This window comes from Actinotignum sp. usb-actsch-rep-73 (genome assembly GCF_059082735.1).
On the sequence record NZ_JBHNPV010000037.1, the window covers coordinates 1 to 56,533 of the forward strand.

Genomic DNA, 56,533 nt, shown 5'->3' on the forward strand with positions numbered 1-56,533 from the left:
CGTTACGTCAGGAACGTGGCGCTTTAAAACGCACGTTTTAGAGCGCGTGTGCTTCAGCGGGGAAGTCCTGTGGGCGATCGGTGAAGATACCGGTGACGCCCCATGATGCGAGCTCCTGAGCTTGATCCACATCGTTGACTGTCCAGACGTTGACATCGAAGCCTGCGTCGCGCATTTCCTTGACCTCTTCAGGGGTGAGGCCGTTGACATCGGGGTGAATTGCGGTGCATCTCAGCAGATCAGCTCCCTGTTGCCAGGTGGGGCCGGGTTGTTTTTCGCGGTCGAACAGCCAACCGAGCTTAATGTTCGGTCGCATAGCGTGGAAGCGTGCGAGGGCCTCGTGGTCGAAGGAAGAAACGATGAAGCGCTCAGTGTTCGCGACCGAATCAACTGCAACAGCGAGGTTCTCGATCAGCTTTTCGCGAAGTTCGGTGCCACCAAAGCAGGGCTTGATCTCGAGGTTCATGCCCATGTTTGCCGAATTGGCGAATGAGATGACGTCAGCTACTTCTGGGATTCGTTCGAACCGGTAGGTGTCAGAGAACCACTTTCCGGCGTCAAGTGTGCGAATGTCGGAGAAGCTGAGGTTGTAGTAGCCACCCTTGCCGGTCGTTGTGCGTTGAAGCTTATCGTCGTGGATGACGATCAAAGATCCGTCGCCGATGACGTCGACGTCGAATTCGAACCAGCGGGCACCGACCTCCGCTGCTTTCGCGAAGGAGGCGATCGTGTTTTCAGGCGCCAATGATGAGGCTCCGCGGTGCGCGAAAATCCTGGGGAATGCCATGCGTGTTCCTTTTGGGTGTTCTCGTTCAGTTGTCTGCCTGCAACGTTAGTCGCTTGGGGGCTAGAGCGCTTGTTCTTACCAGAGGTCAGGGTTTGATGCGGCGGTGGTTTCTTCTTCTGTCTGGTTGATGAAGCGTTCTTCGTCGCGTTTGGCGGCAAGAATCTTTTCAACGTACGAGTCGATCGCTTCTTCGAGGGGAACGTCGTGGCCGGCTTGTTCGCCCAGGTACCAGCGGTGTTCAAGGAACTCGTGGTAGATCTGAGCCGGTTCGAGCTTGGTTTTCAGCTCGGCTGGAACTGCTCGCATGACGGGTTCGAAGGCGTTGTTCAACCACTGGTGTGCGGCCAATTCGAGTGGCATGTTCGGGGTGCCCGCGGTGGCTTGGTAGGTGGCGATGTCGTTCAACAAGCGTTGTGCTTGGTGCTCGCCAACATCCATGCCGGTGAGTCGCATGAGCTTGCGATGATGATGTCCGGCGTCAACGACCTTCGGCTGGATCATCAGTTCGGTTGATCCGGCAACCGATGTCATCTTCAATTCAGCAACGTCGAACCCCAGGTCATTGAGGCGTTCGATTCGCTGAGCAACCTTCCACTTCTGGGAAGAATCAATAAGTTCTGTTCCGGTCAGCTCATTCCACAATTCGTCGTAGCGGCTTCGAATACGGTCGCCAACTTCAATGGGATCCGCGTCTTCGGGGAAGTACTCTCCAGCCTGAAGATCCATGAGTTCGCCGATGATGTTAGTTCGTGCCAAATCAACGTCGTACTCGCGCTGGCCAGAGGTGAGTTTCGGGTGGAGCTCGCCGGTTTCTGCGTCCACCAGGTAGGCACTAAATGCTCCGGCGTCTCGACGGAACAAAGTATTCGACAGTGAAACGTCGCCCCAGTAGAAACCAAGAAGGTGCAGGCGAACAAGCAGTACCGCTAGGGCATCAATCAAACGTGTTGCCGTGTCAGCGCGCATGTGTTGGCTGAACAGAGCACGGTAGGGCAGGGAAAACTGCAGGTGTTCGGTGACCAGGACGGCATTGAGCTCCTCGCCGTCAACACTGTGCCTACCGGTGACCACTGCGGTAGGGAGCACGGAAGGGGCACCAAGACGTGAGAGGTCACGAAGCATCTCGTACTCGTGATGTGCGACGGTCGGGCCAATTTCCTTTACGGCGATCACACGGTCAGAGAGGTTCACGAATCGCACGATGTGGCGAGAAATGCCACGGGGGAGAGCAGCGAGGATCTCGTCGGGCCATTCTTCTAGCGGAATTTCCCAAGGAAGATCAAGAAGCGAGGGATCAACGGTCGCGGCCATGATCTCTAGTGATTCGGACATAGTTCTATTCTCTCATTGCTTAAAGGGACGCAATTATTGAGGAGAATGCGCCAATGAAAGCGCCACCCCGCCAAAAGTGGGGCACTGGTCAGGCGTCAGGGATATGAGTTGGCCCCGCCTCGTCACTATCAACGAGAACGGGGCCAACTGTGGATGAATCACTCAGGCAGACGCATACCGGTTGCAGCAGAGAAGTTATGCTGCTGGCCGGGGCGGATGTGAGCGTGGATCACGCCGCCGCGAGCCGGAGCAGTGCGCGGAGGAACGCGAACGATGATCTGCTTCGTTGAGCCTTCGTCGGTGGATCCGAGGCCCTCGGTAGAGCCTGCAAGACGACCGTAAACGTAGGCGTCCGAGCCGAGTTCCTCAACGAATTCAACTTCGATCGGAATCGTGTTTTCTTCGGTTTCGGAAACAACTTCGAGGCCTTCAGGGCGGAAACCGATGGTGATCTTGCCACCGTCTGCCGGAGTGAGGGCGTCGAGGGTTGCCTGCGAGAGCGGAACGCGTGCCGGGCCGAGGATAGCGTTGGTGCCGTCGACGGTGAACGAGCCGAGGTTCATAGCCGGGGAGCCGATGAAGCCTGCGACGAAGTCGTTTGCTGGGCGCTCGTACATTTCCTGCGGGGTGCCGACCTGCTGGAGGAGGCCGTTGTTGAGGACGGCGATGCGATCGCCCATGGTCAGAGCTTCGGTCTGGTCGTGGGTGACGTACACGGTGGTGACGCCGAGCTCACGCTGCAGAGAAGCGATCTGGGTACGGGTCTGAACGCGGAGCTTCGCGTCGAGGTTCGATAGGGGTTCGTCCATGAGGAAGACCTGAGGCTTACGAACGATTGCGCGCCCCATGGCGACGCGCTGACGCTGACCACCGGAGAGTGCCTTCGGCTTGCGCTCAAGGTAGGGCTCAAGGTCGAGGATGCGTGCGGCTTCATCAACGCGCCTGTTGATTTCGTCCTTCGGGGTGCCGGCGATCTTGAGGGCGAAGCCCATGTTTTCACGGACGGTCATGTGCGGGTAGAGCGCGTAGTTCTGGAAGACCATTGCGATGTCGCGGTTCTTTGGCGGAACGTTGGTGACGTCCTTATCGCCGATCAGGATGCGACCGCCGTTGACCTCTTCGAGGCCGGCGAGCATACGCAGGGAGGTGGACTTCCCGCAACCGGACGGGCCGACGAGGACCAGGAATTCGCCGTCCTCGATCTTGAGGTCCAGCTGGTCGACCGAGGGCTTGTCGTTACCCGGGTAGATACGGGTTGCCTTGTCAAAGGTAACAGTTGCCATTATTCATTTTCCTTCCCACCGGCAGGTACGTGCCGGACGATCCGAGTGGGTCGATGTTCACCAGCGTCATCACTGGCGGGTTCCTCGTGCGAGCAACCTTTCTCAACCTAGCACACGGCGTGGTTATGCAACAGGTTTCAGTGTGTCGTGCGCATTACTCACCGCGCTTGTTCACCGCGTGGCGTGTTGTTGAGACCGCGCTTGTTCACCGTCGCACGGAGTTTGTTCAATCGATCTGCCCATGGCTCCTTGTAATCTGAACGGGTGAATGAAGGCGATCAGATCGGTGGCTACACGCTCGTATCCCAGCTGGGTACGGGTGGCGCGGGTACCGTGTGGCTTGCAGAGGACGAGGGCGGCGATCGAGTTGCCCTCAAGCTTGTGCACCCTGCTTTGGCCGCCGACGAAGAATCTCGCCGTCGCCTGCAACGTGAAGCTGCGACCGTGAATTCGGTTCGCTCCGCCAGGGTTGCCCACGTCGTTGACATTGAAACCGATGCCTCGCAGCCCTTCATTGCGACTGAATATGTAGAGGGCCCGACGTTGGCCTCGTTGATGAATGGCCAGCCGCTTGCGCCGGAGTTGATTGCGGCGATTGCAGCCAGTCTCGCGCGCACATTGATGGCTGTCCATGACGCGCGGATCGTTCACCGCGATATCAAGCCATCGAATGTTATTTGTTCCCCGCACGGCCCGATTCTGATTGACTTCGGGATCGCAATGAGTGAAGCGGATGAGCATTTCACTCGCACAGGTCTGGTTTCAGGTACTGCCGGTTACACGGCTCCAGAGCTGTTGCGTGCTCGCCCGGCCGACGATGATTCAGACTGGTGGGCGTGGTCGGCGACCCTGCTCTCGCTTGCGACCGGGCGTCCTCCGTACGGCACGGGCGATGTTCAGGCGATTATTGCTCGTGTTCTGACGGGCGAGCCGGACACTGAGGGACTTCCGCTCTCATTTGCGCAGATCATTCACCAGGCTCTGTCTCCGGACGTGAATTCTCGCCCCGAACCCGACGAGGTCGTCGCAACGTTAGTCGAACTTTACGGTTTTCCCGGCGACGTCATGTCGATCAACCAGCTTGACTGGAGCGCTGCCTTCGCGAACCCCTACGTTTCCACTGTCCGCCCTGTTGTCGCAGATGAGCCCCGCGTTGTCGGCTCCTCGTCAGGGATGCTGGCGTGGTCCAATAACGACGAAACTGTTCAGTTTGGGGATTCTCCGCTTCACCCATCGACGAGGCTCCTTCCGCGCCCTGAAACTGATGAGTGGAATGTGGGGAGCGCGGCCTCGTCAATTCCCCAACTGGGAATGGGGCAAACGGTCAGCAACACCGCGGACTTTCAATCGCTGACCTACCCGAATGGCGCACCTGCTGGCATGTATGGGCAGGCGGTCGGCGGATACGTAGATCCTCATGCGGTGGCGGTTCCGGGTCAGTGGACGGCTCCGGGGTCGGATGAATTCGATGTCGATGACCCGTATGAGGATCTGGGATATGAAGCTGACCTTCCCAGAATCGTGTGGATCTTCGGGTGCATCATTGCGATGCCACTTGCTCTCATCCCCATGTTCACAGGAGTGATGGGGACTGCTACGGTCATCGTGCTCATGTTTTTCATGGCGTTTGGTGGCGCGTTCCATCGACATAGAGAAAACCGCCGTGTCCGGGCTGGCATTGCGCGATCCAGTGATACCGCTGCGACCGTGGCCTCGTCGCCACTGCTCCTTATTCGCGCTCTGGTGCAGGTGGTGTTTGGGATGACTGTCGGCGGAATCGTCCCGTATCTTGCCTGGAATCTCTACGCGGTTGCTCACGGCGGAAGCGGACAGTGGATGCGTCTACTGGACGTTGTCCTGGCATCCGATCCGAATGCGACACTCGACCCCTTAGTGACCGAACCGATTGGCTCGATCGGCGTGTGGATCGTTGTCCTGGCGACCATCGTTTCAGCGTGGTTGATGCCAACCTCTTCCGATCTGAGAGTTGGAACCAGCATTGCGGTCAGGCGACTGCTGGGCCCAGTGTGGGTGCGTGCGATTGCTGGCCTCCTTGCTGTTGGCGTGGTAGGTGCCACATGGTTCCTCGTCACCGGAGGCGCGCTCTGAACTGCATACGCGCCTAGCGCTAGGTAGGGTTGCCTTAAAGATGTGACCTGTGAAAGGAAAACCATGGCAGGCAAGAAGGTAACGGATACCTCCGTGCGCGCGAAAGCTCAGCAGATGCGCGAAGCGCAGGAAAAGGCTGAGCGTCGCACACGTTCTATCATCATCGCAGTCGTTACAGTCATCGTTATCGCAGTGATTGCGACCGTTGGTGTGATTATTTCTCAGCAGCTTTCTGCAAAGAATGAAGCGCAGAGCGCGAACCCCAGTGATTACTTGGGTGACTACGCGTCGGGTCAGCCGATTCGTTACTCGCATCTTGGTGTCGGCCAGGTTGATGACTCTCTTCCGACCGTTACCGAATACTTCGACTACTCGTGCCACCACTGCGCGAATCTTGAGGTTCTGATTGGCGAAGACTTGATCGCAGGCGCTGACAATGGCGAATACAACATTGAGTTCCAGCCCGTGAGGACGGTCGGCATGGAATACGCGAATGCCGCTACCTCTGCTTCGCTGATTGTTGCTCAGCGGGATCCTGAGCACTGGGGGGCTCTTCACCAGGGGCTGATGGCGTACTTTGCTGGCCAGTTCAAGGCTGGTAACGGTACGGTGATTCAGGATGCGACGAAGTCCTGGGAACAGGTGAAGACGATCGCTTCTCAGGTGGGTGTTTCCTCTGACGTGGTTTCGTCCCTGCCCGTGAACGCGGTCACCGACTATCTGACAACCGCCACCGACACGTGGAGCAACGCGAATTTCACGAACCGTGAGTCGAAAGGCACACCGGAGTTCATTAAGGATCACACGGACCTGCTGACGTTGTCGGGCTCTGATTCTGCTTCGATCATGGCGTCCTTGCGTTCAGGACTTGGCCTGAGATGAGTTCGAAGAACTGACCAACGTGAAGTGCGGGGTCGCGGCCGATTGGTCGGGACCCCGCACTTCATGGCACACTATGTGATGACGATTCGTTGAATTGTCGAAGCCGCCTTAGCTCAGTTGGTAGAGCAGCTGTCTTGTAAACAGCAGGTCATCGGTTCGAGTCCGATAGGCGGCTCCACTTAGACGTCGGATTTGATAAGTACCCTTTTGCGTTAGCGAGTATCGCTTAGGGGGGTGTGAAAAATCGCTTGCGTTAGCGGGTTTGGGTTTTGCGTTACCTAGTATCGTGTTTTCCCTTTTCAGGTAGGATTTCAGGGTTTAACTCGCTAACGGAGATGAAAAATGTGCCTATCTGACCCGGCGTTAACGGTGGGTAAGTGGTGGCGGTTCGACTCTGGCGCTCTATCCGTGGTTAAGGCGTGGGATTAGAGATTGACGTTGATTTCTTTCCCGGTTCTGAAGACGAACCGGATCTCGTTGGCTCCGATAACGGCGTGGTCGATGAGCGCTGTCCATTGGGATGGCTGGAAGTGCTGGATAGGCTGGTCGGCTAGCTGGGTGTAGGCGGTTTTGATCGCGGTGGCTTTGGCCTGTTTGGCTGCGATGTCGGCATCAATGGCTTGTTTGTGCCCTAGCGTTTTCTGGTATTTAGCTTCTAACTGGGTGTATTTGGCGAGGTATTGGTCTTGGTCTTGCGCTACCCGCTGATTTTCTGCAACCAATGCTTCAATCTCGCTGGCAAGAGCACGAATCTTCTTGTCTAATCTCGCAGATTCTGCCTCAAGTTGGTCGGTGTTGAACATGGCCTCGATAACCTCAAGTAGGTGGCTTTGTCCGCGATATTGTTCAGCCAGCTGGTTTAGCGCAGCGAGGAACGCAGTCTGGATTTGCTCGTCACGCAAGGTGGTGGTCTGGCATGGCTGGGCGTGATCGTATTTGTGGTTGCATCGCCAGATCGTGTGTTTGTATTTAGTGTTGGAAGCCCAGGTTTTGCGTCCGTACCAGGCACCGCAGTCGGCGCATTTTAGCCGGCTGGCAAACAGCCCGATCTTGGCGGTGTTGGCCGCGTGGCGGGTGGCGAGTTCGTATTGAACCTGGTCCCACACGGCTGGGTCAATGATCGGCTCGTGGTTTCCGGTGACGTAATACTGCGGGACTTCACCTTCGTTTACTTCGATACGTTTGGTTAGAAAGTCAGCGGTGAACGTCTTCTGAAGCAAAGCGTCGCCTTTGTATTTCTCGTTGGACAAGATCGAGCGCACGGTTGAGGTGGACCAGTTGGTTTTACCTCGCGGAGTCAAAATACCGCGACGCTGTAGCTCGGCACGGATTTCGGTGATCGATGAGCCGTCTAGAAACAGCTTATAGATCAAACGCACGGTCGGGGCTTGGGTCTCGTCGATGGCGAGGTTACCGTCAGCGCCTTTCTTGTATCCCAGTAGTGAGGAGTATGGGACCATGACTTTGCCATCAGAGAAGCGCCTGCGGTGCCCCCAAGTGACGTTCTCAGATATGGAGCGGGATTCTTCCTGAGCAAGACTGGACATGATCGTAATGAGCAACTCGCCTTTAGAATCCAAGGTCCAAATGTTTTCTTTCTCGAAATACACCTCTACACCGGCTTCTTTTAGCTGGCGCACGGTGGTCAGCGAGTCGACAGTGTTACGGGCAAAACGCGACACAGACTTGGTGAGGATCAGGTCGATTTTGCCAGCCAACGCGTCGGCGATCATGGACTGGAAACCTTCACGGTGTTTGGTGGAAGTACCGCTAATGCCTTCGTCGGCATACATGCCAGCAAACACCCAATCAGCACGCGATTGGATGTAGGTGGTGTAGTAGTCGATTTGGGTCTGATAGCTGCTAGCTTGTTCTTCCATATCAGTGGACACCCTTGCGTAGGCCGCCACCCGACGCTTGGGGCTAAAACCTGAAAGCGCGCTGTCATGGATGCGTGTCTTGGTTGCTGGTATCGCGGTAATCGTAGCCACTGTTATTCTCCTTCCAGCCGGGCCAGCGCAATGACTGTCTGGCGGTGATTGTCGTGGGTGAGTGTCAGCTGGTCTTTTGTGACGGTGATACAAGATAGGCGGGACATGATTTCTTCCTCATCCCACTTAGCCAGCGCGAGAATCTTGATGACTGCTTGTTTAAGGTGGGTTTCTTTGAGGTCTGGCCCGCAAGTATTACCTTTCCCGAGGCAGGCTCCCCAGCAACGCCAAATCTTGTAAGCACCAGCCTTTCGGTAGCGGGTTTTACGCTGATAATTCCTGCCACACGACGCACACTTGATCCTGGAAGTAAAACAGCCCGTGGTAAGCGACGGCGTGGCAGCAAGACCAAGCCTGCGGCGACGCGCTAACTCTGCTTGCACTTGCTGAAAGGTTTCCATATCGATAATGGCCGGGTGGCTGTCTTCAACCCAGTAGCGCTCCAACTCGCCAGTGTTCTTTACTTCCCGTTTGGCGCCGATAGCGGGGATGAAGGTTTTCTGTAGCATCTGGTTTCCGGTATAGCGCTCGTTTTCAAGGATGCGGCGAGCAAGATTCGGCTCCAGAGGCTTACCTGTTAGAGAACGGAACCCTTCAGCATTGAGTTGGTCCACGATTTTCTCAGGTGACGTCCCTGCTAGGAAGCCGGTATATATGCGCCGGATGGCTTCGGCCTCACGCTCGTGGATATGGAAGCGTTGTCCGTCCCAGCGGTAGCCGTAGAGCACGAATGAGTTCGTTTTGCCTTGTTTGAAGCCTTGCCTGATAGCCCACTTCACATTCGCTGACAGTGAGGCGGATTCTTCTTGGGCAAACGAGACCAGCAGCGTCAACAACAGCTCACCATCAGCAGTGGCAGTGTCAATGTTTTCACGCTCAAAACGGATAGAAACATCTAGGTTTTTGAGTTCACGCACGATGCGCAAAAGGTCGAGCGTATTGCGGGCGAGTCTGGAGATCGACTTACACAACACAATATCCACCCCGCCTTCTCGGGCGAGGTTCATCAAATCTGCTAGGCCTTGTCGGCCGCCGGTCGTAGTGCCGGTAATACCCTCGTCGGTGAACACGCCAGCGTAGGTCCAGCCGGGAGTTGATTGGATGAGCCGCGAATAATAAGACACCTGGGTAGCGATAGAGGACAGTTGCCGCTGGCTAGCTGTAGATACCCGAGCGTATGCCGCGACATTCACGAGCTTCACTCTGACCGGCCTTACCGGTGTTACCTGCTCGATCTTCGCCACTGTCCCTCCTCACTTCTAAGCTGACTAGTGCTTGTGTCTATACACGCTCTAAACGCGCCATTTATCCAGTCAAAACCGATAATTTTCGCCGCTGATAAACCGGCCTGCACATCTCCGCCAACCGGGTGTAGAAAGCCTCGTGCTCGCTAGCAGTAATCACCCCGCTCGCCGCAAGGGCGGCAAGCATGTCGACATCTTGGATAAACCCGAGCTCACGAGCAAATACCGCGCCGTCTGCCAACTGATCAACAAAAGCAGCGGGCGGGGTCATTTGCGTCCGCCTCTGGTGCCAAAACGTGAACGTACATAGCAAGCGTGCGAGCAATACTGCTGGCCCGGCTTATCGAGCGCGTTGAAGGTTTGTCCGCAGGCTTGGCAGGTTTTCGGACGGTGTAGGCCTGCCCTCCAGGATTGATGCCGACACGCGCTACTACAAAATCTCGCACGAGGATCAACACTCGTTAGTTCTCGTCCACACCATTCGCACACCCGCTCCTGAGTCTCACCCTCAGCCGACAGGTTGTGTTTGGTGCAGTAGGCGCGCACCTGGTCGCGAGATATGCCACAGAAGTCTGCGATCTTCTTATACCCCCACCCGTTGGCGCGCAGATTGGTGATGCGTAATCGGTCTAGTTGGTTCAAAGAAACTCACCATCCTCTCAACCAACTGCCGACCAGCCCACATTTGTTAAATCCAAGCTGGCCATAAAACAAAAAAGGCCCCGCCACCACCTCCCAAACAGGGAGACGGCAGCGGGGCCAAAGAGAAAAACGTGCAGATGCTGTTAGCTGAGTTTCTGGTTTACACGGCGTTGAACAGCGTCATAAAGATTTCCGAGTCTGCGACGGCGCTCGTCGCCGTTGCCGTATTCGCCACGGATCACTGCGTCAGCCAGAGCATCAATATTCAGGCCAAAGCTAGATCCTGCACCTAGCTTTTCATTCACCCTGCGCTGGACAGCGTCATATAAACCACCGAGGCGAGCACGGCGAGTATCCCCGTTACCATATTCACCTCGAATCACCGCATCAGCCAATGCGTCAATGTTCTGTGCAGTAGCCGCAGGAGTTGGTATCGCTACGGGCTTGTTTCCGGTCATTTGGTCATACCAGTACCCAGCTCGTGCCATGTAGGCTGTTCGCTGAGAACCGGCGATGGATGCTGGGCACTCGGTCGGGCTGAAATGACTGTGCCCGAAGATGTTCTTACCCCATTCGGGTCGCCCGAGCTTGTAGTAGACGCAGAGTGCTGCGACCAAGTGTGCACCGTTTTCTAAACACACGTCTGATATCCGCCACGGGCTATTGGAGGCGTCTGCGTGTTCGATACCGATGCTGGTGAGGTTGGCGTCCCAATTGCCAGCGTGCCAGGCAGTATCACCATCCCACACGAGCTGCCCAATAATGCCGGTACTTTCTACCTGGTAGTGTGCGCTGGCTTGGCGGGTTTGCCAGGTGTCGAAGCAGCCACGCACAGAGAGGTTTCCGGCGTTGTGGTGCAAGATGATCTTGTCGATCTGGCGGCCTTGGCGGCCTTTCGAGTAGTGCTTGTCGAGTAGCAGGTTGATGTCAGCATCTAAGGTGTTCCAATTCTTCATAAGGGGGTTCCTCCAGTTTTCTGTTGTTTATGGAATCGTGTAAATGATGAGTGCCAGCAGGTAGATCAGCGGGGCCAACATCCAAGAGAGGATGAGACCAAGTAGCAGCCACACCCCAGCAATAAAAAGCGCTAATACACAGATAAGAATGAGCGCTTTGACGAATGCAGTCAGCCGGGGTTTCACTACTGCTCCAGCTCGTCTGGTTCGGCACGACGCGGCTGGTAATTTGGCTTGGTGGTGTCGGTGCGGGGTGTGGGTACCAGATAGTTCACGCCAGTCCCACTACCTGCCGGATCAGTAGACTTACTGCCAGCAACACCAGTAGTTTTTTCCTCTGGCTGAGTCTCGCCGCGTTGTTTGATTACATCCAAAGCCTGGCGCAAACCGCCCGGGATCGGCAGGCCCAGTAGCCCTGCGTTTTCGAGGATGGAGATGCCCTCGTTGGATAGGTAGAAGAAGATGGTGGCGGTGCGTAGCACTCCGGGTGTGCCAAGAACATGGACATCGAGCAGGTGGGCGAGTCCGATGAGGGCGAAGATTAGGATTTTGCGGGCGATACCGCGAAACCCTACCGAGCTGGATAGTTTGTGGGCGTTGATCGCGGCGAGCATGCCGGTTAGATAGTCGATAACAGTGAATGCGACTATCGCGTATAGCAGGGAGTCAGTTCCACCGAGGAATGCTCCTAGCCAAGCACCTATAGCGGTGATGACGCCTTGGATAGTGACCCAGATAGATTTAATGGACATGTCGAGTGGTTCCTTTCAAAAGACAAAGAAAAACGCCCGACACAGGGTGTAGGGCGCATAAAAAATGCCCACCAAAACTGGCAGGCGTAAGTAGCTGGAGACTATAACCTTTGAGGTTATAGGTCCGGCAGGTTGGGGTTGGTAAGCACTTCTAAAATCGGCATTCTTAGATCGAGGTGTGCTTCACGCGGGCTGGCCGTCTCGCCTGATTTCTCGTCGGTAGGTTGTGCTGGTGGTGCTGGTGTGGGATCAGAGGGAATAGAAACAATCGGTTCTTCACTCATCGTTAGTCTCCTTGGCTAGTGCGTCAGCGATGGCGTCGTAAAGCACGTCGAAGGCCTCCGCTGCTTCTCCCGATAGTTCACCGTCATAGCCATCAAGCAGAGCCTTAATATCGGTTAGGTGACGGCCGTATGTGGGCCCGGAAACCTCGGCAGCACTATCGAATAATTCCTGGCGTAGGGCAAAAAATTCTTGCGCCTTTTCCGGGGTTGCGAGACTGAATGTTCCATCGGTATTGATGATGGGCTTGCCAGCATCGTCGAGGGTTGCGTATTGGCTGATTAGTTCGTATTCGTCGACCCCGAAGCGCGTAGATGCTTCACGTACCAAATGCAGTAGTTTGGTGCGCGCACGTGAGGCGGCTGGCTTCAGCGACATGCCAGCCAGCAGTTCGGTGACCGCGGCGAGCTGATCATTGGGAAGAAGAATTCTCATATTAGACGCTCTCCTTTAAGCGAGGTTGGTGGACATCTTCTGGTAGCCGGTGCTGTCGAAATAGGTCCAAGAGATGGAGCCATCAGCGCGGGAGGTGATTTTAGAAATCCAGCCTTGGTTCAAGAGCCCAAGTATTCCGTTAACGCGGTTCATCAAATCCCCAACACGGTCGAATAATCTCGTCATGTTGTAGAACGAGCCATTGGTAACAACCATGACGTCATAGGTATGAAACACAACCTTCGACAAAGCGGTTGGCCCCACCCAGCCCGGATGCGTACCACGCCCCTGCAAAGACACGTCCTGCAAGGTGACATAGCGGTTTGCGCTGGTGTAGAACTTGTAACCGTTCGTGCGCAGATCAGAACCTAAATGAATGCCGGCTGAACCGTAAAACTTGCCTTTAGGATCCAACGTCAAACACGTGTAGAAGGTACCGTTCGCTTGTGTTTGGTATGTCCATGCCACGTAGTCGCCTTGGTTGGCTAATGACATAGAGATGCCTTGAATGTTTTCGTTGTTCTTTTTGCCACCACGCGACAGCTCACCGACGTAACGCTCGCCATACCAAAACTGCATACCCCGAGAACTAATTGTTCCCTCCAACCGGGAACCGTTATACCAAGAGATTTGAGTGGGGCTGATGCGAATATTCTGATTCCACCCCGCCAATCCAACCTGGATAGCATTAGCGGAAAGCTTGTCTGCCGTAATGGAACCCGCAGCGATCCGGTTGGCATCAAGCAGACCAGTGGTGATCTTGCTAGCATCTATGTAAGCAAGCTTCGCCGAGGTTATAGCCGCATCACGGATCATTACTGTTTGGATAAATCCGTTAGCAATCGTGAGCTTATCGCTAGTGATGCTCCCGGCGGCGATCCTGGCTGCTGCTAGGGTGCCGGTGGTTATTTTATCTGCTGACAGCTGAGAGATTTTAGCGTTTGTGATCGCCGCATCAGCAATCATCGCCGTGCCGATAATTCCGTTGTCGATAGTGGTCTGCCCAGTGATATGCACCCGTTTGCCGTCGATGAGGATGGTTTCAGGTGAAATGTTGATTTGGTTGATGACATCGCCTTTAGTCACGCGCAGGTTGATGTTGTTGCTCATCATGGCGATAGAGCCCCACACGTTTTGCAGGTTATCGCTCAGCGTAATCTTCAAACCCTCAACGCCCTCACTAGCTTGACTAGCAGTCTTGACCGCCTGGTCGGCTTGTTTGCGCGCTGCCGCAACATCACTGGCTGATTTCGCTACGCTGGCTTGGGCTTGCCCCGCCAAATCGCCAGCTTGTTTAGCGGCTTGTTTAGCCTGGGCAACCTCGGTTTTTGTTTTCTCTAACTCAGCACTCACCAGCGCATGGTTAAGGTCGGTGGCAAGACTGACCCATCCGGGCTGACCAGTATCAGTAACGCGGTAGATCCAGATTCCTACTTGCTCACCGTTGTCTTTAAACCACACATCCCCCAGCCTGGCTGATACCGGTTGGGTGGTGCCGTAGTGGTTGGTGTTCTTCCCATCCGCGCTAGCTAGCGCAATACTAGCTGCCTGCTGGGCTTGGCTAGCCTCGGCGCGAGCAGCGGTGATGGTGCGGGTGATGTCGGTGAATTTTGAGGCGGTGCTACCTAGCTCAATCGAAATGTATTCACCTGCGAGTGGGTCGAAGTCATACGCAACAACCCTGGCGGTGAGTGCCACGTTGAGGTCATCGTGGCGGACGGTTACTGTGTCGCCTAGGGTCACGGTTTCTAGGTCGCAAAAACCCTCATATTCTTTCGTCGAAGCCAGATCCACAAACGAGATCTTGTAAGCGCAATGCGGTTGATCGACGTGACAACTAGAGAACTCAGCTTTCGCTAGTTCACGCAATCTCGCATGAGCCTGCGCAAGTGGCAGCTCATCCTCACGCGGTTTGTCCGCATCCTTAATGGCTTTGACCTGCCCATAACGGATGACCTTGATACGCGGCGCAACATAATCACCTATGCGCGGAGAATCCACGTACAGTTCAGGCAACAGCAGACCGTCGTAACCAACCGGCAAAATCCGGGTAACTATGGTGGTGTATTCCAGGCTCGATTCATATCCGCACAGGTTTTTACGATCTCTGATCACCACACCGTTATCGTTGCCACGCCTGGGCGCGTGGTGGATATGCCAGTTATCGAAGGCTAGTTCACCACCCCACCTAGAGACGAAGGAGTTGTCGGCTTTGGAGTCTAGGATCGCGGCGGCTAGCGGTTGGCGCACTATTCGAGCTGAAGCTCGCGACACATTATCGGAGCTAGTGGCGGTAAAGCCGTGTGTGTTGTTGGCGGCATTGAGTAAGTGCTTGAGTGCATCAGCGGCGGTTTTGTTGACCACGTAGGTGTCGGCGATCAGGTTTGCTGCCAGGTCATAAAACACGTGATGCGCTGTCACCTCGAGCATTCCATCGAGCGTGGTGACCACCTCAGTAATGCGGAAACCCTGACGATCCTCCACGCCAGCTACGGGTGCTGCGACGATGTTCTCAAGACGCAGGTGCTTGGCTGCTGAACCATCAGCTGGGTAACTAAACGACAACATGAAGTGGCTGCCTAGTTCCTCGCTCACGACCGGGTCAATGATCTCGCGGTCAAGAACAGCCAAACCATTAGTGGTGAAGGTTTTAGCAACACGGTTGTGAACCGAAATCATAAGTTTTACTCCTTACTAGAGGGTGCGCCAGTTCCCATTAACCGCCACCTTCGCTAGGCCCGCACCGAGTTCTATGTGATTCTCACCGACGGCAAGCTGCGGAAAAAACCCGCTTAAAGCATCGGTTTGGGTTTTTCCGCAAACGTGAGTGATCATGCGAGCCGAATCGAGCGTGATCTGATCTACTGGTGAGGAGACTTTGTAGCGCTGTCCATTGATCGTCAGCACCAGCTGCCCAGTGCCGAACAAGGTTATTTCTGGATCGGATGGCAGCAGGCCAGGGTTGATGATCGTTGCCGTGCTGGTGAGGGTGATCGGTTTTAGCCCTGTGGCGAGATAGGTGAACGGCTGGCAGGTGAGGTTGGCTTGGAACATGCCCCAGCCAGCCATCTCCTGGGCAAGCGGCGAAACCTCTACATGTTTTATGTATCGGAATAGACCAGGCTCACCACTAAACGAGATCGTTGAAGCCTCCATCAAGGCAAGGCATGCTTGCCGATAAGCTTCCACGCCTCCATGCACAGCTAACGGCAGGCTGATTTCCGTGTCTTTCCAGCCGGTGAACCAGGTTAAAGAACCTGATCTGCCACTCACTTCTATATCGTCTACCCGCCGTGCAGCAGCTGGAATCTCAACTGGAGCAGTGAACCGCAAACCAAGATCCCGAGAGGAGGTTTCGTGGTCGAGAGTAAACCTATACATCGCTTTACACTCCTGCCGTGATTAGGTTACTGCGCCTTGATAGTCGTGAGAGTTGAGCGTCGATGCGGGGTGCGAGTTTGCCTACCAGTGTTCCGTCATTGAGCACGACTTGAACATCCAAAGACCCGAGGATTCGGCGGGCTGTAGCATCCACGATTCCCTCAACATCCACCGGCGCGGGCCTGTTTGGTGTCGCGGCACTATTGGGTCGAAGCGCGGTGGCGGGTTCGAGATTAATACTCGGTAGCGACAAATCCGCGTCACTGATACTGACGGGCACGTCAACGCCTTCTGCCAGCGCGTCCATGGCGCTCAACGTGTCGGCGGCCATGTCTGCGGCTGCATCAGCTGCCTTGTACCCCTCGGATGTGATCGCTCCGGCGAGGCCTGCTACGAGCATGTCACCAACCCACGCCATTTGTTTGGAAGGACTGTGGATACCAAAGAACCCGAGAATCCCATCCCAAATTGAAGATACCCAGCCAGATACCTTGTTCCACAACCAACCCGCCAGTGATTGGATGCCCTGCCACAAACCAGAAACCAGGGACGCACCAGCTGAGATCATCTGACCAACCCCACCCAACACCGCGCTAACGATACCGCTAATAATTTGCGGGATAGCCGAAACAATCGTGCCAATAATTTGCGGTAGCGCACCAATAAGCGCCGTCAGTAGCTGGATGCCAGCTTGCACTAACTGCGGTATGGCTCCACCGATAGCCGAGACCACTGCAGAAATAATCTGCGGCAGTGCGGCCACGATTGTTGTAATGATTTGTGGCAATGCACCAATCAAAGCCACAAACAACTGGACACCAGCTTGAATCAACTGTGGAATCGCACCCAACACACCGTTAATTACCGCCGTAATAATCTGTGGCAAAGCCGCAACAATCGCAGTAATAATCTCAGGCAGAGCGCTCACTAAAGAGGTGAGTAGTTGGATGCCGGTTTGAATGATCTGCGGAATAGCACTTATCAGGAAATCCACCAGCCCCTGAATAATCTGCGGCAAAGCCTCAACAAGCACCGGGATAGCCGCAATCAAACCCTGGGCAAGACCAATAATTAACTGCAGGGCTGCATCCAAAATAAGTGGCAAATTATCGATGAGCCCCTGGATCATGGTCATCAGCATTTCTACCGCCGCCGGGATCAGCTCCGGTAGAGCCTCACCAATACCCGAAACGAGTGTGGCGATAATCTGGACCGCTGCCTCCAACAGGCTCGGAAGTGCCTCAATAATCGCTTCCACCAATGCCACAATCAACGTCACGGCAGTCTCTGCCAAGGAAGGCAGAACAGCAATAATGCCTTCAAGGAGACTGGTCAGGATTGTCATGCCGGTTTCGACAACTTGTGGGAGTTGCTCAGCAATGAACGCCAGCGCCTCCTGCAAGATTTGCCCGAAGGTATCAATCAGTGCTGGTGCCCCGCCGGTTTCGAAGGCTTCGGTGAGTTCATCGACCCAACCATTAACCATCGGCATCACCGTGCCAGCCAAAGCCGTGGTCAAACCTCCAGCAAGTAGCCCTTTAAGGTTATCGACCCCGTCTTTTAGCGTAGCGAGTTGGCCAGAGAAGGTTTTGGATTGGGCATCCATCGCCCCATAAAACCGGCCACCCTCACTCGTGGCACTAGCAAACGCATCCGCAACCATATCCGCACTGATCGCGCCCTTAGCCATCTCTTCTTTAAGCTCACCGATACTTTTACCGGTCTTACGGGAAATCTCCTCTAAAGGGTTGAAGCCGGCGTTAATCATCTGGTTCAAATCCTGACCAGTCAGCTTGCCAGTAGAGCTCATTTGAGCAAACGCCAACGTGAGGGATTCGAACTTTCCAGCATCCCCCTGGCTGATATCACCTAACTGTTTGAGGCGTACCTGGGATTCTTCAGCGCTCATGCCGAACCCCATCAACGTTTGGGTGGCCTTGGCTAGATCCTCCATCCCAAACGGAGTACGAGCCGCTTCCAACTTGAGGTTATTAACCAGTTTCTGAGCCTTGGCTTGATCACCCAGCATCGTGGTAAACGAAGTGGTGTATTGCTCCATCCGGGCGTTATAGTCCAAGCCATCCTTCATCGCTGAGCCGAAGCCTTTAGCGATACCCGCGATGGCGTGCCCGATAGCCTTAACCCCACCAACAACAGCTTCCGCTGCCAGGCTGGCTTTAAGCACATCACCAAAAATGCGAGTCTTCGAACTGGTACCATCCATCTGCGAACCCAGCTCATCTACAGCATTTTCTAAGTGCCCAGTATCCTTAGCGGCAGTTTTCGCATCATCACCCGCACCATCAGCCTCATCACCAAACTTGGAAAGAGCACAATTATTCTCTTTAAGCTCACCCTCAAGACCATTCAAAGTCGCCTGAGCGTTATTGAGCTGAATCTGCCAATTCTTCGTACGAGAATCATTTTCCCCAAAACTGGTAGCAGAGTTATCAAGAGCGCTCTTAAGGGTCTGGATCTTGGCTTTTTGCGCCTCAATCTCTTTACCCAAAACCTGGTTACGAGAAGTCAACGCTGAAGCAGACTTATCGTTCTTATCGAACTGAGAAGCCACCAGCTTCATCTCAGACCCGAGTACTCGCATTTCGCGGTTGATGTCGGTGATCGCGCGTTTAAACTCCCGCTCACCCTCCAAACCAATCTTGAGACCAAAAGACGAGTCGGCCATGAGAGGTGTTTCCCTTCTTGACTCATGTAGCTTTTAGGCTACACTTAGGTGTGTGGAGATTATTTCTAGTAGCTTGTTTGACGCTTGGTTAGGTGAGCTGAAAGACAAACATGCTCAGCGGCGCATTTTGCATGCAATAGCCCGATGCGAAGCACACGGAACAATGGTTGGAGACATCAAACCCGTTGGCGAGAAAGTTAACGAGATGAGATTTCATTTCGGGCCCGGCTACCGGGTGTACTACACCCAACTAGGTGCAGTAACGGTTTTCCTGCTGGCCGGAGGAGATAAATCCAGCCAGGCTAAAGACATTCGAACCGCTCAAAAGCTCGCACAACAGGTAAGGAAGGAACAGTCATGAAGGAAGTAACATTTTCAGCGTTCGACGCAAGCAAATATCTCGATAGCCAAGAAGCAATGAACGATTACCTAGCTATCGCACTCGAAGACGGCGATACGAAAACCGTACAGGTGGTTTTGCGTGACATTGCAAGGGCACACGGCATGAGCCAGCTAGCTAAAGAAACTCAACTCAACCGTGAATCCCTCTACAAGTCACTATCAAAAGACGGCAACCCGTCCTTTGCGGCTATCACGAAAATCATGAAAGCCCTAGGACTCAAAATAACTCTCGCTACACAAAATGCCTAGATACCTGCTGGAATCACATCATCAATAAACCAAACACGCCTCTGCTCAGCGCGGCCGGTCTCGATGCGCCAGCAGTCCACGAGGTCGAGTAATTCACCAAACACGCACAGCTCAACCTCGACGCGACTCAGGTTTAGGTGGGCTAAACCGATATAGATAAGCCTGGTGAAGGCTGCCTCGTCGCTATCTAGGACTCGTCCTTGACATGGTCTTTTGGGGCCGGTGCTTCGGTGGCGATAGCTCGTCTTGTTCCTCTTTGTAGTGCTTCGCTGATTGCTGCCCGGTAGTCGGTCAGATCAGCTGGAACTGTGAGCAGTTCCACTGCATCCTCAGTTAGTTCAGTGTGTTGATCGTCTGGATGTGTGAGGTTGTGAATCTGCACTGACTGGTTAGCCAGAAGGGTGATGAGCCAGATTACCTCACCCAAGGATTTGCCTACGTCCTCGGAGGTTTCCAGAGCATCACCTAGATGTTCGAGACCGCCATATCGCTTGGCGATCAAACGAGTAGCACGCGTCGTTAAGACCAGTTCGTATTCTTGCCCGCCGATACTAATGACCGCACTACGAGACGAATCAACACTGGCAACTACAGTTTTCTTTCCCATGATCACTGTCTCCCTTTTTCTTTTAGTGGCTGGCGGCACGACTTGGATTGGTGGCTGCGGCGGGTTCGTAAACGCTGCTGTACCAGCTGGTAATGGTTTCAGCTTTCACGCCGGTGGCTCCTTCGGTTACTTCGGCTTTCCACGGGTGCTTGCCGGTAGCGTCTGGTTTGTTGCGGCGCAGGATCGTGCCCTCAATAGAAGGCGTAGAAAACGTGATCGAGTCTGCCTTGGTCGCCAAGGTCGTGGTCGGTAAAGCAAACTTCACTCGGTAGAGCCAAAAATACTGGTACTTCCCGTTAGAGCGTGCAGCTCTAAAACCGATAGCCACGGGTGCGCTACCATCCTCAGAAGTGCTGATAAGTACCCCGTTGGCGTCCAGTCTCGCACCAGTTAAGGCAGCTGCAGCCTCTGCCCCGAGATCATCAACCCCAAGAGTGAGTGTTCCAGATTTGAATTCCTTGACAATCTCGGATGCCCCGTCATCGGCATACAAAATCGCCTCAGCCACCTCCACAGACAATTCTGCAGATATTGCTTTAGCGAGCGGTTTAGGAACGGCATAGGTTTCCTCACCGCTAGTGGGATCTTCGCTAATGCTCGCGTAGTAGAGCTTGTCTAAACCAATAGTTGCCATGATGTTTCTCCTTTTGGGTAGTAATTTTCGTTAGATGTCATCGACAGATAGAATTGGGGCATGAGGGAGAAAACGCGATGCTTGACCTATGCGGTGTTCGGGATTTATCTGCTCTTGTTGTTGTGGATGGTGCTGTTCAAATTCGCCACCAGCGTTGACGACATACTGAGCATGCGGCATGCGCGCTACTTAAATCTGATCCCATTTACAGATTCTGCGAATCTTTACGGGTCGAACTTCTTTGATGAGATCGTGGTCAACTTCCTTATTTTCATCCCGTTTGGCTTGTACATGAGGATGTTGTTGAAACGGCGCTCATGGTTAATTCAATTGCTCCCACCGTTTTTAGCAAGCGTGGCATTCGAGGTCGTTCAGTACGTTTTCGCTATTGGGGTCAGCGATATCACCGATGTCATAATGAACACTGCTGGAGCCGCTACTGGCTTAGTAGTTTTTGCTCTGCTAGCCAGATTCTGGCCTGAAAAGAGCGAAAAAGTCATTAACGTCATCGGGTTAGTCCTGGAGATCTTGTTCATCGGATTTTTGACTTTCCTGATCATTGCAAACTCTTAAGGACAGGCTCTAAAACTCGAAACATCGATGGAATAGTGGTGAAAACCGGTATCCGCCTCGTATCCGATATAGCGCCTGGCTGTAATAACCAGGCGAGCGCTAATTAGAGCTTTCGTGATCTGGTCTCTTAGTGCCAAGTAGTTGGTTTTCGTGAACAGTGCGATGCGGACTTCTTCGACTTCGATGCCAGGGGTGTTGTCGGCGAAAACCTCGAGCGAATCTGTCAGTGGTGTGAACACCAGATAAGTGTCTGGTGCCGGAGTCTGGGCATACAGCCCGACCGCATATGGCAGACCCAGCTCTTCAGCGATGTGACTGAGTTGCTCTAGCAACGGTGTGGTCATGGTTTCACCGCCTCGATACGCGTCGCGAGCATTTGTTTCATGGCTTCTACTGCGGGCCTACGGGTTTGGGAACGCGTCGGCGCCAGAAACGGACGAGCTGGCTGGTTGCTTCTTCCGTGTTCGAGGACGTTGGCGATCAAGGCGTTGGAGCGGCCATCGGAGCGGTTTTCAGCGAAGCCGACCTTCACGTTATGGTCACCGCGACTGTTGACCTTCACCGTGGTTGTGCCAAGCGCTGCGAGCAGCTGTCCAGTGGAACGCGAAGGTTGCTTAGCGCCAGAGCCTATTGCGGCGGCGAGGTTTGCTCGCATCCGAGGTTCTACCACGCCAGCACCAGCTTGCAGGACTTCCTCAGCCGACGACTCTAGAACGTTACTGGCTGCGCCGAGCGCATCGATGAAAGTGTTGGGTAGACGGATCTGAACTCTAGCCATGGCTGTTTCCTTCCGGTTCGATACGGTGCGCCATGATCTCGACATAACGACTCATAACCTCGACCGCATCAATCACGTACCGGCCACTAGCACCGGCAATCTCCATCGCCTCACTAACCCGCAGCCCCGGTATTACTCGAATGCGAAACAGCGCATCAGCCTTGCTATAGGCAGCACGGTTCACCCACGCACCACTTGCGTGACGAACCTCCATGTAGGCGCGCACCGAGGCGACGATCTCGTTGCGTGTGCTGGCGAACCCGGCAGCGTCCTTCGTAACCACTGGTGCTATCAGGTCGATGTGCTCGCTCATTTTTCCTAGCGTTGCCACAAGGCGTGCCTTTCTTTAGATTTTCCAGTCCCGATCCAGACGAAGCAGGGTGTTGACTGCGTTCCACACGGCGCGGGCAGCATCGGTTTTGTCTGCCCAAAACCCGGCGGTTGCTCCATCTCTGGATTCGTAGAAATGGGTGGCTAGCATGATAATGCCTTGCCGGGTTGCCTGCGACATGGGCTCCGTTTGGTAGTAGCCCTCGGGCAGATGTTGGTAAGCGGTTGCATAGGAGATGGCAGCCAAAACAAACGAGGCAATCAAAGAATCATCCTCGCTATGGTCGACCAATAGATTCTGCTTGACTAAGGCCATGAGTTCGTCTGTTTTCATGGCTGCCACCTCCTAACTATTTTTATGGTTTACCCTGCGGTCTTTTGGGTAAGAACCTTGATCGCTTCGGGCAAGACGAGCTTGCCGTCTAGGCGTTGGGAGGCGAGGAACCCGATCTGCCCGGTGGTTGCAAATAGCTCGTTTAGGCGTTTGAAGGAGCGGCCTTGCCGGTCAGCAATCCAATAAAAACCGAGGTCACCGAACGCTACTGTGCGCGCCCCCGCTTTAAGCTCAGGTGCAAAAACACTGGTGTAGACGGGTCGTCCAAGGATCATGTCTGGAGTCCCAGCAGTCAGGGCTGGCTGCCACAGGTACTGCCCATTACCATCCTTCAACTTCCGGACGGTTTTGACTGTTGCATCGTTCATCAGCCACACCGCACGCGCCCGGTACGGGGCACGCAAACTATAGTGCAGATCGATGAGTTCATCAGCGCTAATGTCGGTAGGCTTGGCGCTGGTCACGCCAGTTTCCGCTCCGCCGGTTGGGTTGAAGATACCGCTGGGTTTACCTTTACCATCGCCAACCAGGAAAGCTTCTTCTTCAGCAGCTCCAATACGACGAGCAAACTCGCTCGCTAGGTATTGTTCAACGTTAAACGCTGCATCGTTGAGCAGTTCTTCGCTGATTTTCAGGAAAGTACCCAGCTTGAACGCCGACAGAGAAATTTGGGTGAAAGCTTCATCGGATTCGCTATATGGCTTGCCTTCATCCAGCCAGGTAGCAGTGCCATGGGTAGACACGACAGGAATTTTACGATCCCCGCTAGTGGTCTGAATAACCTTGGCGAGGCTTCGCATGACGTTTTGGTCAGCTAAAGACTGCACTAGGGTGCGTTCGAACTCGTCAGGCACTAGGTATCCGCCCTCAGAATCCACCCCCTCACTTAGCGCATTCCTTACTTCCATAGGTGAGGTGTTAAGCCGCATCGCATCCCAAAACGCCCGCTTGTAAGAAGCTGTAGCACGGGCAGGCTTGACCTTACTATCTTCGCCCATGCCGCTTCCAGGAGCGGAAGTGATGGGATTACAGGTCGCCTGGGCAAGAGCGTTTTCTAGGCGTTCGGCTCGCTCACATCGAGCGATCTCGCCGCTAAGCGTCTCAATCTCAGCCTCCATCTTCGCGTAAGCAGCATCGTCCTCAGCGCTCAGGCAGCCGGTTTCGGTGTTGCGGTGCTCATCAAGAAAAGCCTTCGCCTTATTCCAGGTTTCAGCACGGCGGGCATACAAATCAGTAACAGTAGTCATAATGGAATATTTCCTCTCTTAGTTAATGGGGTTGGTTGGTTAAATGGGCGTATAAATCAACAACCCGCCGACCACAAGGGGCAGCGGGCTTTAAACAAGGATGCTCACTTACAGGAGGCGGCGGCCCGGGAGGGGCAGCACTTTTACCGTGCATAGCTAGTTGGGCAACAAGTTTTTGCTCTGAAACCTTTCTGGAAAACACCACGCCGCGCTCATTTTTCGCTCGCCCCGGTACTTTCTTGCTCACCGATTCTTCATCCTCGCCATCACCAGGATCATCACTCTTGTCGGGATTTGTCTTGGTGGGCTCGTCGTCTCTGTCTGGAGCAGGAGCCTGTTTACTGGTGAGGAATTCATTTGCGAACCCCAAGTCGATAGCAGCTGTCGCGTCCATCCATGTCTCCATATCCATGAGCTTGGACAGTTTCGCTCGACTCAGCCCGGTTTTTAGCTGGTAGGCGTTGATAATCGAGTCCTTGACAGATTCGAGCATGTCCAGGGCACGCGACAGCTCGGTTTTATCACCCATAGCGAGCGTGGCGGGATTATGGATCATGAGCATCGAAACCGGGCTCATAGCCACCGTGGACGCCGCCATAGCAATCACAGATGCCGCCGATGCCGCGATCCCGTCAATATTCACCGTGACCTTACCGGGATAATCCAGCAGCATGTTATAGATACGAGCAGCTGCCACTACGTCACCGCCAGGCGAATTCAGCCAGATAGTGACCGGCCCAGACCCCGCATTTAACTCGGAGGCAAAAACCGCTGGGGTTATCTCATCATCTAGCCATGATTCCTCAGCGATAACCCCGTTAATACGCAAAACCCTTTCACCCCCATCACTGTTAGGGCTGGTTTCCTGTGGGGTTAGCCAGTTCCAAAAACGCTTCACATTCTCCTCCTCAAAATTAGGTTCTCTCTAGGTTCTTTAGGCACTTCATCACCAGACTCGCCCTCTTCGGCTTGTTGAAAGTCGGCATAAGCCCCAGCCATCGGCAAGGGCAGCATGTTCCCATTAACCAGGTACAGATCCCCGCCATCAGCCGCCTCGATCCGGTCAAGGTTTTCTAACTCGCGGATATCGTTGGCGCTCAACCACCCGTTTTGGCGAGCTACCGCATAGCCCTCCATACGCGACTGGTAATCCCCGCGCAGCAGCCCCTCGACATTGAACTTCACAAACAACTGCTGCTTTTCACGCGGGTTCAAAAGAGTTTTCGTGATGGCTTGTTCCCAGCGGATTACCCACGGATCAAGGGTGTATTTCACGAACTCTAAAGACTGCTGTTCAATATTGGAAAACGAGGATTTTTCGAGGTCACCAATCATGTGGGGCGGAATACGGAAGATCCGGGCTATCTCGTTGAGCTGAAACTTTCTCGTTTCAAGAAACTGCGCCTGCTCCGGAGACACGCTAATCGGCGTGTACTTCATACCCTCTTCCAAAACAGCGACCTTATTGCCGTTCTTCGCACCACCAAAGGTAGCCTGCCAGGACTCACGCACCCGAGAAGGATCCTTAATCGTGCCAGGATGCTCCAACACGCCGCCAGGTGCGGCACCATTAGCGAAAAAACTCGCGCCGTAGTCTTCGGTGGCTTGTGCCAGACCGATGGCATTACGCGCCATCGCGATCGGGGAATAACCCATCAACCCATCGAAACCCAGACCTGGAACATGAAGCACATCGTTAGGGGTAAGTCGGATCGTCTTGTACTCTCCTGCGGGTTCGTCCCAGGAGGTTTGGTATTCGTAATACAAAGCCTTGCTGTCCAGATCCCTGCCTACGCTCATCCGATTCGGTTGCAGCGGATACAGTCCAATGACTTCGCCTAGACCGTTACGCACTACCTGAGCGAACGCGTTACCCCACAACAACAAATGCGTCATGAGCGTTTCTCTAAACACGAAGCTCGTCATCTCGGGGTTAGGCTCATCGTGAAGCAGGCGGTACAAACCATGATCGACTGCTTTTTCCTTGCCGCCACCGTCCTTGTAACGGTAGACGTGCAGTGGTAGCCCGGCTATCGCTTCGGCCAGGATCCTCACGCACGAATACACGGCGGTCATTTGCATCGCGCTTCGCTCGGTCACCGGACGGCCAGAGGAAGTGGGGCCGAACAGGAACGAATACGACGAGTAAATAGTATGGTTCTCGGTTTGGCGGGGTTTGGGGCGTAGCCAGTTCAGGAATCCCATGTGTCCTTCTACTTTCGATTTAGAATGTTGGGGTGGATAAGGGGTTTCGGCAGGCGTGGCAGAGTGGCGAGTTGGTATTTCCTGCGACTCCTTCGCAAATTGGCCAACGGTGGTTTCTACGTACGCCGGTGAATCCAGCGAATAGTCGAGACCTTGTGTTCATTGGGATTAACCCATCGAGTGCGACGCGATTTGCTGCTCAGAAACTGGGTGGTGATCCAACGACCGAAATGGTTCTGAAATCTTTCCACGTCGACGAAGATGGATCTCCATTTAATTGGCGATCAATGACGATCCTGAACCTGCTCCCTTTGATTGGGCAGCCTCGTGATCTGCCTTATTGGGATAGCGATTCTGGCCGCCAGAAGATTCTGGATTCCATCGACATTACCCGTCAGATACTGAGAGTGATTCTCCCGAAATGCCACTGTGTTCATCTGATGTGGGGTAACCCCAATGACAAGAATTTCCCGTGGAAAAGCACAGTGCTCAAACAACTAATACCCGAGATTGACTCGCTTATTCCTGCCGATCGCCAGGTTCAGGCGTACCTATCCAAGAGCGGACATCCACTGCATCCAGGGTTCGGCGGGCTTGCCCATTGGCGAGGCAAACAACCCCACGACGCATGCCACCTGCTACAACACCAGTAACCCGCGCTGATCGTAGACCGATCCTGTTGATGATCCTGTGCCGCAGCGGATGGCCCGGTCGAGGGCCATGATGGTGGCGACGACTCCGTCAATCTTCTCCGTAGACTTCTGCTTATCCGGCTTAATGTTGCCAGCTGGGTCGGTGCGCACGTGAATGTTATCGACCATCCAGGCCAGCACCGGGTGCCCACCATGCGCAAGCTTGCCTTCCAACGCCAGCTTCATCAGTTCCTTCGATGGTGGGGACATGTCTTTGAAGCCTTGCCCGAAAGGCACCACCGTGAAACCAGCATCCTCAAGGTTTTGGCTCATTTGGATCGCACCCCACCGGTCGAAAGCGATTTCTCGGATATTAAACCGGGTGCCAAGATCCTCAATGAACTTCTCGATATACCCGTAGTGCACCACGTTGCCCTCAGTCGTGAGTAGGTGGCCTTGCTGATGCCATAGGTCGTAGGGGACGTGATCGCGGGCGACTCGCAGTTTCAGGTTGTCTTCGGGTATCCAAAACCAGGGCGCGACCGTGTATTTGTCATCGTCATCCGTGGGTGGGAATACGAGAACGAAAGCAGTGATATCGGTGGTGGATGCCAGGTCGAGCCCGCCGTAACAAACCCGGCCTTCTAACTCATCTAAGTGGACTGGGTCATCGTTTTTGTTCCAGGTATTCATAGGCATCCACCGCACAGACTGTTTGACCCACTGGTTCAAACGCAACTGTCTGAAGGTGTTTTCTTCAGCCGGATTCTGCCTGGCACTATTACAAGCGTCCCTTACTTTCTGGATTGGCACCGTAACGTCCAAGGATGGGTTGGCTTTATGCCACACGGCTTCATCGGTCCAATCATCATCTTGCCCCGCCCCATATATGACTGGATAGAAAGTGGGGTCGTGCTTTTTGCCCGCAAGGATGTCTTGGGCTTTTTGGTGTTGTTCGTAGCAAATGCTGTGGGTGTCGGTGCCGGCGGTTGTTATCAGGAAGTACAGTGGCTGGGTGCGAGCATCCCCACTGCCTTTGGTCATCACGTCGAAGAGCGCCCGGTTGGGTTGGGTGTGTAGCTCATCGAATACCACTCCGGAAATATTGAATCCGTGTTTGGAATAGGCCTCGGCGGATAGTACCTGGTAGAAGGAATTGGTGGGGGAGTAGATGATACGTTTTTGGCTTCTAAGGATCTTTACCCGCTTGGCTAGTGGGGGACACATTCTCACCATGTCGGCTGCCACTTCGAACACGATGGATGCTTGTTGCCGATCAGCAGCACACCCATAAACTTCAGCGCGTTCCTCGCCATCGGCGCACGTGAGCAACAATGCGACGGCAGCAGCCAGCTCACTCTTGCCTTGCTTCTTCGGAATCTCCACATAAGCAGTCGTGAACTGGCGGTATCCATCGGCTTTGAGGGTGCCGAAAAGGTCGCGAATGATTTGTTCTTGCCAATCAATTAACTCAAACGGCCTGCCAGCCCAGCGTCCTTTCGTATGCGTGAGCGCTTGAATGAACGCGACCGCATAGTCCGCAGCCCGCTTATCGTAATACGAGGTCGGCAGAGCAAAGCGGGTTGGCTCGTAGCGTTCAAGGCGGCGCATTGCCATCAAGACACCTCCAATCACAAAGAAAGGAAAAGCTCAACCAGCGTGGGTTGGGCTTTATCGGAGAATCAGGTTTTAGACCATGGCGTCGAGGGCATCGTATTCGCGTTTGAGTCGGTTGTATTCTTGGGCGAGGCATTCGAGGCGGAACCGGTTTTTGCAGGATCGTCCTTCGCGTTCGATGCGCTCGAGTTCGGCTTTGCGTTCGCGTAGAATCATGGTGCCTTCGCCTGGGTCGGTTTCCATCAGTTTCAGGTCTTTGTCGAATTTCGTGTTCATCGCCCTTGTCCTTTCGCTTACCGTGGTTGTTTCGGTATGTATATACAGCCATAGGTGTGCGACTATATCCAGTCGTTTTTGGGCTTATTTGCAAGGAAAATAGCGATAAACATCTCTAACGAAAAGGCGTCAGTGAGAAGGAAAACCCCGCGCGTGGCAGGGGTTCTCCCGAGTCAGGCTTGTTTATTCGGCGGCCATGGCGGCGGTGAGCGCCCAGGAGAGCGCGTGACCGTCGTCAGGGAAAATCTGGTCGGCTTGCTTGATCAGTTCGAGGCCGCATTCGATGAAGGACTTACCCTGCCAGGGGTTCTCGGAGGAGGTTTCGGTCAGGCGGTAGATGCGGGCGTCGTTGCCATAAACCCCGCCCTTGTGCCAACTGTAGCTGGTGGCGATCACCAGGTTGCCGTAGCGCACCACCGCACCGTAGCTATCGGTGGCCATTTGCAGGCGTTCCATCGTTGTCGTTTCCATCGCTGTATTTCCTTTCTTCGCATACCGTTTTGGTATGTATATACAGCCATAGACTCCCGCTTATATCCAGTCATAAAAGGGCTTATTTTCAAGGAAAAATAGAGATTCGCATCTCTTGTCCAGATGCTTTGTCGGGCGGGTTTTTCCATGCCGAATTACCCGAGAGTGGCTTAAGCAGGATTTTGCGAACCTCAGCATACTTTTTACCGCTAAGTCCTATGCGGTAAAGCAGAGAACGCAGTTCATACTTCTCATTACTTGCCTGGCTTGTACTGCGAGTGACGGTGCGGTGGATCTGTTTGGCGTACGCGACCAGCTTCGTTAAGAACTCGGTGTAGGCTGTGATCTTCTCGAACTCGGGCAGCTCATCCCACCACGGGAAACTCAGCCCCTCACTACTGGTGGTGATGCTAAGCTGGCTCGCGCCGAGCGCTTTAGCGATCAAGTCTTTCTTGGCTGCAATAAGTTCATGCAGCCTTGCCAGCTCAGCCTCATCAAGCGTGGCAGGTAGGGTGACTACGAGCCCGTAGTTTTCAGCCTTTTTGGTGTTCACCATTGCTCATCCTCCTCACCATCAAACTCGATGCTTTGAACGTCCATCCAAGCACTGATGAGGCGCAGGTAGTTGTCTGGGAAGTTGGAGACAATCATTTCTACGTGCTCATAGCCGTGGTATTCGGCTACATCCCGCACCGCACCAATATCGGTCAGGTCAACTCCGAGGTTTTCGATTTCTTCCAGATCGGCGTATAGCTGTCCCATCATCACCAAACCCTCTCTTTCTTGCTGGTTGTTTGGTCATGTACATACAGCCATAGGAACGCGTACTTATCCAGTAATTTTTGCCTTAAAATCAAGGAGTTTTAGTGGCCTCAGTGACTATCTGGGAAAGCACGAGTTTGGCGCACGGCAAAGCTATCCCGTTTCCCCACAGCTTGTATAACGCCCGATCTGTCACCGGGGCTGCGAGCCATTTGCGTACTTGGTTGCGGGTTTTAGGTTTTTTCAATCCTTGTACCTTGCCCCAGCTGGCCCAGACCTGCCACCAATAATCCAGCACGTCTTCGCTCGGGTTCTCGATGGCGAGTCCGTCTGTCCAAATATCCGGGAATCCTTGTAGGCGGGCGCATTCGGTTGGGGTTAAGCGTCTCACGCGGTATTCGGGCATGCCAGGGTCGGTGACCAGGGGCGGCTCAGTTGAGTCCGAAGCCAACAGGGCACCAGCAATATTGACGTTTCCTCGGCAGAAGAAGTCTGCCTTCGAGGCGCTCACAACGTCAGGTTCGACGATGGCGATGCCGCCTTGGTTACAGGTCGGAGTTATCCCTGACGTATCGAGCGTCTTGGATACCTCGGTTGAATAACCGTACCTGCCCACTGCCGCGCCGCGTCCCTCATGTAACGCATTGAAACCGTAGGCGGTAGCGATGATGGGAGTATTGCCTCCGCCAGTGCTGTAACGAGCGGTCACGGTTGGTGCTATCTGGCATGGTCCGCCCACTCTGGCATCATGAGGATGATGGTCAAATAGTAGCGGCTCAATAATACTCTGGTCGTTACTGCATCCGAGCGTGCCCGACAGATTTGTTTGCACGAGCGGGCCTTTACCGCCACCCGATTTACCTGCCCGCATCCGCAAGGCGAACACATCTAAGGATTTGCTTGCCTCGTGAGTGCCTGCTCGAGGATTGGTGGGAGGGTTTTGCTTTTCACTGCAGCCCTGCGCAAGATCCCCGCGCAGGCGCGTGGGCTCAAAGAGTATTTGTCCGGCACGCCCGCTTGCAAAATCGCAGATAAGGTAGATTCTTTTGCGTCGTTGGGGCAGGCCGAAAAATTGCGCGTCCAATACTCGCCACGCAATGCTCCATTGGTCTGCCACGATCGCTCCAGCTTTATGCCACTTTTGTACTCGAGGTAGGTCAGCCGCTGCCGTTTCGTCGACAACCGAGATGAGGTTTTGCAGGACGCTGTGGAAGTCGGCTCCTTTATTGCTTGAGAAGGCTCCGGGCACGTTTTCCCAAACAGCGAATCTTGGATATAGACCATGACTTGCCTTTCTCATTTCTCTGATGACTCTGACGGCTTGGTGGAATAGACCTGAGCGTTCGCCAGCTAAGCCTGCCCTTTTACCTGCTACCGACAGGTCTTGGCAAGGAGAGCCAAACGTGACTACATCCACTGGCTCTAGCTGACTGCCGTCAATGTCGCAGATGTCGCCCAGGTGCTGCATTTGCGGAAGGCGCGTGGTGGTGACCAGGATCGGGAAGGGCTCAATCTCGCTCGCCCACACAGGTTCGATACCAACCTTGGTGGCGGCGAGTGGGAAACCACCCGAGCCATCAAAAAGCGAGCCAAGCCTTAAAGTTTTTGTCAAGGGTTAGCCTTTCTGCTTGGGGCGGTCGACCTCTTTCACCAGATCCAGGTAGGCGTATTGTTTGCCGTCTCGCTCACACGTGATCCCTGCTGCGTCTCCGGTTGCTTCGGCATAGCGGCGCAGAATCACGGAAGCGTATTTCTCATCTAGCTCCATGCAATAGCAAGTGCGGTCTGTGGCTTCTGCAGCCATGAGCGTGGAACCAGAGCCAGCAAAGGTATCGAGGATGATTGCGTTGGTTTGGGTGGAGTTACGAATCGGATAAGCCAGCAAATCCAACGGCTTCGAAGTCGGATGGTCACTGTTTTTGCGGGGCTTGGCAAAATTCCACACCGTGGTTTGTTTGCGATTCGCATACCAAGCGTGACGGCCGTCTCTCTTCCACCCATACAGCACCGGCTCGTGCTGCCACTGATACGGGGAACGTCCCAATACGAGGGAATCTTTAACCCAAATACAACAGCCCGACAGGTAGAAGCCAGCNTCTTGAAAAGCGCGACGGAAGTTCAATCCTTCNGTGTCGGCATGGAAAACATATGCAGACCCACCCTTCTCCAAAGCGTCTGCCATATTGGTGAACGCAGCCAGCAGAAACTCATAAAACGCGTCTGCGTCTTGCTTATCACCTGCAATTTTCAGGCCGCTGTTCGATTTGAAGTCCACGTTGTAAGGCGGGTCTGTGACCACCAGATTAGCCTGTTTGCCATCCATCAAAGTTTCGACATCGGCCGGGTTCGTGGCATCCGCGCACATCAGGCGATGCCTACCAACCCTCCAGATATCACCTTTTTCGACAAAGGCTGCCGCTTCTAGGGCGGCGTTCAGGTCGAAGTTATCGTCCTCGATACTGTCGCCGTCAAGAGAACCTATCAACTGTTGTATTTCGGATTCATCGAAACCGGTGAGTTCAACGTCGAAATCGGAAGCATCCAGGTCGGCTATGAGTAGGGCGAGTTTGGATTCATCCCAATCGCCACTGATCTTGTTTAGCGCAACGTTGAGCGCTTTTTCGCGGGTTTCGTCTATTTCGACGACCACGCAGTCCACGGTTTTATAACCCAGATCAGCCAGTACTTTCAGACGCTGATGCCCACCCACAATATTTCCGGTGGTTTTGTTCCAGATGACTGGCTCCACATACCCAAACTCCGTGAGACTACGCTTCAACTTTTCGTAGTCGGGGTCGCCGGGTTGTAGGTCTTTGCGGGGGTTGTAGTCAGCTGGGGTGAGATCAGTTAGCGCTATTTGCTTGATGCGCATGCTTTTTCACCGCCTTAACAAGCTCACGGCTAGTAGTCCAGGTGTCTTCCCACTTGCGTGTGTAATCCCCGAAATGCCCATACGTCGAATAGCGCACATAGCCGGGTGCTCGCAGTCCAAACTGGTCGATGATCGCAGCCGGACGAAGATTAAAGACATCGCGCGCAGCAGCCGTGATTATTTCGTCGGTGTATTGGCCGGTGCCGAGCGTGTCGATAGCAAAAGCGACCGGGTCGGCTTTGCCAATCGCATAAGAAATGCTCACTTGGCACTCTTCAGCTAGGTGTGCATCCACCACCGTCTTGGCGATCAGCCGCGCCATATAAGCACCCGACCGGTCAACCTTAGAAGCATCTTTACCACAGAAAGCTCCACCACCATGTCCGGCCAGCCCGCCATAGGTATCAACCATAAGTTTTCGGCCAGTGAGTCCGGTGTCGGCTTTAGGGCCGCCCTCCACGAACCGCCCGGACGGGTTGATCAACACAACCGTGTCCGCATCTACCGGTAGATACCGCTGGCATGCTGGGCCAACAATCAGCGATGTTATTTCACGGCGCAACACCTCAAAATCCTTGGATTTATCGTGCTGAACGGAAACCACCACCGTCTCTACGGCTTGCGGTTTTCCTGCGTCGTCGTAGCGCACCGAAACTTGTGCTTTACCATCCGAAAGGATCCCTGTGATGGTTCCTTGCTTGCGCGCGTCATCTAGCTGCTTACAAATCTCGTGGGCTAAAACAAGGGGTAACGGTAAACGCTCAGGTGTATCGGTGCAGGCATAGCCGTAGACCGTGCCTTGATCACCAGCCCCCTGAAGACAATAAGCGGACTCATCGCCATGGCGAGCCTCTAAAGATGTGCTCACCCCGTCGTTAATATCGTTAGATTGACGCCGCACCCACACGTACACCAAAAATCTCCACGGCTTATAGCCAGCTGCAGTCAGGGCTGTGCGTACGCAATCTCGCAAGTCCACGCGAGCTTTAGTGCTGATTTCACCGGTGACAATAATGCGTCGCCCAGTAGCCATGACCTCTACCGCGACGCGGGCGTTGGGATCGGCGTAGAGAATTTCGTCGAGAATCTGATCAGCAATTAGATCGCACAGTTTATCGGGGTGACCGATACACACTGCTTCAGCGCTGCGAACCGTAGTCATAGGAATGCCCTTTCAGTAGAAAATCAAAAGAAATAAAAACTCCCCACCATGTCCAACGAAGAGTGGGGAGCAAAGATAGACAGGCGAACCCGAATCATGTGTGATACTGGAATACGTGCAAGACGAAACGAGTAAACCTAATCAGCCAGAACCTTCCGGCGGCAATGGTAAAGCCGTGGCTTACGGAATGATCGCCGGGATAATGACCGCCATAATCTTTCGGTTCATTATGGACGATAATGCCTTAGCGATAACTATTGGCACAGGAGTCGGAATCGCGATAGGGGCAGGCTTGACCGCAACAAAACGCTCCAAATAATCCCGGGAAACAACTAGGGCGCATCTACGAGCGTGCTTTCAACAACTGCTCCATAACCTCATCACCCGGAGCCGCACCCGAATAGTCACTAGTGCAGTTCGCCCGCACAATCTCAAAAATCTCATACCAATAAACATTCGCCTGCTTACCAAAAGACTGGGACATCGCAACAAACGGGGAAGCGATAGCAGCCCCCGTGGTCGGGTGCTTTCCGAGCAAACCGAACTTGGAGATCGCCTGCTCACACTGCACATAGCGGGCGAACGCCTGGGCGTAGGCCTCAATCAGACGCTTAGAAACAAACCTCGTGCAACCACGCTCGTCAAGCCAGCGCCATGTCTCTCGGTAGACAATGTCCGCGCCCAGCGGTTTGCCATCGCGTTGAACCTCAGAAAGATACTCAGAAGGCTCCGGCATCACCTCACCAGCAAGCACCGCGCCCTCACCAACATCTGCGCCCTCAAAATCGAAAGGGCTTGCTAGCGGATCTTCCAGGCGAGTAGCAGGCAGACCCTTAGCGAGTTTCTCACTCAGCGGGTCAGGTTTCGCACCAGCCCTCACGCGCCGCCCACCACGATTGGTTCCGTCTTTCGCCATGAAATCTCGCCTCCTTCCAGGCGGTTAGCCCGGTAATGGAGGGCTTGCGGGTTAATACCCTGTTTGATTCGGTCTTTTTGCGTACGGTTGGCCCCGCCCGCTGACCTTCGCCAAGTCTGTAGAGATTCGAGGCTCCCAACCCCTCACCAAGGCGACGGGGATTTGCCGTAAGCGACGAACAAAACTCAATTGAGTATCTTTGAGGTAAAGCGTGTTTTCGCGCGTCACAGCGGAAAACCACGTTTTAGTAGGTGTAGACCTGAGGTGCTTGCCGCCACCGGTCGCCATCGAGCGCCGACTGACGCGAATGACAAGGCTTGCACAAGCTGCGCAGGTTAGAAAAGTCGTGGCTGCCACCATGGTCTAAGGGAAGAATGTGGTGGACTTCAGCCACCGGCGTTATCTTTCCTTGAGCTTGACAGTCTTCACACAAAGGATGCTGAGCGATGTAAGCGGCGCGGATCTTCCGCCACCGGGCACCGTAACGCTTGTTGATTCTCGGGTCACGTTCAAACTTACGGTAGTTCTTGTCCGCTTCCTTGGCGTGGATCTCGCAGAACCTTTCGCGGGTTAGTTCGGGACAGCCGGGCGTGGAGCAGGGACGGGCTGGTTTGCTTGGCATTGCACCCACCGTCCCTTCCCAAACAAAGTGAAACCCTCCGGTCAGCAGTTCAGTGTTGTTTGTTCCGGAGGGTTTCGCTTTTCTATATTTCTATCCATTTACAGTATCTCAGGCTCTAACCTGGATTTCCATCGCAGGGTTCGGATACTCGCTAACGCATGGGTGCAAGCTAGCACCTGCCATACAAAGCCACGGCGAGGCGATCCAACGCTCGGTTCTTTCGCCGGTAAACACTGTCGCGCTCGATGTAGAAGTGGTCACCGATCATTTGGACTCGTTCGTCTTGGTTGCCTTCACCCAAGAAGAAGTTTTCCAACACGAACCTGTCGTCTTCAGCTAAAGATCCCCAGGCTGGTAGGAACCAGTCGAGGTAGTCTTGGGCTTCTTGTTTTCGGGCGGCCAGCAGGTCGATCTTGTCGAGGGTTGCGGCGATGCGGCGTTCACCTGCATGTGGGTCTTTCGCGTGCGGCAGGCCAGTTAGCTTTACGCTCGAAGGGCTGGTCAGGTCGGCTCTTAGTTGGTTGGCCTCAGCGCTGGTGTCTTGACCAGCTGCTTGTTCCATCAGCGGGTAATCCTCTAGTGCGCAGATCGCGGCTTTGCGGGTATCGAGGTATTTGGTCATCACATGCATAATGAATTCTCCTTCGTGGTTGTTAGTTGGGTTTTGACCGCTTCAATCAGTGCGGCCTGCGTAACGTTCTTAGCTTCGAGTGCTTTAAGTACTGCTTCGTCGAGAGTGTCTTCAGCTGCTAGGTGGGTGATGGTGACTGGCTGGGTTTGGCCTTGCCGGTAAAGACGGGCGTTGGTTTGCTGATACAGCTCCAAAGACCACGTGAGTGAAAACCAGATGAGCAGGTGCCCGCCTGCCTGGAGGTTGAGGCCGTGACCGGCAGATGCCGGGTGGATCAGTCCGAGAGGTATCTCGCCCGTGTTCCACGCTGTAATATCCTCGGCAGTCTTTAGGACTCGGGCTTGTGGGAAGCGTTCGGTGATTCTTTTCAGGTCGTGTTTGTACCAGTAGGCCACCAGAAGGTTCTGCCCGTTGGCGGCCTCGAGGAGATCCTCGAGAGCATCTAGTTTTGCGCTATGAACAGTAATTGCCTGGCTTTGCTCGTTGTAGATGGCTCCGGAGGCCAGCTGCAAGAGTTTGCCCGAAAGCGCGGCTGCGTTCGCTGCATCCACGGTTTGTCCATCTAGCTCGATGACAAGGTCTTGCTTGAGTCGCTCATATACCGCCCGCTCCTTGCTAGCGAGTTTCACTTGCTTGGTTGTTACCGTCAGCTCCGGCAGCTTCAGGTGGTCGGTGGTTTTCATGGACAAGGTGATGTCCGAAATTGCCTCATAGATCTCGTCCTCAGCACCAGCGCGCGGTTTATATGTAAACACCTGCATTCCATTGCGTTTATCGGGGAGGAACCAGCGATCCCGAAACCTAGTGATATAGCGTCCCAGTCTGGTGCCGCCATCTAGCAGCCGGAACTGCGCCCATAAATCCATCAGGCCGTTGGCTGCTGGTGTTCCGGTCAACCCAACCCAGCGGGACACATAGGGCCGTATCTTTACCAACGCCGTGAAACGCTTGGCCCGGTGATTCTTGAAACTGGATAGTTCGTCAATGACGACCATGTCGAAAGGCCAGGATGTACCGTAGTGGGCGACCAGCCACGGGATATTTTCGCGGTTGATCAAAGTCACCATCGAGTTCTTCGCCAGGGCGTCGAGGCGCTCGGCTTTGCTGCCAACGGCTACCGCCAGCGACAGGCCCTCAAGGTGATCCCACTTGACTGCTTCGGCTGGCCAAGTATCACGGGCTACGCGAAGTGGCGCGATGATGAGGACTCGGGTCACGAGGAAGTAGTCGAGGACGAGCTGCCAGATAGCCGATAGTGCGATGACGCTCTTGCCTAGGCCCATTCCCAGGAATATTGTGGCCTGGTCATGGCAGGTAATGAAGTCGGTTGCTAGGCGTTGGTAGTTATGCGGCTTGTAGCGCATCACTCACCTCCGCAATCCCATCCAGGCTGTCTACCACAAAGACTTGGAAGCCTTGATCACGCAGTTGAGCCATCCGACGGTTCTGGATTGGCCTAGGTTTGGCTCCTTGTGCTTTTACTTCAGCGAAAACAACTCGTCCGGCCTTGAGGCAGATACGATCCGGTACACCAGTTGTTCCTGGGCACACGAGTTTCCAGCAGATCCCGCCCAGGTTTTCAATGGCGGTTTTGAGGGCTTGTTCTAGGTATTTTTCTCTCATTGGTCTTCACCTCTTGTGGTTGGAGGTGCAGACCGGTGCAGGGTCAATCCATACTTTCCCTATAGCTATTTTTATTAAAATTTTTCCCTATAGAGAAAGTTGCTATACGGTCTGCACCGGTCTGCACCCTCGGCTGGTTTTAGGCACAGAATTCGCTTTTGATGGCTAGTCCGAAGACGCGGATCCCGGTTTTAGTTTTCTTACGCACGTAGCCGGCTTGTTCGGTGGCGGCGTTGAAGTCGATCATGGGTCGAGCCCACCCGCTGGTGGCTTGCGCCCACGCCCGATATGTCTGGTAGAGGTCACCTGCCCGCTCCGATAGGCCCTCGCCGGTTTCGCATTGGTCTTCGAGGAATTGGGAAAACCAGTCATTATCGTCGCGGTAAGCGTTCGATGCTTCGATGACTTTGCGGGGTGGGTCCAGGTGGTAGTCATCGGCGTGGATCGCTCGCGCGCCTTCCATCACCCACGCCAGCACCGCACCACCGGCATGCTCGTAGAGATAGTCGGCATAGTTTTTGATATCTGCGGTGCCTTCGATTTTTGCTTCGAAAGGGATCACGATCAGGCGACGCCAAATACCTGTATCCATCGCCCCAACCCTGGGCAGGTGATTCGTATACAACACCAGAGTGTGTGAGGGCGTGAATGCGAACGGGTCCTTATATTTCTTTTCCGCAGTGATCTGGTCGGTAGAAGCGAGCTGTTTGACGTTCGAGGTTGAAAGGCGCATGCCTTCTTCTGTTTCTGCTGCGATCAGTAGGCGTTTGCCTCTGGCTTCGGCTAGTTCGGGTTTAACGTTGCGGCGCACCCCAACGGTGAGCGCATCGGCGGAGATAGTGCCCGCGTAGGTGCCGAGCACTCGGGCGATGGTATTCCAGAACGTGGATTTGCCGTTACGGCCATCCCCGTAAGCGATCACGAGGGCCTCAACCATCACCCGCCCGATCACCGCCAGGCCACAAATACGCTGCACGTACCCGATCAGTTCTGGGTCTGCCTGGAAAAATACATCCAGCGCCTCCAACCAGATCCGGGCACCTTCCTGGGTTGGGGCGAGCGAGGTTTGCTTTGTCAGCAAATCAGCTGGATCGTGGTTCTTTCTCGCGCCTGTTCTTAGGTCGTAGCTGCCATCGGGGGTGTTGAGCAGGTACGCATCCTCATCCAGCTCGCTAACCGCGACCTGCAATATAGGTGCTGCTTCTTTCAATGTGGCACTAATGTTTTTCGATGTTCGCCTAGTAGTCACGAAATTTCGGTAGGCCTGTGCAGCCTCCAACTGATCCAGGGCATCCAGCTGACCTGCCTCTAATTGGGCTAAGCCTTTCTTTTTCGATGTTGCCTCAGCCATAACATCTTCGGCACCGCTATCGCTCATCTGCTGGCCGGCATTAGATAGTAGGGTTTTGGCTTCTTCGAGCTGGCGGGTTGTTAGCTCTTGAGCCACACCGCGAGCGGTGAGCTCGTTTTCTTCCCAGAAACTACCGTTGTAGACCAGCCATTTCGTTGACGGCGAGTACCGGATTTTATTCGCGTACTCGGCCGCAAGCAGGTCCGCTTGGCCGACATCGGAAAAATCTCCAGGCCGCAAACCCGACAACACCCGATACACCTCCGGCGACACATAATCCGGCTGGGCAGCAACCTTGGCAGCGAACTTACAAGCACTATCCCAAATCAGGGCAAGCTCACCGGCGGGTAGCGGCGGATCACAAAGGGCTGCTTTACGGTCGAACAACTCGCGGGCCTGCGTGGTGTTGCCGTAGCGGATAAACACCCGACCCGCGAACCTAGACAATGTCGCATTTCGGGAGCCCTCACCAATTGCCTGTGTGGAGGCATCGAAGACTGCGAACATATCCTGCTCATAAGCTGCCGTAAGCCACGCGTCCAGCAGCTGCACACCTTCGAATACGGCGACCTCAGCAGCGGGGTTGCCGTAGATGAAACGGCCAGCATCCAAAGCATTCGCATCAAAAAAGCTGAAGCGTGCAGCCAAACACTTCTTGAGCCCCGCGTACTCGCTAGCATCGCTGATCTTGGTTATCGGGTAGTAGACGTGGAAACGCGGCCGTGCGGACTCCCTACCTTTGATTTTCATGTGGTTACGGCTGGTGGCGGTCATAAACGCCACACCCGCCATCAGCTCAGACAACGAATCGGGCGTGATCCATTCTTCGGGGTTTTCGGTGTGGTCGTTGTCTATATCCATCACCACACAATCCGAAACCAGGAAGTTCTCGTTCGAGCGGTGATTGTTCTTATAGGTGGCTACTACATGGTCGAGTTTTGCTACCTGCTGGAGGTCTGCTTTGCAGGTGACCTTAACCTGGTTCGGGTAGCGGCTATTGAGTACTTGGCCTGTGCTAGTTGATGTTGCGCACGTGAATGTCTTCACTTGGCATCACCTCGTCCAGATTGAGCCTCAAGCGTGTCTGCCGCGAACCGCAGCACTTTGATAAGAGTCCTCAGTTCGTCGTCTCCAGCAGCGACTAGGTTTAGTTGTTGAGTTCCAGGGTCGATAGATATCTCGAAACTTCCGCAGCCTTGTTCCTTGAAACTTAAGTAGGTGCGGCACCCGTGACCTCCGTCGCCGCCTTGGTAGCCATTCGTGCCCACGCAAACATTCATGATCGAGCAGCTAACTGAACTAAGCGTTTCGCATGATATGAGTCGGCCGTCGATATGAACGTTTTGTGTGCCGGTCTCGTCAAACCCATCGATACGCCATTTAGCACGATTGGCTTCTTCTATCCGTATCTGTTGATACTTATCTGTAGCGGTGCTCTCCATTAGTAAGTAACCTCCTGAAAATCGGCGTTGAAATAGTGGATTGGTAGTTCTAGGTCGCGGGCCCACTCGATTTCTGCACGCATACCCCGACTAACCCGGCCGGTGTAAACCCACACCGCCTCGCACTTACCGAGAAGAACTCGGTTAAATGCCATCGCTAGTTCGCGCTCATCAAGGTCGTGATCGTCCATGAACTGGGGAAACAACAGATGCGGCGCTAGTGGTATCTGCCCGGCAGAGACAGCGAAGGCGCAAAACTGGCGAGCCAGCGCCGTATTCGCCTGTACGTCGCCTGAGTAGGGTGAGCAGATATATGTCAGCGGGCGGGCCATGTTCTCGGCAAGCTGTAACTGCTTGAGGACCTTGTAGCTGGTCGGATCAGCATAGCCGTGGCAATTACGGCGTGATAGGCCTAGTACGTGATCTGTGGTGGCGCTCATCAGGCTTCCACCTCAGATTCGCGTTCGATGACCGGCAGGATCCCGCACCGGTTTTTCAAAAGGTCGTAGATGAACAGGCGCCCGGCTTGAGTCCAATACATGTGGGTGCGCATCTTGCCCGGTGCGTATTCATGGGTCTTGGATTGGGCAAAGCCGCGCTGGGCGTAGTCGGCGTAGAGGAACCAGCGGCCCGCGCGGTGGAACTGGATCTTTTCGTCACGCAGGATTTGGTTGAGGCGTTTGGCTGATAGCCCGTAGTCTTTCGCAATCTCGGTAGCAGACAGCAGAGAATCGGATTGCAGCACGATGTCGTAGTAGGAAATCTTAGGGGTTGCCTCAGCCAACAGCTGTTCGGCAATCAAGCGTTTGGTGCGCTCGGCACGCAAATGGGCCAGCGCCTGCTCAAGGAACTCATCATCATCTAACAGCTGGTCGATGGCATAAACACCGTGGCGGCGAATAGTCGGTAGGACCTCGTCGAAAACCCACTTCTCAAACTGCTGGGCAGCTGGCAGTTTTGAGGAGACGATAAGCCGGTAGACATCACCTTCTGTTATGAATCTGGTCTGCTGGATTCCGCCTGGGGTTTGAAGGGGGTAGCGTTTCACGACCCCCTTGCAATGACGCGCCAGAGCATCTTTAGTATTCGCATACCCAAGTGCCGCCGCGATATCGCGACCGCAAAATAGGATTCGTTCTTCTTCGTTGATGGTGCGGATCGTGCCGAAAGCTGCATTAGTGAATGCTTGTAGTTGGTTACCCATGGGGGCTTCCTTCCTGAGAGCCCCAGGTAGGCGAAAAGTGGTGCGCCGGCGGCGCAGTAGAGTAAGGGCTCCTACTGGACTGCCGATGAACCTAAAAGTGTTAAATCGAGAAGCCCGAACCACCGCAACGCAGCCAGCAGAAGCAGGGATGAAAAGAACCTGTGTGCTGTGGCGATGCTGGGTATACTCCGTGGGCATTACCCCTAACCAATGGTGATGATTAGGGGTATGGAAAAGATTGATAAGGCGAGCGTGTGGGCGGTGTTTACGCAGATGCGGCTGCGCTGTTTCCTCGAATACGTGTGCGAGCTAGAAGACAACCAGCCTCGAGACAGCTTGCAAGAGCAGCTTTATTGCTGTGTCCGGCAATTCTTGGACGCTAGCCCGGCCGAAATACTAAAGACCATAGATTCTTAATCTTTGCGGTAGTAGGAACACTCGTATCCGTCAGCAGTCAAGGGCAGGCCTTCTGCCCAGTCTGGCAGCCTGGACATGAGTTGGCAGACGTTCTCAACGGTGAAGCCGGAATCTAGTGGTTCGTCGATGACGATTTCGTCGTGAACATGCATCACGATCCGATGGCCTGTTTCAGTGACGTTTTGCATGCCATTCACGAGTAGGTCGCGGGCGACTGCCTGGACGATATTCTCGACTAGTTTGCCGCCATAGGTTTCCAGGCGTCCCCACCTGCGCCCCGTGGTGATACCCCAGTAGGTGATCGAGGTACCACCAAAACGATTCTTACCCAGACCAGGTTTCACGTACGCCAACCGTCTACCCGATGGCAAAGTGATGAACAGGATCCCGGACTCAAGAGCGAAGGTGAGGTTACGCAGGCGCACTGGTCTACGAGTGGTGATGGCTTCAAGTGTTGCTTCTTCGACTTCCTGCCACAGCCACACAATGTTCGGGTTGGCTGCCCGCCAGGCATCCACTATGGGTTTTAGTTCGTCTTCGGCAAGCCCCATCCGCAAAGCACCCATTGCCTTCAATGCACCAACGGAGCCGCCATAACCGCAAGCCAGCACCGCTATCTTCCCTTTCTGCCGCAGCCCGGCATTGGTACCGTGTTTTTCGACTTTGACTCCAAACATGCGGCTGGCTGTCTCGCAATAAAGATCCTTGCCGTCACGAAACGCGGCGAGGGTAGATTCTTCACCGGCGAGCCAGGCGATCACCCGTGCCTCAATAGCTGAGTAGTCGGCGACAATAAACCTGTTACCGTGGCTGGGAATGAATGCGGTGCGGATCAGCTGGGAAAGCGTGTCGGGTACTGATTCGTAGAGCAGTTCGAGCGCTTCCAGGTTCCCGGCTCTCACGAGAACGCGAGCTTCATCGAGGTCAGGTAGATAATTCCTGGGCAGGTTTTGGACTTGGACGAGTCGTCCTGCGAAGCGTCCGGTTCGCCCGGCACCATAGAACTGCAGCAGGCCGCGTGCGCGTTCATCAATGCCTGCTACGTTTTGCATCGCCTGATACTTTTTCACCGAAGACTTGGCGAGGTCTCCGCGCAGCTCGAGTACTTCTTTCACCACGCCAGTGGCCGTTTCGAGAGCAGTCTCGACTTCGGCTTTCGCGAGCGATTCCAGTTGGTAGTCGTTTTTTGCGAGCCAGTCTTTGAGTTGGATCGGGCTGTTCGGATTCTTCAGGCCAGTTAGCTCTTGGGCACGAGCCAAAGTAGCCTGCCGATGTTTATCATCTAAAGTTACAGCGGCATTAACGAGGGTCGCATCGAGGTTGATTCCGGCATCGTTGATGCGCTGGTCGAGAGCGTAAGCCGCCCATTCGTCCTCTGGTACAGGGAAGCGAGCTAGCTTGGTGTGGATGGCTTGTTCAACCTCCACATCACGGCGGTTGTATTCCTTGAAGGCCTTCCAGCCTGCCGGATCAGATAAGGGCAGGTTACGGCACGCGCCTTCATTAATGAGAGACGGGGTGGCTGGGGTGCAGAACTGCTTAATCAGCTTCTTACCTGCCGTGTCTTTCTTCACCGGCAGATCCAGTACTTTCGCTACTTGGTCTAGGCTCATGGGCATCCCAAGATATGCTGCCCAGACCATAGAGCACCGCCACTGGGCCGGATCCAAAAACTCGCCTTCAGGCAATAGCTCTGAGTGGTGACGATGTAGCCATGCTGACAGGCAGATGCGCTCGAAAGTGGCGTTGAATGCCCACTTTGTAATTTGTGGATCCACCAGAGCGGCACGTATCTCGTCGGGTAGTTTTTCTCCGCTAGCCATATCAACCACCTGCACCGGCTCGTCGTCGATGGCGTAGCCGAACAGGAGTATCTGGAAGTCTGGGTGGGCGGCGTATGGGTAGACTCCGGTTTTTGAAAGATTTGTGGGGCTGTAAGTTTCTAAATCGATTGATATATGCACGATTTGTCCTATGTGTTTTGTAGCGGGGCAGGGAGCCAGCCTCATGGTTTGGCTGACTCCCTGCCTAGCTATGGTGCCCGGCTAACTCTGCTCTGAAGTTTTTAGGGCAGAGTTTTGGTATCGCGCCTGCCAGCGTTGAATCTCACGTTTCGATTGTCGTTTCCTGATCCATGCGACCAAGAGCAGGCCGAGGATATCCCCAAATAGTGCCCCTGTCGCGCAGGCGATGATTAGTGCGGTGCCAGCCATCAGGCAAGCGCTATAGCACTCAGACATTTGTATGCTCCTTTCTTTGTTCTAGTTGAGGAAATCGTCTCCACTGTTATTGGTGAAGGCGGAGAAGTCCTCCTCAGCAGACACGTGACCGCCACCTAAGGGTTCGCCGTCGCGAATCTTTTGGATGTTGCCTAGCCCGCAGGCGATACCTTTGTTGCCGTTGGTGTTGAACGCGTAGAACGTGATCGAAGCACGCGCGTAACATCCGGAGTAGACCTGGGAGCGGTCTAGGATCGGAGCCAGGGTCTCATCAACTACCTGCGGCGGTGTCGTGGAGTTTGCGTTGACGAACATCGAGTTTGCGTATGCTTCGTCGTCGCGCTCGGTGTCTCCGTCGCGCAGTGGTAGCTTCAGCGCCGCTTTGTTAGGTCGCTTGCCACCAAACTTGGCCGTACCTGCCTCGATGGCAGCGTCAATGGCGGCCTCGATCTTCGCCAGCGTTGCTTTATCGGACTTCGGAATAATAAGGCTGACAGAGTATTTCGGTTTGGATCCTTGGATGGATTTGGCTTCGAACAGGTTTGCATACGACAGGCGTACTTCGCCGGTGATGACTCGAGTTGGATTCTTTACTGACATTGCTAGTTACCTTTCTGTTTATTTCTTGGTTTTCTTTATTTGAGTGAATTCTTCGGCCGCGCTCACGGTTGCCAGTGCGGGCCGTTTGTCTGTTTCAGGCACCAGGGTGGGTTTGCCCGGTGGCTTGACGATCAGGGTGCCGAGGAGTTCGTTGAAGCGTTTCTTGCCCAGCTGTTTCTCCAGTGCCGTAATCGTCTTGAGCTTGCGCTCAAAAATGTCGCTGACACCTGCAGCCTCAGCCGCCTGCGCGACGGCGTTTTCGTCGGTGTACTTGCGAATCGAGCGTCCTTCGACGAGCTTGAAGCCAGCCCAGGTCTTGCCTTGATTAATCGCTAGCGAGAGTGCGTAGGCCTCGATGTCAGATGCCCAGGCTTTCAACTTCGGCAGCTTGGTGAGCACCTCAGCAATCTCCACATCGCTAAGCTGGGCTGGTGGAGCGAACTCCAAGCGGGCTAGCGCTAGATTCGCCTCGGCCCTAGCTCTACAAGTCGCTGCTAGCTTGCAGAAACGACACCAATCACCTGCCGCAAAGCAACCTTCACCGCGAGCTGCCTGCTTGGCCGTTGGGCGCACAACCTTCTCAGCCCACGCCCTCAGTTCGGTGACGCTAACTGTCCAGGTGTCCACGTTGGATCTGCGGGGTTGGAAGATTGTCACCGCCACCTCACAGATATCGTAGAGAGGATCGAAAGCAGCCAGCGCACCGAGCGCATACAACATGAGCTGTGGGTTGCGTTCTGCCTCAACCAGCACACCTTGCCCGTATTTCAGGTCAATGATCTGCAATGCCGGTTCGGCGATGATTACGCAGTCGCCGGTACCAAACCCACCCGGCACCAGATAGGAGTAGTCCAGGCGCTGCTCGATCAACACTTGAGGGTCTGCACAGGTTTTGCGTGCCTCACGCAGCCGCTCTTGGATGAAGGCGACGTAGTCGTCGGTATGGGCCTCCATCTCAGAGTCGATCCAATTTGATACCGGCTTCATGGATGGTGCCTGATGCAAGGCGTGGCGTAGTTTCCACTCCGCCAGCGCGTGAGCCACCGTACCCTGCTCGGCAGCAGCCGAAGACGAATCCGGCAGACCCGCCTCCGCTAACGCTGAGGGCGGGCAGTTCAGCCACCGGTGAGCGCCAGAAGCACTAAGGAGTGCGTGTTGGTCAGGCATCAGATAGCCTCTTCGCCTGATCAAGCAGCCACCCATATTTGCCCGGGTTCACATCCGAAAGGCGCTGCGCACCCGCATCCAGGATCAGCTGGCGCACCTGCGCAGTCTTACCTGCCGAGGAAAGCTCTGCTAGCACCCCACGAACCTGTTCAAGTGAAACCACTGGAGGCGGGGGAGTAGGTTGAGGTGTTGACTGTGTGGTTTGCCGGCCGTGTTCAGCTACCGCATCAGATAATGCTGGCTGGGCGAGCTGGGCGGCAGCCATAGGACGCGCACCGCTCATGCCAGCATGATCCTCAAACCCCTCCCAGGCAGCAGACTCCACATCCGCCGCTAGAGCAGTCACCAACTCAGCAACATGATTGAGAGCAGAAATAACACTGTTTGCTTGCGTGACGTTCACTTCGCCTCACCTGCCTTGGTTACGCCGACCGCCTCCGCAAGCGCTATCAGCGACTCGTCGGGATTAGGTTTTTCGTGGATATCGATCTGGTCGACACTCTCACCGGGCACGATGATCATGAGTTTGCGAGGGGCACCGAACAGGAACCGGGCGATGCGTTCGCGTACTTTTACTGTTTTGGTGGCGACGATTCCCGGGTCGGCCGGGATGTGTTTAGCGATGGAAAGCTTCAAACCATGAGATGCCATGATTGCTACTCACCTTGCCTTTCGGTCATGGGAGCTACCTGGCTGGTTTCTCCCTCTAACTCACTGCCGACCGGTGCTAAAGTGTTAAATCCGGCCTCCACCAGTGCTGCGTGCAGCATCGCGAGCGCTTCTTTATAAAGCTGGGAAACACGTGCGCGAGTAAGACCAAGCTCGCGGGCCACATCAGCCTGCGAGACCGGCTTACGAACATAAGCGTCAGAGTTTTCGGTGCCGGGTTTCGGTCCGTAATCACCAGCTGGATGCATCAGCTCAATGACTTGGCGGTGCCTGACATCAAGTCGTTCGCGGGCCTTTTGTAAAGCATCCAGCATCCTTTCCCTATAGGCCGCATCGATATCAGTTAGAAGCTGGTTTTCAGCAGAAAGAGGCAAAACTTCGTCCCGAACCTTGGGCTCTTGCTTCATATAGTCGAGGGACCAAGGAAATGATTCTGGCGCCCGGCAGCCCTGACGCTCCTCGCAAGCACGCCCACAGTTACACTTCTTTTTGCCCTTGCCACGATCCCCACGCTTGGCATCGTGAGCAACCGCCTCCTCTGCCCGCCACAAATCGTCACAGATTTCCTGCGGGCTGCGCGGCGCAACCTTATCGAGTGGCAGGTTCTTTTCCTTAGCGCGCTGGCGACGGTCAGAATCAATCATGACCGCGAAATCGTCAGCATCAATATCGAAGCTTTTAACTTGGTAGTCGTTTTTGAACGTGTATCCTTCGGACTTGAGGTTGACCTTCACGGTCTCGTCTCCATCTCCCTGACAAAGTCAGGGCTTGTGGAGACCCGCGCTAAAGATTGCTCAGATCACTAGTGAAAACCGCTTGAGGAGACGACAAAGGCGAGTCACCCTCTTGCCCGAAGGCGTGTTGAGGGTGACCCGCCGAGCGCTCCCAGAGCAGGTCTCACTAGTGAACTTGTTTGTCTACAACCACAACCACGTACGTTGTGGAGGTCGCCTACCCGCCAGGCAGGCCCTCAAAGCCGGAGCTTCGAGCTTGAGTGGGAAGATGCACCGTGGCCACCGGTAGCAACCACCCCTCACTAATAAGTCATGGGAAACCCCAAAACCGGACGGCCTTGCCTCAACTTGTGTTTGCTGCCATATCGCGAGCCCACTGCGGGGCCGTTTTCGGGTTGGCCTCCATCAGGTGCTTGATCGCCTCGGGAAGGACCTCCCCTATAAGCACCGGCTCGCTACCTGATCGTTGGTCTGCCGCCCAGATCACCTCCTTGTATCTCGTGCCGACACGCGTCAAGTGCCTAAAAGTTGACAGCTTCCCACTTAGTCAATTAGACTCCACACGGGCTTATTAATCACAAAGTCATTTTGTCGCCGCGAGGAGAAAACCATGTCCACGGAAGCCGGTTTTTCAGGGTCTATGCGTCCATTGTTGCGTCGAGATGTAATCTTCGGTGACACCGGGTTCGGTGTCTATATTCGCGGGGAAGATGAGGGTTTAGTCCTTAAGGGTAAGACGGTCTACAAGTGGCTTAAGACCGTTGCTCCGCTCCTGAATGGTAAGAGGACGTTAGGTGAACTGCGTACCATGTTGTCCGAATCTCAGGCAGAGATGCTCGAGAAGCTGGTTTTGGCTCTGGCCAACCGCAATCTGGTTCGGGATGACGACCCCGAAGACGAGTCCGTCCTGCCGGCTAATATTTCCAAAAAGTACGCCAGCCAGATATCTTTGATTCACCACTTCGTCGGTGGTCCACGTAGGCGTTTTGATAAGTTCCGGAACGCCAGGGTTGTTGCAGTTGGTGACACCGCGATGATTCGCGCTGCGGTCAAAATGTTGCACGCCAATGGTAATGAGTCAGCTGAAGTTATGAACTCGTTGGACGGTTTAAATCTCGATGCCTTTGATGCTGTTCTGATTGACTGCGACGCAGTTGGCGCCTCGTGCATCTTCCAACTAGAAGAGCAGGCGAAGGGTGCTGAAGTTATCATCATTCCTGCAATGACTATCGGGCAGCGTTCTTTTGTTGGACCTGCCCTGGGCACCCCAACGTCCCCGCGCTGGGCCACCGTACTTGCTAGGTTGGCTGGCGGTTTGCCGCTAGAACAGGCAGTTCAGTGACACCAGCGAGTACTATTTGGCCAGCTGCTACCATACTCAGCTCCAAGTCACACTCTAGCCGGCATGCTTGGAACCATGCTCGGCTTCGATATCTTCCGTTACTTCACTGGGTGTCTGAACCCTGAGGTGTCCAATCGACTGATCATCCAGAACCACGAAACTATGGATTTGACCGCCGAGGCTATCCTCGAGCATCCCCTCAGTTACGAAGATGAAGCTAAGACTCCTGAACTCTTCGATATAGATGAGTTTGTTGCCGAACTTGATGCCGCAGCTATCCCTTGTGATCTTCGTCAGGGTCCTGAGCAGCATGACGAGGTTAACGACTACATGCCGATTCTCGGTTTCTACACCGGCCTTATTCCCAAGCTGACAGATGACGACTCTGAGCAGTCTCCGGTCAAGGTATCCTCGGGCACGGTTGTTCAGATCGTCCAGCCTGGCATGACCGCCCCGGATCGGTGCTCACTGTCAGCCTACAATCTGCATACTCCTCTTCAGGCTCGCTGTACACTGGTGATGAACGCGGCCATCGCCCACGCTGACACTTGGGGTAACTTGGAGTATGGTCAGGACATTGAGGCCGAAATTCAGCCCCAGCAGTTGGTTTCCTGGCTCGGTTCCGCCCACGATGATTTCCCTGTCCGTAGTGTTGCCGGTGTCAGCTTGAGGTCTGGCGGAACGATAACTGTCCCTGCTGCCGCGGCCTTCCCCCTGTCACCTGAAAATCGCAACGTATGGTTCGAAAATGACTATGTAGGCACCGGAGCCGGCCGTAGTCTGGCTAGCGCTGCCCGAGAAGCGATCTTGTCGGTCATTTCTGATCTGGCGCTGCGTAAGGCCCTTAAATCCGCTTCAGATCTGCCTACAGTAGATTTGTCCGCCGCCGCAGATGAATCTGATCTTGGCTTCTTGCGTAACACCCTCAACATCATGAAGATGTCCTACACCTTGGTTGATATCTCGCAGCCCGGTCTTGGGGTAACCGTATTGGGGTTCTTGCCGGGAGTCGCACCCGAGGTGCGGACAGCCCCAACTTTGCGTGAGGCTGTTGTGGAAGTCCTGACTAACTTGGTTGGCCGAGTGCAGACCAATGATAATAGCGCTGCCTTCGGTCTACTCACCGACCTCGACACGACGGGTTTGCCAATAGGCTCCGAAACTATCCCCCACGACTTCTCGAGGCACGACTCGAAGATGAGTGAAATAGTGTCCGAACTGAAGACGAGCTTCGACCCGATATTGGTTGAAACCACCACCAATGATCTTGCGCTGTGCTCGCTGCGGACTGTACGCGTCCTCTTGGTCGCTGACTCCGCATCGCCAGACAAGGGTGCCAACTAAGGCAGCAAGTCCATTAGCTACCTGAAAGGAAGAGTCAATGTATAGCAACTACGATTCGAACGTAGCCACTACTGAGCTGGATTCTCTGGAAGTTGATACTTCGAGGTTCTAGAGCTGGATGGGGGCACTATGAACGCTTGGTCCTCTTGCTCCACTAAGACCACTTCCAACTGCACTTAAAACTCTGCGCATATTAACAGAAAGGTTCCGCAATGAACAAATTGTCTGCTCCGAATGAAGTATCTACTCTGAACGAAATGTCCGCTCTGAACGAAATCGCAAACCTTGAGGTCGATACCTTCGAGATCCTTGAAATGGTTGAACTCGACGAGGCTGCCATGAAGGCCTGGTGTTCCTGCTCCACATCCAGCTGCTGCGGCTGCTCCTCCAGCTCCTGCGGTTCCACCACCAGCACCTCTTGCTCCTGCGGTTCTACCTCTAGCTGCGCATAACTAACTATCAGCAAAACCAAACTTAAATCTTCGAAAGGAAACAATAGTTATGGAAACTCTGACTCTCGACGAAATTGCCGACCTGGAAGTTGAGACCTTCGAGGTCATCGATCTGAAAGAGCTCTCCGAGGATCTGGCTAACTGCTGCAGCACTACCTCCTGCGCTTGCAGCACCACCTCCTGCTGCTCTTGTAGCACCTCATCGACCTGTAGCACTTCTTGCTCCTGTGGTTCAACCTCCAGCTGCGCGTAATTGGTAGGTCGCCAGTGGGAGGCTGAAGCCTCGACCTGAGTCAGGATTTGAGCTTCTCAGGTCAGAGGGTCTTGCCTCCGGCAGCTACCCCTTGACAGTACAGCCCATTCCTTCGTGTTTGGCTTCAGAGTCCCAACCTGACCTGCCAATCTCGAAGGACGGGTCGTCTGTCTAAGCGTAGGAAAACGCTGGGCGTGCCCCGAGAGCACTTATATTGAGGAGTTACGAATGACTACCGCACCATCCTTTTTCCCTGTTCCGCTGGGGTTGGATAATTATTTGGACGATACGGTCCTAGGCCGAATGATCGAGGACGTTGAATCCAGCGGAGCTGATGTGGTTGCCTTTTACGTATCCCATGGTGTGGTCCTCGCTCCAGTTACTCCTCCTCACGAGGGCGTAGGGGGATGCTTCGCTTGTTTAGCTCGCCGGTGGCAAATCCTACGTGTGGAGGAGGAGAGAAACACTCTCGAATCTGGCGGTGAAATGCTGGCAGTCGATCCGCTGTTTCTCACTGAAGAGCCTTTCAAGTCGATTATTGATTCCACCATCAATGCGATGCCCTCTGAGTGGCCCAGCAGTCCTAAGGGCTATACCAAGGTCTATAGCTTCAAGGCTGACTCAGTTGAATTCAGCTCCTTCCCCTTGATCGCTGACAGTGGCTGTCCGCGTTGCTTCTCGATGAATGCATGCCCCGAAAATGCCTCCGAGATACGCCCGCAGCCTCGACTCAAAGAGTCAGTTGATGACAGCCGCACCACGAAGGTGCGTGACTACGGTATTGAACCCGATGCTTTCGCTAACCCGATTTGCGGAATGCTGGGCCCGGTGGCCGGACGGGGTTACGACTCAACTTCGACTGCAATGGTCACTGGCTACCATAGGGTTCGGGGAGATTTCAATGAGTTACATGAGTTTTTCTGGAGCGGCCACGCCAACAATTTTGAAGATAGTACTCTCCTAGCAATTCTCGAGGGCCTGGAGAGGCACAGTGGCCTGATTCCAAGGCGTTACGAGCCTGCCATGGTGGCGAGTTACTCTTCAGTCAAGGATAGGGCGATTGACCCGAGGGCAGTCACTTTGTATCCCTCTGAGTTCTATAAATATCTGCCCCACCGCTTCACTGAATTCACTGAGCATCTTGAGATTCCCTGGGTTTGGGCCTGGTCCCTCCGCGACTCCAGACCACTCCTCGTTCCCCTGATCTTCTCTTATTATCTCAATGCCGATGCCAACACCAATTTCGTAGCTGAGTGTTCCAATGGTTGTGCCACAGGGGGCTCACTCGAAGAGGCCGCACTGTTTGGCCTAATGGAATTGATTGAGCGGGACGCATTCGTAACAGCCTGGTTTAGTAAGGCTCCATTACCCGAAATCGATGTAGCAGCCATTCGTGAGGACGATGTCCGATACATGATTAACCGGCTGGCGATGCAGGGCTATGACGTTAGGGCTTTTGACAATCGAGTGGACCTCCCTTTCCCAGTAGTTTCAGCTGTTGCGGTCAGACGAGATGGTGGACAGGGGGCCTTGTGCTACGCGGCGGGTTCGGGATTCAACCCGATTGATGCCTTCCGTGGTGCTCTGTGTGAAATCGCCTCATATGTTCCGGGATTCGAGGATCGAATCATCGCCAATAAGGAATTGATCGATTCTATAATGAAGGACTACAGAAAGTGCACGGAGTTGAAGCACCATGCTCTGCTTCACGGTGCACCTGAAATGCGTTGGGCTTCTGACTTTCTACTGAATCAGGACCGGCCAGTGCACAGTCTGGATGAGCTGTATGCGGATTGGAATGATTCTAGACCTCGCACGTTAGATTTGGCTGAAGATCTCAAATTCGTTGTGACTACCTTGGCCGACAAGGGCTTGGACACCTTGATTGTGGACCAAACCTCGCCAGAGCAGGAAACTCTAAATCTATCCACTGTTAGCACCATTGTTCCGGGCCTAGTCCCGATCGATTTCGGTTGGACTATGCAACGTGGTCTCTTTATGCCCCGTGTTCGAAATGCCCCGGTAGAGGCAGGCTGGTTCGACGCTCCCCTGAAGTACGAAGATCTCAACCCGGTTCCCCACCCATTCCCGTGATAGCTGAAAGGACAACTTCATGACTACTGATTCTAAGGATGTATTCATGCCATCAGCAGCCTCCGCCTATATAAGGAACGTCTTGTGCCGTGCTCAGATCCCTTTGGAGCCTGAGAATCACAAGACCAACTGGGAAGACAAGCCTAGGACGCACAAAGTATATTCGGGTGCAAAGACTGTCCGCTTCCATGGTGGTTTTCCTACTAATGACATGACCCTTGAGCAGGTCTTAATGGATGGGAAGGCGGCTGAATTTCGCCCTTATGATCTCGATTCGCTCATTGAATTGTTGTGGGCAGCCTATGGTATTAAGCTTCGCAAACTTCACATCTACCGCAACGAAGGTGTCAGCCACATCCATGAGTACTTGCGTCCGGTCTGGGGTAGAGGGGCTTCCGGTGGTGGTTCTCTGTACAGCCTGGAGGTCTACCTGGTCTGCGCAGGGGAGCAGGGTCTAGTACCTGGCATCTATAACTGGAACAGTAACCGTAACGAGCTCCAGCGGCTCGTCGTCGGGAATGTCACCGACCGCGTTCGCCAGACGCTGCCCGATCCTGTAGAGGGAGCAAGCTCCTTCCTCATTATGACTGTCAAGATTTGGAAGAACTCGTTCAAGTATTCAACCTTCGCTCCTCATGTGACCGCTACCGATATCGGTACCGCCTGCAGCTCATGGGTATTGTGGGCACGCTCTCGCGGTCTGGACTTCAAGCCGCAGCTCTGGTTCGATGAGCCTGCGCTCAATGAGTTACTCTCACTCGATCCCGACCTAGAGTCGGCCGTCGCAGTTGTTCCGCTGAATTTTGGCGCGGATCGAATCAGTGCCGGGTGGACAGGCAACGTGCAGCGTGAGGAGAGCGAGAGATCGGTTAACCTTCTCCGCTGGGACAGGAATGAGCTAGTTGTTCGAGAAATGCGGGAAGCTGGTCAAGGAACTATGCCCGTAGCTCATAACAGTCCGTCTAGGAAGTCTGGCCACCAGGTTTTGGAGACCATAGATTTGCCGGCACCTACACCGCTCGATATGCCCCTCGTCGATACGCTTCGTACTCGACGTAGCACATTCGGCATGCTATCCAATTCTGTTGGCCCAATGACCCAGCAAGACCTGCACGCTATGCTCCTGGCTGGACTACGCGCCAATGAAGGTGTGGACTTCGCCGGCTTAGCTCCGCACGAGACAATCGGCGCCTGGGTACTAGTAAATAATGTTGAAGGCCTGAAGCCAGGTGCTTATAGGTATCATGACGGCAAACTCGAATTGATGCTTGAAGGAACCCTATACGATTTCCAGCAGCGCACCTATTATCTGAAGAACTACGACTTCGGCTCAACAGCTGCCGTCATCACCCTCACTGGTTGGCCGGATCACCTGATGAATCAAATGGGACCACGAGGCCTGCGAGTTCAGGACGCCCTATTGGGGGCTGCATGCCAGTACATCTACCTCGCTGCAGCGAGTCTGAAACTTGGCTGCGGCGCTGCCCTTGGTTTCGCCTATGACGCTTACGCTGAGTTGTTTGATACTGCACGGGTGGAATCGAAGGACCCCGAGGATGAGTGGCCAATGTTGATTATGGCGGTGGGGCCGGAACAGTTAGATATTGCCGAAGTGCAAATGGAGTTGGAGTCAGCCTAATGACTAGCCCGAATCAGACACCTGTAAAGCGCTGCGCTGATTTCACACCCTTCTTCATGTGTCGCACCACTGGCCTACCTTATGACGCTGTTAAGGGTTTAGAAAGCCCCTATATGGCCGATTGGGTCAGGCGCGTCATAGAAATGGAAGAGAAGCTCGTCTCTGCCGAAATAGTCCTGAATACCGCTCTGGAAAATGCCATCGGCGGGAATGAAGACCAGGACAATAGGCGAGCACTGCTCCGGCTGCGGCGAACCGCCCACAAGTTGAAGGCTCCGGAAGAACCTAACGATGCCATCAAGGCTGTAGAGCGTCATGGATTCGCCGAGTTAGTCGAGGAATGGTGCGCTTTAGTCGGGGACTATGAAGATCTAGTTGCCCTTGGCTCCCACCTGGTGGACGCGGATGAGGCGGCTACATCTGATTACCTGGTTGAGCTTTCGCAAAGGCCAGAAATCCGAGGGGCCCTAGTCCTTGCGAATACTCGAACTGAGAATGGCTTGGATAAATTTGCAAAAATGAATCTGTCCCAACGCCGCAAGAAACGTCCGCGACGAGAGTGGCGAACGCTGCTGACTTATGCCTATCGCGCAGCATGCAAGACCAGCCCTTTCTCAACCTTAACCCCAATCAGCCTGGGCGAATTTGGGGAGCAGAGTTCGCTTATAGGCTCACGAGGCGGAACTAGGATAAAATCCAAAGTACGCCTGAACGTGGCCTTACTGCCGCGCATCACAGAGTGCCTGGTAACCCATCGCACTTATGCGGCTGACCTGCCGGTGGCACTAGTTTCTGGCTGGGAGATTAAGTCTGAGCGGTTAAAGTACATGCGCCGTAGGCGAGTTGTCGACAAGTCTGAATCAAAGATGTCTTTGGACCGTATGCAGGAATCGATCTTCTACCTGTCTGCAGGTGAGATCATGCAAGCTCTAGTTACGATAATCGGGTCTAATCCTGAAATTCGATTGGGAGAGTTGGAAACTGCGCTTGGCGATCACCTAGCCTTGGAGGCTACGGGTGAAGACATCTCGCGATTCCTGTCCATCCTTCTTCGGTTGGATTTGCTGACCACACCTCAGCTTGCCGTGGACATCCACGCTGACGACCCCGTCGGAAGATATGTCGAGTCTTTGTCGCAACTCGGTCGCCCATGGGCAGAGGAGCTGGCAACGCAGTTGGGTGAGATTAACCGACTGGCGCAATCCACTGCCAATCAGGAGCCAGTTGTCCGTCGAGACACCTTGATAGAGATCCAGGGTAAGCTCGTTAAGCTCTTTGAAGGTGTCGGTGAGGAGGATCCGGTTTTGCCTGGCACCTTGCTGTACGAGGACTCGACAACTTCCGAGCTGGAGATTGTCGCCTCAGATAAGCTCTGGAATGATTCCCTGGCAAAGGATTTGGCTCGGCTCAGCTCAATTCTTGACATTTTTGATATCTTGATCCCTCAGCGGATTCTATTGAAAGGCTTTTTCCTTGCCCGCTTTAAGTCTGATGGGCAATGTTCCGACTTTCTGAAATTCGTGTCCGACTTCCACATGGACCTGTTCGACGAGTACTTGAAGTCTAGCATGAGGCCAACAGCGTCTGGCCCGAATGGAATGCCAGGCCCACCGCACAATTGGCTCGATATGCCGGAAATTGACGCTATCTATGCGGCTCGAGTTGAGCTCGTCGAGAGGATGCGCAAAGCCTACGCGGAATATGAGGGCGGGGTGATGCACCTCGATGATGAATTCTTCGAAGCAGTCAGCTCGTTACTGCCGGAAACCCCCGGTTCTATCCATAGAAGTTTCTTCGTTCAGGTGGCGGGTTCCGATCCGGGCCGACTCGTGATGAATCAGACCTATTCTGGGTTGGGTCTGATGTTTTCGCGGTTCTTGCATGTCTTGGACGATAGTGAG

58 protein-coding genes and 1 tRNA gene (1 of these 59 cut by a window edge) are annotated in these 56,533 nt (G+C 54.3%); 13 read left to right on the plus strand and 46 right to left on the minus strand.

The window, feature by feature from the left end:
- Positions 1-37: 37 nt before the first annotated feature.
- The 3 genes from AC5RE1_RS02285 to AC5RE1_RS02295 form a co-directional block, all read right to left on the minus strand.
- A complete protein-coding gene (locus AC5RE1_RS02285) occupies positions 38-787 on the minus strand; it encodes a glycerophosphoryl diester phosphodiesterase (RefSeq protein ID WP_285084545.1) in 750 nt (249 codons plus the stop codon).
- A 75-nt stretch (positions 788-862) separates the two neighbouring features.
- Positions 863-2,119, minus strand: coding sequence for a DUF4032 domain-containing protein (locus tag AC5RE1_RS02290; RefSeq protein WP_493938265.1), 1,257 nt, complete (start codon positions 2,117-2,119; stop codon positions 863-865).
- A gap of 158 nt (positions 2,120-2,277) precedes the next feature.
- Positions 2,278-3,402 (minus strand): ABC transporter ATP-binding protein, encoded by a 1,125-nt coding sequence (locus AC5RE1_RS02295; RefSeq protein ID WP_493938266.1) that lies wholly within the window; start codon positions 3,400-3,402, stop codon positions 2,278-2,280.
- A gap of 264 nt (positions 3,403-3,666) precedes the next feature.
- Between AC5RE1_RS02295 and AC5RE1_RS02300 the strand changes: the two genes are divergently transcribed.
- The 3 genes from AC5RE1_RS02300 to AC5RE1_RS02310 all read left to right on the plus strand — a co-directional run bounded on the left by AC5RE1_RS02300 (position 3,667) and on the right by AC5RE1_RS02310 (position 6,571).
- Positions 3,667-5,511: a serine/threonine-protein kinase gene (locus tag AC5RE1_RS02300; protein ID WP_285084548.1), complete on the plus strand. Its 1,845-nt coding sequence runs from the start codon at positions 3,667-3,669 to the stop codon at positions 5,509-5,511.
- Between the two features lie 63 nt (positions 5,512-5,574).
- Positions 5,575-6,393 (plus strand): DsbA family protein, encoded by an 819-nt coding sequence (locus AC5RE1_RS02305; protein WP_006680237.1) that lies wholly within the window; start codon positions 5,575-5,577, stop codon positions 6,391-6,393.
- A 102-nt stretch (positions 6,394-6,495) separates the two neighbouring features.
- A tRNA-Thr gene (locus AC5RE1_RS02310) sits at positions 6,496-6,571 on the plus strand.
- Between the two features lie 247 nt (positions 6,572-6,818).
- Here the strand turns inward: AC5RE1_RS02310 and AC5RE1_RS02315 are convergent.
- The 11 genes from AC5RE1_RS02315 to AC5RE1_RS02365 form a co-directional block, all read right to left on the minus strand.
- Positions 6,819-8,384: a recombinase family protein gene (locus tag AC5RE1_RS02315; protein ID WP_493938267.1), complete on the minus strand. Its 1,566-nt coding sequence runs from the start codon at positions 8,382-8,384 to the stop codon at positions 6,819-6,821.
- Between the two features lie 2 nt (positions 8,385-8,386).
- A complete protein-coding gene (locus AC5RE1_RS02320) occupies positions 8,387-9,628 on the minus strand; it encodes a recombinase family protein (protein WP_028821775.1) in 1,242 nt (413 codons plus the stop codon).
- A gap of 61 nt (positions 9,629-9,689) precedes the next feature.
- Positions 9,690-9,899 carry a hypothetical protein gene (locus AC5RE1_RS02325; RefSeq protein ID WP_028821774.1) on the minus strand — a complete coding sequence of 70 codons (210 nt, stop codon included), beginning with the start codon at positions 9,897-9,899 and terminating at the stop codon, positions 9,690-9,692.
- Positions 9,896-10,270 (minus strand): helix-turn-helix domain-containing protein, encoded by a 375-nt coding sequence (locus AC5RE1_RS02330; RefSeq protein WP_420806056.1) that lies wholly within the window; start codon positions 10,268-10,270, stop codon positions 9,896-9,898. The genes AC5RE1_RS02325 and AC5RE1_RS02330 overlap by 4 nt, the downstream gene beginning before the upstream one ends.
- A 143-nt stretch (positions 10,271-10,413) precedes the next feature.
- The gene (locus AC5RE1_RS02335) at positions 10,414-11,226 is read right to left on the minus strand and encodes an N-acetylmuramoyl-L-alanine amidase (protein WP_493938268.1); all 813 of its coding nucleotides are present in this window, start codon (positions 11,224-11,226) and stop codon (positions 10,414-10,416) included.
- Between the two features lie 185 nt (positions 11,227-11,411).
- Positions 11,412-11,978: a phage holin family protein gene (locus tag AC5RE1_RS02340; protein WP_493938269.1), complete on the minus strand. Its 567-nt coding sequence runs from the start codon at positions 11,976-11,978 to the stop codon at positions 11,412-11,414.
- Positions 11,979-12,094: 116 nt separating this feature from the next.
- Positions 12,095-12,262, minus strand: coding sequence for a hypothetical protein (locus AC5RE1_RS02345; RefSeq protein WP_162840156.1), 168 nt, complete (start codon positions 12,260-12,262; stop codon positions 12,095-12,097).
- A complete protein-coding gene (locus tag AC5RE1_RS02350) occupies positions 12,255-12,695 on the minus strand; it encodes a DUF1617 family protein (RefSeq protein WP_493938270.1) in 441 nt (146 codons plus the stop codon). Before AC5RE1_RS02350 ends, AC5RE1_RS02345 begins: the two co-directional genes overlap by 8 nt.
- A gap of 15 nt (positions 12,696-12,710) precedes the next feature.
- The gene (locus AC5RE1_RS02355; protein ID WP_493938271.1) at positions 12,711-15,374 is read right to left on the minus strand and encodes a phage tail spike protein; all 2,664 of its coding nucleotides are present in this window, start codon (positions 15,372-15,374) and stop codon (positions 12,711-12,713) included.
- A 15-nt stretch (positions 15,375-15,389) separates the two neighbouring features.
- A complete protein-coding gene (locus AC5RE1_RS02360; RefSeq protein ID WP_493938272.1) occupies positions 15,390-15,968 on the minus strand; it encodes a hypothetical protein in 579 nt (192 codons plus the stop codon).
- Between the two features lie 112 nt (positions 15,969-16,080).
- Positions 16,081-18,762 (minus strand): phage tail protein, encoded by a 2,682-nt coding sequence (locus AC5RE1_RS02365; RefSeq protein ID WP_493938273.1) that lies wholly within the window; start codon positions 18,760-18,762, stop codon positions 16,081-16,083.
- Between the two features lie 52 nt (positions 18,763-18,814).
- On the opposite strand from AC5RE1_RS02365, the gene AC5RE1_RS02370 reads away from it, so the two are divergent.
- On the plus strand, positions 18,815-19,123 hold the full coding sequence (locus tag AC5RE1_RS02370) for a type II toxin-antitoxin system RelE/ParE family toxin (protein ID WP_013189226.1): 309 nt from the start codon (positions 18,815-18,817) through the stop codon (positions 19,121-19,123).
- Positions 19,120-19,413 carry an addiction module antidote protein gene (locus AC5RE1_RS02375; protein WP_004009166.1) on the plus strand — a complete coding sequence of 98 codons (294 nt, stop codon included), beginning with the start codon at positions 19,120-19,122 and terminating at the stop codon, positions 19,411-19,413. The genes AC5RE1_RS02370 and AC5RE1_RS02375 overlap by 4 nt, the downstream gene beginning before the upstream one ends.
- Positions 19,414-19,600: 187 nt before the next feature.
- Here AC5RE1_RS02375 and AC5RE1_RS02380 read toward each other — a convergent pair whose 3' ends face one another.
- Both AC5RE1_RS02380 and AC5RE1_RS02385 read right to left on the minus strand, forming a co-directional pair.
- The gene (locus AC5RE1_RS02380) at positions 19,601-20,020 is read right to left on the minus strand and encodes a hypothetical protein (protein WP_004009167.1); all 420 of its coding nucleotides are present in this window, start codon (positions 20,018-20,020) and stop codon (positions 19,601-19,603) included.
- A gap of 22 nt (positions 20,021-20,042) precedes the next feature.
- Complete coding sequence (locus tag AC5RE1_RS02385; protein WP_493938274.1) at positions 20,043-20,654, minus strand: major tail protein; 612 nt, start codon at positions 20,652-20,654, stop codon at positions 20,043-20,045.
- A gap of 60 nt (positions 20,655-20,714) precedes the next feature.
- On the opposite strand from AC5RE1_RS02385, the gene AC5RE1_RS02390 reads away from it, so the two are divergent.
- Complete coding sequence (locus tag AC5RE1_RS02390; RefSeq protein WP_493938275.1) at positions 20,715-21,227, plus strand: VanZ family protein; 513 nt, start codon at positions 20,715-20,717, stop codon at positions 21,225-21,227.
- Here AC5RE1_RS02390 and AC5RE1_RS02395 read toward each other — a convergent pair.
- The 7 genes from AC5RE1_RS02395 to AC5RE1_RS02425 are packed head-to-tail and all read right to left on the minus strand — an operon-like array spanning position 21,224 to position 26,121.
- On the minus strand, positions 21,224-21,571 hold the full coding sequence (locus tag AC5RE1_RS02395; RefSeq protein WP_493938276.1) for a hypothetical protein: 348 nt from the start codon (positions 21,569-21,571) through the stop codon (positions 21,224-21,226). The genes AC5RE1_RS02390 and AC5RE1_RS02395 overlap by 4 nt on opposite strands.
- Positions 21,568-22,005, minus strand: coding sequence for an HK97-gp10 family putative phage morphogenesis protein (locus AC5RE1_RS02400; protein ID WP_070425108.1), 438 nt, complete (start codon positions 22,003-22,005; stop codon positions 21,568-21,570). Before AC5RE1_RS02400 ends, AC5RE1_RS02395 begins: the two co-directional genes overlap by 4 nt.
- Positions 21,998-22,336 (minus strand): phage head completion protein, encoded by a 339-nt coding sequence (locus AC5RE1_RS02405; protein WP_493938277.1) that lies wholly within the window; start codon positions 22,334-22,336, stop codon positions 21,998-22,000. Before AC5RE1_RS02405 ends, AC5RE1_RS02400 begins: the two co-directional genes overlap by 8 nt.
- A 15-nt stretch (positions 22,337-22,351) precedes the next feature.
- On the minus strand, positions 22,352-22,669 hold the full coding sequence (locus AC5RE1_RS02410; protein ID WP_048707971.1) for a head-tail connector protein: 318 nt from the start codon (positions 22,667-22,669) through the stop codon (positions 22,352-22,354).
- Positions 22,670-22,698: 29 nt separating this feature from the next.
- A complete protein-coding gene (locus tag AC5RE1_RS02415; RefSeq protein ID WP_493938278.1) occupies positions 22,699-23,916 on the minus strand; it encodes a phage major capsid protein in 1,218 nt (405 codons plus the stop codon).
- A gap of 22 nt (positions 23,917-23,938) precedes the next feature.
- Positions 23,939-24,814 (minus strand): head maturation protease, ClpP-related, encoded by an 876-nt coding sequence (locus AC5RE1_RS02420; RefSeq protein ID WP_493938279.1) that lies wholly within the window; start codon positions 24,812-24,814, stop codon positions 23,939-23,941.
- Positions 24,811-26,121 carry a phage portal protein gene (locus AC5RE1_RS02425; RefSeq protein ID WP_493938280.1) on the minus strand — a complete coding sequence of 437 codons (1,311 nt, stop codon included), beginning with the start codon at positions 26,119-26,121 and terminating at the stop codon, positions 24,811-24,813. Before AC5RE1_RS02425 ends, AC5RE1_RS02420 begins: the two co-directional genes overlap by 4 nt.
- A 32-nt stretch (positions 26,122-26,153) precedes the next feature.
- Here AC5RE1_RS02425 and AC5RE1_RS02430 point away from each other — a divergent pair, with 32 nt between their 5' ends.
- Positions 26,154-26,774 carry a DUF1643 domain-containing protein gene (locus tag AC5RE1_RS02430; protein WP_493938281.1) on the plus strand — a complete coding sequence of 207 codons (621 nt, stop codon included), beginning with the start codon at positions 26,154-26,156 and terminating at the stop codon, positions 26,772-26,774.
- Here AC5RE1_RS02430 and AC5RE1_RS02435 read toward each other — a convergent pair.
- From AC5RE1_RS02435 to AC5RE1_RS02545, 23 genes are all read right to left on the minus strand, one after another.
- Positions 26,760-28,364, minus strand: a complete 1,605-nt coding sequence (locus AC5RE1_RS02435; RefSeq protein WP_493938297.1) for a terminase large subunit — start codon at positions 28,362-28,364, stop codon at positions 26,760-26,762. The genes AC5RE1_RS02430 and AC5RE1_RS02435 overlap by 15 nt on opposite strands.
- Before the next feature lie 78 nt (positions 28,365-28,442).
- The gene (locus AC5RE1_RS02440; protein WP_101486015.1) at positions 28,443-28,646 is read right to left on the minus strand and encodes a hypothetical protein; all 204 of its coding nucleotides are present in this window, start codon (positions 28,644-28,646) and stop codon (positions 28,443-28,445) included.
- Between the two features lie 183 nt (positions 28,647-28,829).
- Positions 28,830-29,117 carry an Nmad4 family putative nucleotide modification protein gene (locus AC5RE1_RS02445; protein WP_493938282.1) on the minus strand — a complete coding sequence of 96 codons (288 nt, stop codon included), beginning with the start codon at positions 29,115-29,117 and terminating at the stop codon, positions 28,830-28,832.
- Positions 29,118-29,205: 88 nt separating this feature from the next.
- Positions 29,206-29,673 (minus strand): virulence protein, encoded by a 468-nt coding sequence (locus AC5RE1_RS02450; RefSeq protein WP_493938283.1) that lies wholly within the window; start codon positions 29,671-29,673, stop codon positions 29,206-29,208.
- On the minus strand, positions 29,667-29,882 hold the full coding sequence (locus AC5RE1_RS02455; RefSeq protein WP_493938284.1) for a hypothetical protein: 216 nt from the start codon (positions 29,880-29,882) through the stop codon (positions 29,667-29,669). Before AC5RE1_RS02455 ends, AC5RE1_RS02450 begins: the two co-directional genes overlap by 7 nt.
- 88 nt (positions 29,883-29,970) lie before the next feature.
- Positions 29,971-31,491: a DNA cytosine methyltransferase gene (locus AC5RE1_RS02460; protein ID WP_493938285.1), complete on the minus strand. Its 1,521-nt coding sequence runs from the start codon at positions 31,489-31,491 to the stop codon at positions 29,971-29,973.
- Between the two features lie 3 nt (positions 31,492-31,494).
- Positions 31,495-32,751 (minus strand): site-specific DNA-methyltransferase, encoded by a 1,257-nt coding sequence (locus AC5RE1_RS02465; protein ID WP_493938286.1) that lies wholly within the window; start codon positions 32,749-32,751, stop codon positions 31,495-31,497.
- Positions 32,723-33,913: a methionine adenosyltransferase gene (gene metK, locus AC5RE1_RS02470; protein ID WP_493938287.1), complete on the minus strand. Its 1,191-nt coding sequence runs from the start codon at positions 33,911-33,913 to the stop codon at positions 32,723-32,725. Before metK ends, AC5RE1_RS02465 begins: the two co-directional genes overlap by 29 nt.
- A gap of 343 nt (positions 33,914-34,256) precedes the next feature.
- Positions 34,257-34,829, minus strand: coding sequence for a P27 family phage terminase small subunit (locus tag AC5RE1_RS02475; protein ID WP_493938288.1), 573 nt, complete (start codon positions 34,827-34,829; stop codon positions 34,257-34,259).
- A gap of 244 nt (positions 34,830-35,073) precedes the next feature.
- Positions 35,074-35,451, minus strand: coding sequence for an HNH endonuclease (locus AC5RE1_RS02480; RefSeq protein ID WP_493938289.1), 378 nt, complete (start codon positions 35,449-35,451; stop codon positions 35,074-35,076).
- 169 nt (positions 35,452-35,620) lie between these two features.
- Complete coding sequence (locus tag AC5RE1_RS02485; protein WP_493938290.1) at positions 35,621-36,082, minus strand: ArpU family phage packaging/lysis transcriptional regulator; 462 nt, start codon at positions 36,080-36,082, stop codon at positions 35,621-35,623.
- A complete protein-coding gene (locus AC5RE1_RS02490) occupies positions 36,073-37,446 on the minus strand; it encodes an SNF2-related protein (protein ID WP_493938291.1) in 1,374 nt (457 codons plus the stop codon). The genes AC5RE1_RS02485 and AC5RE1_RS02490 overlap by 10 nt, the downstream gene beginning before the upstream one ends.
- Positions 37,427-37,705: a VRR-NUC domain-containing protein gene (locus AC5RE1_RS02495; protein ID WP_493938292.1), complete on the minus strand. Its 279-nt coding sequence runs from the start codon at positions 37,703-37,705 to the stop codon at positions 37,427-37,429. Before AC5RE1_RS02495 ends, AC5RE1_RS02490 begins: the two co-directional genes overlap by 20 nt.
- Before the next feature lie 139 nt (positions 37,706-37,844).
- Positions 37,845-40,103: a phage/plasmid primase, P4 family gene (locus AC5RE1_RS02500; protein ID WP_493938293.1), complete on the minus strand. Its 2,259-nt coding sequence runs from the start codon at positions 40,101-40,103 to the stop codon at positions 37,845-37,847.
- Positions 40,100-40,498, minus strand: coding sequence for a hypothetical protein (locus AC5RE1_RS02505; protein ID WP_083378348.1), 399 nt, complete (start codon positions 40,496-40,498; stop codon positions 40,100-40,102). Before AC5RE1_RS02505 ends, AC5RE1_RS02500 begins: the two co-directional genes overlap by 4 nt.
- Complete coding sequence (locus AC5RE1_RS02510; protein ID WP_071128870.1) at positions 40,498-40,938, minus strand: DUF7768 domain-containing protein; 441 nt, start codon at positions 40,936-40,938, stop codon at positions 40,498-40,500. The genes AC5RE1_RS02505 and AC5RE1_RS02510 overlap by 1 nt, the downstream gene beginning before the upstream one ends.
- Positions 40,938-41,702, minus strand: coding sequence for a phage antirepressor (locus tag AC5RE1_RS02515; protein WP_071128869.1), 765 nt, complete (start codon positions 41,700-41,702; stop codon positions 40,938-40,940). The genes AC5RE1_RS02510 and AC5RE1_RS02515 overlap by 1 nt, the downstream gene beginning before the upstream one ends.
- A gap of 413 nt (positions 41,703-42,115) precedes the next feature.
- Positions 42,116-44,128 (minus strand): DNA polymerase, encoded by a 2,013-nt coding sequence (locus AC5RE1_RS02520; protein ID WP_071128868.1) that lies wholly within the window; start codon positions 44,126-44,128, stop codon positions 42,116-42,118.
- A 252-nt stretch (positions 44,129-44,380) separates the two neighbouring features.
- Positions 44,381-44,938 (minus strand): DUF2815 family protein, encoded by a 558-nt coding sequence (locus AC5RE1_RS02525; protein WP_071128866.1) that lies wholly within the window; start codon positions 44,936-44,938, stop codon positions 44,381-44,383.
- Positions 44,939-44,956: 18 nt separating this feature from the next.
- Positions 44,957-46,105 carry a DUF2800 domain-containing protein gene (locus AC5RE1_RS02530; protein ID WP_493938294.1) on the minus strand — a complete coding sequence of 383 codons (1,149 nt, stop codon included), beginning with the start codon at positions 46,103-46,105 and terminating at the stop codon, positions 44,957-44,959.
- Positions 46,098-46,508, minus strand: coding sequence for a hypothetical protein (locus tag AC5RE1_RS02535; protein WP_071128864.1), 411 nt, complete (start codon positions 46,506-46,508; stop codon positions 46,098-46,100). Before AC5RE1_RS02535 ends, AC5RE1_RS02530 begins: the two co-directional genes overlap by 8 nt.
- Complete coding sequence (locus tag AC5RE1_RS02540; RefSeq protein WP_071128863.1) at positions 46,505-46,756, minus strand: hypothetical protein; 252 nt, start codon at positions 46,754-46,756, stop codon at positions 46,505-46,507. Before AC5RE1_RS02540 ends, AC5RE1_RS02535 begins: the two co-directional genes overlap by 4 nt.
- Before the next feature lie 5 nt (positions 46,757-46,761).
- Positions 46,762-47,508: a sigma factor-like helix-turn-helix DNA-binding protein gene (locus AC5RE1_RS02545; protein WP_071128862.1), complete on the minus strand. Its 747-nt coding sequence runs from the start codon at positions 47,506-47,508 to the stop codon at positions 46,762-46,764.
- Between the two features lie 610 nt (positions 47,509-48,118).
- On the opposite strand from AC5RE1_RS02545, the gene AC5RE1_RS02550 reads away from it, so the two are divergent.
- From AC5RE1_RS02550 to AC5RE1_RS02575, 6 genes are all read left to right on the plus strand, one after another.
- A complete protein-coding gene (locus AC5RE1_RS02550) occupies positions 48,119-48,850 on the plus strand; it encodes a hypothetical protein (protein WP_493938295.1) in 732 nt (243 codons plus the stop codon).
- 63 nt (positions 48,851-48,913) lie between these two features.
- Positions 48,914-50,194 (plus strand): YcaO-like family protein, encoded by a 1,281-nt coding sequence (locus AC5RE1_RS02555; protein WP_493938296.1) that lies wholly within the window; start codon positions 48,914-48,916, stop codon positions 50,192-50,194.
- Between the two features lie 212 nt (positions 50,195-50,406).
- Positions 50,407-50,646: a thiazolylpeptide-type bacteriocin gene (locus tag AC5RE1_RS02560; protein ID WP_205407850.1), complete on the plus strand. Its 240-nt coding sequence runs from the start codon at positions 50,407-50,409 to the stop codon at positions 50,644-50,646.
- 481 nt (positions 50,647-51,127) lie between these two features.
- A complete protein-coding gene (locus AC5RE1_RS02565) occupies positions 51,128-52,993 on the plus strand; it encodes a TOMM precursor leader peptide-binding protein (RefSeq protein WP_071128858.1) in 1,866 nt (621 codons plus the stop codon).
- A 19-nt stretch (positions 52,994-53,012) separates the two neighbouring features.
- Positions 53,013-54,632 (plus strand): nitroreductase family protein, encoded by a 1,620-nt coding sequence (locus AC5RE1_RS02570; protein WP_071128857.1) that lies wholly within the window; start codon positions 53,013-53,015, stop codon positions 54,630-54,632.
- Positions 54,632-56,533: the 5' portion of a lantibiotic dehydratase gene (locus AC5RE1_RS02575; RefSeq protein ID WP_083378346.1), read on the plus strand. The gene runs 855 nt beyond the window's last position; the window shows 1,902 of its 2,757 coding nt (coding positions 1-1,902); it begins with the start codon at positions 54,632-54,634; its stop codon lies off the right edge, out of view. Before AC5RE1_RS02570 ends, AC5RE1_RS02575 begins: the two co-directional genes overlap by 1 nt.

Excerpts from the sequence above, each read along its gene's own strand:
- AC5RE1_RS02285 (WP_285084545.1), bottom strand. The coding sequence starts at position 787 with ATGGCATTCCCCAGGATTTTCGCGCACCGCGGAGCCTCATCATTGGCG.
- AC5RE1_RS02290 (WP_493938265.1), bottom strand. The coding sequence starts at position 2,119 with ATGTCCGAATCACTAGAGATCATGGCCGCGACCGTTGATCCCTCGCTT.
- AC5RE1_RS02295 (WP_493938266.1), bottom strand. The coding sequence starts at position 3,402 with ATGGCAACTGTTACCTTTGACAAGGCAACCCGTATCTACCCGGGTAAC.
- AC5RE1_RS02305 (WP_006680237.1), top strand. The coding sequence starts at position 5,575 with ATGGCAGGCAAGAAGGTAACGGATACCTCCGTGCGCGCGAAAGCTCAG.
- AC5RE1_RS02325 (WP_028821774.1), bottom strand. The coding sequence starts at position 9,899 with ATGACCCCGCCCGCTGCTTTTGTTGATCAGTTGGCAGACGGCGCGGTA.
- AC5RE1_RS02335 (WP_493938268.1), bottom strand. The coding sequence starts at position 11,226 with ATGAAGAATTGGAACACCTTAGATGCTGACATCAACCTGCTACTCGAC.
- AC5RE1_RS02340 (WP_493938269.1), bottom strand. The coding sequence starts at position 11,978 with ATGTCCATTAAATCTATCTGGGTCACTATCCAAGGCGTCATCACCGCT.
- AC5RE1_RS02345 (WP_162840156.1), bottom strand. The coding sequence starts at position 12,262 with ATGAGTGAAGAACCGATTGTTTCTATTCCCTCTGATCCCACACCAGCA.
- AC5RE1_RS02350 (WP_493938270.1), bottom strand. The coding sequence starts at position 12,695 with ATGAGAATTCTTCTTCCCAATGATCAGCTCGCCGCGGTCACCGAACTG.
- AC5RE1_RS02355 (WP_493938271.1), bottom strand. The coding sequence starts at position 15,374 with ATGATTTCGGTTCACAACCGTGTTGCTAAAACCTTCACCACTAATGGT.
- AC5RE1_RS02365 (WP_493938273.1), bottom strand. The coding sequence starts at position 18,762 with ATGGCCGACTCGTCTTTTGGTCTCAAGATTGGTTTGGAGGGTGAGCGG.
- AC5RE1_RS02375 (WP_004009166.1), top strand. The coding sequence starts at position 19,120 with ATGAAGGAAGTAACATTTTCAGCGTTCGACGCAAGCAAATATCTCGAT.
- AC5RE1_RS02380 (WP_004009167.1), bottom strand. The coding sequence starts at position 20,020 with ATGGGAAAGAAAACTGTAGTTGCCAGTGTTGATTCGTCTCGTAGTGCG.
- AC5RE1_RS02385 (WP_493938274.1), bottom strand. The coding sequence starts at position 20,654 with ATGGCAACTATTGGTTTAGACAAGCTCTACTACGCGAGCATTAGCGAA.
- AC5RE1_RS02390 (WP_493938275.1), top strand. The coding sequence starts at position 20,715 with ATGAGGGAGAAAACGCGATGCTTGACCTATGCGGTGTTCGGGATTTAT.
- AC5RE1_RS02395 (WP_493938276.1), bottom strand. The coding sequence starts at position 21,571 with ATGACCACACCGTTGCTAGAGCAACTCAGTCACATCGCTGAAGAGCTG.
- AC5RE1_RS02400 (WP_070425108.1), bottom strand. The coding sequence starts at position 22,005 with ATGGCTAGAGTTCAGATCCGTCTACCCAACACTTTCATCGATGCGCTC.
- AC5RE1_RS02410 (WP_048707971.1), bottom strand. The coding sequence starts at position 22,669 with ATGAAAACAGACGAACTCATGGCCTTAGTCAAGCAGAATCTATTGGTC.
- AC5RE1_RS02415 (WP_493938278.1), bottom strand. The coding sequence starts at position 23,916 with ATGACTACTGTTACTGATTTGTATGCCCGCCGTGCTGAAACCTGGAAT.
- AC5RE1_RS02425 (WP_493938280.1), bottom strand. The coding sequence starts at position 26,121 with ATGGGATTCCTGAACTGGCTACGCCCCAAACCCCGCCAAACCGAGAAC.
- AC5RE1_RS02435 (WP_493938297.1), bottom strand. The coding sequence starts at position 28,364 with ATGCGCCGCCTTGAACGCTACGAGCCAACCCGCTTTGCTCTGCCGACC.
- AC5RE1_RS02440 (WP_101486015.1), bottom strand. The coding sequence starts at position 28,646 with ATGAACACGAAATTCGACAAAGACCTGAAACTGATGGAAACCGACCCA.
- AC5RE1_RS02445 (WP_493938282.1), bottom strand. The coding sequence starts at position 29,117 with ATGGAAACGACAACGATGGAACGCCTGCAAATGGCCACCGATAGCTAC.
- AC5RE1_RS02450 (WP_493938283.1), bottom strand. The coding sequence starts at position 29,673 with ATGGTGAACACCAAAAAGGCTGAAAACTACGGGCTCGTAGTCACCCTA.
- AC5RE1_RS02455 (WP_493938284.1), bottom strand. The coding sequence starts at position 29,882 with ATGATGGGACAGCTATACGCCGATCTGGAAGAAATCGAAAACCTCGGA.
- metK (WP_493938287.1), bottom strand. The coding sequence starts at position 33,913 with ATGACTACGGTTCGCAGCGCTGAAGCAGTGTGTATCGGTCACCCCGAT.
- AC5RE1_RS02475 (WP_493938288.1), bottom strand. The coding sequence starts at position 34,829 with ATGGCGAAAGACGGAACCAATCGTGGTGGGCGGCGCGTGAGGGCTGGT.
- AC5RE1_RS02480 (WP_493938289.1), bottom strand. The coding sequence starts at position 35,451 with ATGCCAAGCAAACCAGCCCGTCCCTGCTCCACGCCCGGCTGTCCCGAA.
- AC5RE1_RS02485 (WP_493938290.1), bottom strand. The coding sequence starts at position 36,082 with ATGCATGTGATGACCAAATACCTCGATACCCGCAAAGCCGCGATCTGC.
- AC5RE1_RS02490 (WP_493938291.1), bottom strand. The coding sequence starts at position 37,446 with ATGCGCTACAAGCCGCATAACTACCAACGCCTAGCAACCGACTTCATT.
- AC5RE1_RS02495 (WP_493938292.1), bottom strand. The coding sequence starts at position 37,705 with ATGAGAGAAAAATACCTAGAACAAGCCCTCAAAACCGCCATTGAAAAC.
- AC5RE1_RS02505 (WP_083378348.1), bottom strand. The coding sequence starts at position 40,498 with ATGGAGAGCACCGCTACAGATAAGTATCAACAGATACGGATAGAAGAA.
- AC5RE1_RS02510 (WP_071128870.1), bottom strand. The coding sequence starts at position 40,938 with ATGAGCGCCACCACAGATCACGTACTAGGCCTATCACGCCGTAATTGC.
- AC5RE1_RS02515 (WP_071128869.1), bottom strand. The coding sequence starts at position 41,702 with ATGGGTAACCAACTACAAGCATTCACTAATGCAGCTTTCGGCACGATC.
- AC5RE1_RS02520 (WP_071128868.1), bottom strand. The coding sequence starts at position 44,128 with ATGAGGCTGGCTCCCTGCCCCGCTACAAAACACATAGGACAAATCGTG.
- AC5RE1_RS02525 (WP_071128866.1), bottom strand. The coding sequence starts at position 44,938 with ATGTCAGTAAAGAATCCAACTCGAGTCATCACCGGCGAAGTACGCCTG.
- AC5RE1_RS02530 (WP_493938294.1), bottom strand. The coding sequence starts at position 46,105 with ATGCCTGACCAACACGCACTCCTTAGTGCTTCTGGCGCTCACCGGTGG.
- AC5RE1_RS02540 (WP_071128863.1), bottom strand. The coding sequence starts at position 46,756 with ATGGCATCTCATGGTTTGAAGCTTTCCATCGCTAAACACATCCCGGCC.
- AC5RE1_RS02550 (WP_493938295.1), top strand. The coding sequence starts at position 48,119 with ATGTCCACGGAAGCCGGTTTTTCAGGGTCTATGCGTCCATTGTTGCGT.
- AC5RE1_RS02555 (WP_493938296.1), top strand. The coding sequence starts at position 48,914 with ATGCTTGGAACCATGCTCGGCTTCGATATCTTCCGTTACTTCACTGGG.
- AC5RE1_RS02560 (WP_205407850.1), top strand. The coding sequence starts at position 50,407 with ATGAACAAATTGTCTGCTCCGAATGAAGTATCTACTCTGAACGAAATG.
- AC5RE1_RS02565 (WP_071128858.1), top strand. The coding sequence starts at position 51,128 with ATGACTACCGCACCATCCTTTTTCCCTGTTCCGCTGGGGTTGGATAAT.
- AC5RE1_RS02570 (WP_071128857.1), top strand. The coding sequence starts at position 53,013 with ATGACTACTGATTCTAAGGATGTATTCATGCCATCAGCAGCCTCCGCC.